This window comes from Streptomyces sp. NPDC020875, from assembly GCF_040641415.1.
Lineage (GTDB): Bacteria > Actinomycetota > Actinomycetes > Streptomycetales > Streptomycetaceae > Streptomyces.
In genome coordinates this window covers 69,987-127,657 of the sequence record NZ_JBFADP010000005.1, presented here as the reverse complement: position 1 = coordinate 127,657, position 57,671 = coordinate 69,987, and the positions used below count along the sequence as shown (strand labels likewise).

Genomic DNA, 57,671 nt, shown 5'->3' with positions numbered 1-57,671 from the left:
GGTGGAGTCGCAGAAGTCGAGCCGGGAGCAGTCGACGACGAGTCGTGACCTGCCGTCGGCGAGGGCCTGGTCGAGGGGGAGGCTGAGCAGTTCGGCCGTATGGTGATCCAGCTCACCTGCCGGGGCGAGGACGGCGCTGCGGCCCTCGGTCCTCACGTCGACCCGGAGGCGGTCCTGACTGACGCCGCCCATGGCGGTAGCGCGGTCCATGTACGCCCCTTCACGCATGTGATGAGGTTCCGACTTTACGCCTTCTGAGCACCCGGAAGCCATGCGGCATCCCCTCAACACCCCAGCAAAGCGGACATTTTGCACAAACAACATTTGCATCGAGTGGGGAGAACCGGGTAGGGCTTGTAAACACACCGCAACGGGACCGTCCCAGGACCGGCATTGGAGGCGCCGCTCACCGCAGCTCGCAATGGGCTTCGGCAGCCTTATGCCGAGAACGATGGAGGAGACTCATGTCACCCCGGCTCGACGCACTGGTAACCCCCGCCACCGCGCCGACGGCACAGGAAGCATCAGCGACCGCAGTAGCAGTACCCGAAGCACCGCACACGACGGCCGCGCCGGAGACGCCGGACCCGCTCGCCGGCCTCGGTCTTCCCGAGGTTCCCTTCGACGAGATCGGTCCGGTCGACGCCCGTGCCCTGTCGAAGACGCTCTTCGCCCGCCTCCACGAACTGGAGGAGGGGACGCACGAGTACTCGTACGTCCGTAACACCCTCGTCGAACTGAACCTCGCGCTGGTCAAGTTCGCCGCCTCTCGGTTCCGCTCCCGCAGCGAGCCGATGGAGGACATCATCCAGGTCGGCACGATCGGCCTGATCAAGGCGATCGACCGGTTCGAGCTGGCCCGCGGGGTGGAGTTCCCCACCTTCGCGATGCCGACGATCATCGGCGAGATCAAGCGCTTCTTCCGGGACACCAGCTGGTCCGTCCGGGTGCCGCGCAGGCTGCAGGAGCTGCGGCTCGATCTGGCGAAGGCCGGTGACGAGCTGGCCCAGCGGCTGGACCGCTCCCCCACGGTCGCCGAACTCGCCGAGCATCTGGGACTCTCCCGCGACGAGGTCGTCGAGGGCATGGCCGCCAGCAACGCCTATACGGCCAGCTCCCTCGACGCCCAGCACGAGGAGGACGACACCGAGGGCGCGCTGGCGGACCGGATCGGCTACGAGGACCACGGACTGGAGGGGATCGAGTACATCGAGTCCCTGAAGCCCCTGATCGCGGGGCTCCAGCCGAGGGACCGTAAAATCCTGTCCCTGCGCTTCGTCGCGAATATGACGCAGTCGGAGATCGGTGAGGAGCTGGGCATCTCCCAGATGCATGTCTCCCGGCTGCTCTCCCGGACTCTGGTCAGGCTGCGCAAGGGGCTCACCCTCGAAGAGTGACCCCCCGGTCGACCATGGTGTGACGACGGCGCGGAGCCGAAGCCTCCGCCGATGACGGAAGCAGGGCCCCTCCCCCGGGAGCGGGCCCTGCTTCCGTCATTGACGCGGCCGACCGGCGTGGTCCACATTGGCGACGGGTTCTTGGGGGGACGAAATGGCTCAAGGGGTGGGTCGGCCGCCGTCCGTATCGTCCTCGTCGCCTTTCGCGGCGATCGAGGAGATGATGCGGGCCCGGCTGGGCCGCGACTGTCTGTACGTACCGTCGTGCCGGCTCGGCATGTATCTGGCGCTCCGGCACTGGGTGAAACCGGGCGGCCGGGTACTGATGGCGCCCGTCAACGACGACGTCATCTTCTTCGTGGTGCTCGCGGCCGGGCTGAAACCCGTGATGGCGCCGGTCCACCACCAGGACGGCTCCATCGACGTGGCCGCCATCCCGGACGCCACCTGGGAGGGCCTCTCCGCGGTCCTCACCGTCAATATCTACGGCAATCCGGACCCGATGGAAGCCCTTCGCTCCCGCTGCCATCTGATGGGCATCCCGCTGATCGAGGACTGCGCCCACGCCATCGGCACCACCGTCGGCGGCAAGCTCGTCGGCACCTTCGGCGAGGCGTCCACATTCAGTCTCGGCAAGCATCTGGGCGCCCGGACCGGCGGCATTCTCGCGGTCGCCGATCCGCGGACCCGCCGGACGCTCGAAGCGGCCAGGGACGAACTGCTGGCCCCGTCGAGCACGGTCTCCGAGCTGGCGTACGGCATCCGCCCCTATCTGGAGTCCGCCGTCCGCGGGCTCCGGCTGACATCGCTGGCCTGGGCCGTGGTCCGGATGCTGGGGATGGAGGAGCGGGGGCCCGAGATCCGGATGCCGCTGCGGGCCGCCCAGTTGGTGGAGGCGCTGAACCACGCCCCGGCGCTGCTCCCCTTCAACGACTGGGTCAAGGTCGATATGCACGACTACCGGATGCGGCCCGGTCCGCTGCGGCTGCGCCGGACGGAGCGGATGCTCGCCGGACTCGACCCCCTGCTGGAGGAGTACCGCTCGGGCACCGCGAAGCTGCTGGCGTCCCGGTGGGCGATCCGGCGGCCCGGCCCCGTACAGCCCCTGTTCCAGGTGCCGCTGCTGGTCGAGGACCGGGAGGGGACCCGGAATCTGCTGCACCGCAACCGGATCCACACCGGCTATCTCTACGATCCGCCGCTGGACGTCTACGCCGCCGCCTTCACCGAGCACTCCCGGACGCCGGAGGCCGCCGAGTGGTTCGGCAAGCACGCGATGCCCGCCGACCCGCTGAAGGCCGACAAGATCCTCAAGGTTCTCGACCGGGCCGGGGTGGCGCCCGCGCCGCCGTTCACACCGCGGCAGCGCGGCGGGCATCCGCTGTCCACCGGCCGGAAGGTGCGGCGGCCCTCGTCGCGGACCCTGACGACCGAGGCGTTCAGCCCGTATCCGGAGGCCCAGGACGCCGCCGGGCCCGTACCGGCACAGACCCCGATATCCGGTTCGCCCGTACAGTCCGGGATACCTGGTTCACCCGGTTCCTCCGGTTTTGACGAGCAGTCGACGATGCAACTCCGCGCCGCGGATCTGGTCCTGGAGGACCACACCGTCCAGATCCGGACCCCGGCCTCCCCGGGTCCCTTCCCGGGCGAGCCGCGTGTCTGACACCGATACAACCCGGCTGCGCACGCTGCCGGACCCGTCCGACACCATGATGCTCCGCAGGGTCCCCTGGTCGGCGGCGGTCGCCGCCCCGCACCGCCCCGCCGCCCCCGGCGACGACCGGGGCGGCGACGGCGACGGGGAGGGCGCGCGGTCCGACGAGGGCGGCGGCGACTCGCTCTTCCGCAACGCCTACGCCCTGATGCTCTCCACGGCCGTATCGGCCGCCCTCGGCCTCGGCTTCTGGCTGGTGGCCGCCCGCTACTACTCCCAGGAGGCCGTCGGCGAGGGCTCGGCCGCGATCGCCGCGATGCGGCTGCTGGCCTCGGTCACCGCGACCACGATGATCGGCGCCGTGGTGCGCTACGTCCCCCGGGCCGGGCGCCGCACCGGCCCCCTGGTGTGGCGGATGTACCTGGTCAGCTCGATCGTGGTGACCGTCGTCTCCACCGGCTTCCTGCTCACCCTGCCGCTCTGGGGCGATTCGTACGAACCACTCGGCGGGCTCTGGCCCGGGGTGGCCTTCGTCCTGTCCTGTGTCGGCTGGGCGCTGCTCACCCTCCAGGACGGCGTACTCACCGGGCTCCGCCAGGCGTTCTGGGTGCCCATCGGCAACGCCGTCTTCTCCATCGGCAAACTGCTGCTGCTCGCCGCGTTCGCCACCGCCCTGCCGGTGCTGGGGATCTTCGTCTCCTGGGGCGCGGCGATCGCCTTCTCCACCGCCCCGCTGGCGTGGCTGATCTTCCGCAGGCTGATCCCCCGGCAGTCCGCCGCCGACCGGGACCGCGAACCGCCCCGGCTGCGGGAGATCGCCCGGTTCCTCGCGGGCGACTCCGTCGGCGCCATGTTCTCGCTGGCGATGATCAATCTGCTGCCGGTGATGGTGGCGGTCCGCTTCGACGCCACCGACAACGGCTACTTCTACATCGCGTACACCGTCGGCGGGACGATGGAGTTCATGGCCATCAACATGGCCTCGTCCCTCACCGCGCACGCCTCGCACAGCCCCGAGACCCTCGCCGCCGGGGTGCGCGGGGCGCTCCGCCGGATGGCGCTGCTGCTGGTCCCGGTGGTCGGGGTGCTGGTCCTCTTCGCCCCGCTGATCCTGGCCCCGTTCGGTGCCTCGTACGCCGAGAACGGGACGACCGTGCTGCGGCTGCTGGCCGCCGCCGCGCTGCCCCGGGTCGCCGTCGAGCTGTATATCGGCGTCCTGCGGGTCCAGGGCAGGACCGGGATGCTCGCCGTCGTCCAGGGCCTGATGTGCGCCCTGGTGCTGGGCAGCGCCGCGATGATGCTGGGCCCGGCGGGGATCTCCGGGGCGGGCTGGGCGATGCTGCTCTCCATGCTGGTGATGGCCGTGGTGGTCGCGCCGGGGCTGCGCGGCGCGCTGGCGGGCAAGGAGCCGGCGCCGTCGAAGCTGTGGGCGCGGCTGGTGGCCCGGGGGCCCGCGAAGAAGGCCGAGTACGGCTCCGACTGGGCGCGGAAGGCCGCCGAGCGGCGGGACCGGGTGGCCCGGGACGAGGAGGAGTACGGCGCCGCCTATGTGTGGAGCGGCCACGACACGGCGACGCCCGCGTTCGGTATCCCCGTCTTCGTACCGCCGGAGCCGAAGGAGACCGTCCCGGTCGAGCAGCCTTCGGGTCCGGCGGAGTCCCGGGTCGCGCTGGCGCTCTGGCTGCTGCTGGGTCTCGCGGTGGCCCTGTTCTGGGGTCCGCTGCTGGCGGCGCCCGATCTGCCGCCGTCGGCCGTGCTCTCCGGCAAGGAGCTGCTGAAGGCACTGCCGCCGGTGACGGTGGCGGCGGTGGTGCTGCTGATCGTGGTGCAGAGCGCGGCGCTGTCGCTGCTGCGGCCCAGGGCCGGGCTGCTGTCGGCGGCGTCGGTGGTGACCTTCGCCGCCCTGCACACCGCGCCCGCCGCGCTGGGCTGGGAACCGGAACCCGCCGACGGCGCGTGGTACGAGACCCTCGCCCGGTTCCTGGGGGCGGCGGCGGGCTGGTCCGATCCGGAGGGCGCGCTGCGCTGGCTGCCGACGGTGAGCCAGTTCTTCCTGCTGGTGGCCCTGATGGCGCTGGCCAGGACGTTGCGGGTGCCCGAGGAGGCGCAGTGGGGCGCGCTGTGGGTGCTGGTGGTCTGCGGCTGGGCGCTGCAACGGGCCCTGGCCCCGGTGGCGCTGCCGCTGCAACTGCTGCTGACGGTCGCCGTGCTGGCCCTGATCGTGACCCGGGCGGTCCGGTCGTCCCGTACATCCCTTGAGGGGGCCGGGCGGTCGAACGCCGGGGACGGGCGGCGGGCCGGATGACCGGGCGGACCGGATGAGCGGCCGGAGCCCGGCCCGTACGACCCCCTCGGGACCGCCGCCCGAGCCCCCAGAACTCCATGAGCAGTCGAGCCGAACGTGCGAGACCGAGAACCATCCGAGGTGAAGCGTGCAACGACCATCCGCCGATTCCGGCAGACCGGGGCCGGAGTCCGGGCGCACCGCCCCGTCCGGGCGGCGCCGCCGGGGCGACGGCACGCCGGGGCCCGTGGTGGACCAGCCCACCATGGGGCTCTCCGTGGCCCGGCTGCGCGCCTCGGTGAACAGCGGCGGTACGCGTACGGGTACGGCTCCGGGCGGGCCCGGCGGCGGGTCCCCGGGCGGGTCGCGGCGCGCGGGGCGGAGTGAGCGGCGGGCGGCGGCGCCCGACCGCCGGACCCTGATCACCCTGGCCGCCCCGCTCGCCGCCGCCCTGCTGCTGTGGGCGATCGCGGTGGCCGTCGTCGATGTCTCCGACCTCTCCGACTTCGGTCTCTTCCGCGAGCTGCCGATCGTCTTCTGGCTCGGGCTCGCCGTGCTGACCGGCGGCTTCTGGTACGTCGTCCGCGATCCCCGGCGGAGCCAGTGGTGGCCGCTGGCGTACACCGTGGGTCTGCTGGTCTTCGAACGCGCCACCCAGGCCGTGGTCTATCCGACCCCGCTGTACGCCTGGGCGTGGAAGCACGACGCGATCATCGAGCATCTGCTGGACGCCGGACGGCTCCAGCGGGGCGCCGAACTGCGCGAGATGGCCGTCTACGACCAGTGGCCCGGCTTCTTCACGGCCCAGGCGGCGCTGGTCGATCTGACCGGCGCCGAGAACGCGCTGGCCTTCATGTCCTGGTGGCCGCTGCTCTCCAGTCTGATGCTGCTGCTGCCGCTGCTGCTGGTCTACCGCACCTTCACCCAGGACCGGCGGCTGATCTGGACCGCCGTCTGGATCTTCTACGCGGCCAACTGGGTCGGCCAGGACTACTTCTCGCCGCAGTCGCTGGCCTTCGCGCTCTACCTCGGGGTGATCGCGGTCGCGCTGCGCCGGGCGGAGGCCCCGGCACCGGGCCGCCGGGCCCGGCAGATGGTGTGGACGGCGCTGCTGATCCCGCTGATCGCGGCGATCGTGGTGGCGCATCAGCTCACCCCGGTGATGCTGGTGGTCAGTCTGGCGGCGCTCTGTGTGATGGGGCGCTACCGGGACTGGACCCTGGTGATCGTGCTGGTCCTGGTCTTCGCGGCATGGAATCTGACCGCGTCGCTGCCGTTCCTCAGGGAAGCCGTCCCCGACATGATCAAGTCCTTCGGGGACGTCGGGAGCAATCTGGAGCGGGGGTACGGCTCCGTGCCCACCGGCTCCGGGGCGCTGTTCGCCTCCTGGTCGGCCCGGTTGCTGTCGGCCGCGGTGGTACTGCTGGCGGCCGTCGGGGTGTTCCGGGGCGGGAAGCCGCTGCGTACCCGGGCCAGGCCGCTGCTGCTGCTGGCCGCCGTACCGCCGCTGCTGGCGGTCGCCAACGGCTACGGCAGCGAGATGATCTTCCGGGTACTGATGTTCATGCTGCCCTACCTCGCCTTCTTCGCCGCCGTGGCGCTGCTGCCGGTGACCAAAGAGGCCAGGGCGTCGGCGGAGCGGCCCCGGCTGGAGACCGGGATCCGCTACGGGCTCGTCCCGGCGGTGGTGCTGGTGGTCCTCACGGCGCTCTACGTACCCAGCTATATGGGCAAGGACCGGCTGAGCTACTTCCCGCCCGCCGAGGTGAAGCTGGTGAAGGACCTGCTGCGGACCGCCCCCAAGGGGTCCCTGGTGGTGGCGGCGCACCGGAACTATCCGGCGGCGTACGACCGCTACTGGGACGTGGACCACTACTGGTTCCTGGACGACGCCAAGTTCCATGTCGACGACATCGTGAAGGCCCCGGCCAAGACGCTGGCGAGCGATATGTCGGGCGTACGGCCGCCGGGTGAGGCGTACTTCCTGTACACCCGCGCCCAGGTGGCGAACTCGGAGATGAACGGGCTGCTCACCGCCGAGCAGATGGCCGCCATCGAGAAGGACGTGGCGGCGTCGCCGCTGTTCGAGAAGGTCGCGGGCAATGACGCCGGGGTCGTGTACCGGCTGAAGCGCGCGTCGGGGAGGGCGTCATGAGACCGGGAGACGGTACGGGACGGGGTCCCGGGCAAGGCGGGCGGGGGCCCGCCGAGGGGTCGTACGGCGGCGGGTACGAGCCGCGGGAGCCGTCCGGGACGCCCGGGCGGGGCCCGGAGCCGTACGGCGACCCGCACGGGCCGGGCGACCGGGCGAACCGGCCGGGTCGCCGGCGCCGCCGGGAGCCGGGCGCCGGACCGGCGTTCCCGCCGCCGGCGCAGGCGGGGCCGCCGCCCGCGCCCGGGTCCCCGCCGGGACCGCCGCCGCAGGCCCGGCCCGGGCCCGCCACCGGCCCGTCCGCCGGGCCACCGCCCGGACGGGGCCGGACCGGGGCGGCGCCGCGCGGCCTCGGCTCCGTCGCGGACATCGATCTCACCGACCGGGAGGCGCTGGCCGTCCGGTTCGGCCCGGTCGCCGCCGGACTCGTCGCCCTGCTCGCCACCGTCCTCCCCGACGGCAACCTCCTGCGCTGGCTGCCGATCTCCGTCTTCCTGCTGGCCGGACCCGGGGTCGCGGTGCTGCGGGTCTGCGCGCCCCGGCTTCGCCGCGACCGGGCCGTCGGCCCCGAGGACGACTGGGAGACCGGCTTCGACGACGGTTCGGACCGGCTGGAGCTGGCGATGCTCGCCCTCTTCCTCAGCATGGGACTGACCGTGCTGACCGCCACGGGCCTGATCGCGGTGGAGTCCTTCAGCGGAACGGGCGTCCTGCTGCTGCTCCTCGGTCTGACGGCGATCGCCGCCGCATGCCCGCAGCTCCCCGAGGGCAGACATCGTTACGAGGACCCGGCGCCCCCCGCCAGGGGGAAGTGACCGGCGCGCACCGAAAGGCACCACCGCACGTGAAGAACCACGGCAGGCTGTGGATCGCGCTGTCCGCGGCCCTCGTGGGGGCGCTGCTGCTGGGCGCCGTCGCCCTGGCGGGCACCACCCCGCGCGAGGACGCCCGCCCCTCGCCCGACTCCCCCGAGTGCCGGGCGACCGAGCTGCTCGTACCGCCGTGCGGCGCGTGGTTCGGCGCGTACGTCCGGCACGAGAAGCCGGAACTGGTGGCGAAGGTCCGGGAGTACGAGGAGCGGATCGGACGGAAGCTCGACATCGTCTACGCCTACCACGACATGTCCACGGACGATCTCGAAGGGCAGCTCGTCACCGAGCAGGAGCGCGAGGTCGGGCAGGAGCGGATGCTGCTGCTGTCGTGGGAGAGCAAGTGGTGGGGCGGTACGGACGCCCAGCAGCCGCGCTGGACCCAGATCTCGTCGGGGGCGCTCGACGAGAGCGTGATCGACGTCCAGGCGCGGCGGGTGAAGGCGTACGGGAAGCCCCTCTTCCTCTCCTTCGACCTGGAGATGGACACCCGGATCCCGGCGGCGGGCACCCCGGCCGAGTTCGTCGCCGCCTGGCGGCACATCCACGACCGGTTCGCCGAACTGGGCGTCACCAATGTGGTGTGGACCTGGACGATCACCGGCTATCCGGGGAACAACGAACTCTTCCCCCGGCTCTATCCGGGGGACGAGTACGTCGACTGGATCGCCTACAACCGCTACAACTACTACCGCTGTCACGACACCGACTGGGTCTCCTTCGGGGAGACCCAGTACGAGGTGCACCGCTGGATCCGGCAGCACATCTCGGCCGACAAGCCGCTGATGCTCTCCGAGTTCGGCTCGGCCGACGATCCGGAGCGGCCCGGCAGGCAGGCCGAGTGGTACGAGGAGGTGCCGTCCGTGGTGAAGGAGCTGGACGGGGTGCGCGCCGCCCTCCAGTGGAACTGGCGCGACCCCGGCCCGCACTGCGATCTGTCGCTGGCCCGGGACTCCTCCTGGCAGAGCCTGGCCGACGCGGTGGCGGATCCGTACTTCCGCCAGAACCGCCCCTGGTGACCGGGGTCCGAGGGGCGGTCGACCTGCCGGGCGGTCGCCCGGTCAGCCCGCGAAGACCGGTCCCCGGACCGCCGCCCTGGCCCGCCGGTACCAGCGCCACCCCATGGTCTTGACGCTCTCGGGGAACGGCGCGACGGGCACCCCGCCGCCCGCCAGCCAGCCCTCCACATCGGCGGTGGTGTGGGTCCGGCGGATGATCAGCCGGGCGATCCGGTAGGCGTCGTCGGTCTCCGAGCTGAGCGCGTGCCGGACCGCGACGGCCGAGGTGTAGCCCGCGCGCAGCGCCGCCCGCCGCACGCCCCGGCTGCTGTAGCCGTGCGGATAGGCGAGATGGGTCACCTCGTGGCCGAGCAGGTCCTCCAGCACCTCGCGGGGCTCGCGCAGCTCCCGTTCCAGGGCGCCCTTGCGGAGGGTGTCGAGCTGGGGGTGGGTGACGGTGTGCGTACCGATCTCCATCCCGTACTGCTCCAGCAGCGGAACCTGGGAGAGCGTCATCATCGGCGCGGGCGGCAGCAGGCTCCGGCCGCCGGGGGTGATCGCCCCGGTGGTCAGATAGACCGTCGACGGCAGGGACCGTTCCGCCAGCGCCTCCGCCGTCGGCCCCGGCAGATCGGCGAAGCCGTCGTCGATGGTGATGATCACCGGCCGGTCCGGCAGCGGGGCGCCGCCCGCGAGCCGCTCGACCAGCGCGCCGACGGTCACCGGCGTCCGCCCGCTGGCGACCACCGCGTCGAGCTGGTCGGTGAACTGGCGCGGGGTGACGGTGAATTCGGCGATCCACTCCGGCGGGTCCTCCATGACCGCGTGGTACAGGAGAACGGGGATGTACGGACCGTTCGCGCGGTCGTTCATGGCTGCTCCTCGCCCCGTGGCTCCCACGGCGGCCGGACGCCCCGCACCTGGCGGCGCGCCTTGGCGTAGCCCAGGGGTCCGGCGAGCATGCCCCGCCGCTCCAGCCGGGACAGTTGCCGTGGCCACGGATAGTCGTGCGTGCCGTGTGCCCCGGGTACGGCGGCGCCGCCGGAGTCACGGTGTGCGGTGATCGTACGGGCGCGGGCCAGGCCGCGGGGAAGTTTCCGCAGCAGCGACGGGAGCAGTGCGGGGCGGCGGACCAGGACGGCGGTGAGATAGGCGGTGAGCCCGGCGCCGTAGCCGTACGCCTGGTTGGTGAGGTCGCCCCAGGTCTCGCGGTGGTGGTGCCAGACCAGCGCCTCGGGGCTGTAGCGGAGCCGGTATCCGGCGGTGAGGACGGCGACGAAGGCGTAGAGGTCGTCGCCGCCGCGGGCGGGGGTGCCGGTGCCGGTGGCCGGGTCGAAGCCGCCGGCGGCCCGCAGGGCGGCGGCCCGGAAGGCCATATTGGCGCCGGAGCCGAAGCTGCCCGCGGTGAACGGGAAGAGGGGTTCGTCGGCGGGCGGCAGCGCCGGGTCGTAGGTCCTGGCGGCGAAGCCCTTGGCGAAGCCGCCGTGGCTCTCCAGCAGGATCTGGGCCGGGGTGCCGAGCCGGGCGGGGAGGATGAGGCCGGTGGTGCAGCCGAGTCCGGGGTCGTCGGCGAAGGGCCGGGTGAGTTCGGTGAGCCAGCGGGGGTCGGCGATCACATCGTCGTCGGTGAAGGCGACGATCTCGCCGTCGGCGGCGGCGACGCCCCGGTTGTGGGCGATCGCCAGGCCCGGGACGGGCTCGGTGACGTAGCGGACGGGGACGGCCCGGTCCGCGTACTCCTGGGTGACGAGTTCCTCGGTGGCGGTGGTGACGGGCGCGTTGTCCACCACGACGATCTCGAAGTCGGGGTGGTCCTGGGCGAGCAGGGAGTCCAGGGCGTGGGCGAGCCGGTCGGCGCGCTCCCGGGTGGCGACGACGACGCTGGTACGCGGCGGGGTGCCGGTGGCCGGGGAGGGCACGGGGATCCCGGTCCTGGCGAGTTCGGCGCGGGCGTGGGCGGCGACGGCGTCGGCCGGGTTCTTGCCCGCGGGGACCGTACAGACGACGGTGGCGACGGGGCGGCCCCCGACCCGGACCAGGGCGTAGACGTCGTCGCCGCTGTCGATCGCGGCGGCGGGCGGGAGCGCGGGCCCGAAGGAGAGGACCTCGCCGTCGGGACCGGCCAGATCGAGCTGGGCGACCCGGATCGGGGTGGGCGGGGCCGGCGGTGGCTGCGGCGCCGGTGGGCGCGGCGCGGGCGGCTGGGATGTCACGGGTACGGGGTTCTTTCCTCGGGGCTCGGAAGCGTACGGGCGGTACGGGTCGCGCCGGGGCGGGGGCCCGGGAGCGGGCGGGGCGGGCGGCCGGTCAGGGGGTTTCGCGGCGGCGGTCACGGAGCTTCGCGAGGCCCACCAGGGTCCGCTGGGCGCGGGCCGCGAGCCGGGGCCGGTCGCGGACGAAGCCCTGGGCGCGGCGCGGGGGTTCCCGGAGCAGCCAGTGCAGGGCGGCGCCGGGGCCGGGGCGGACGGCCGCGCCCTCGTGGACCCGGAGCAGCCGGGTGTGCAGGGACTCCTTGTACTCGGCGTCGCCGCGGCCCATGTCGAGGACGTCGATCCCGGCCGCCGCGGCGCCCTCGGCCATCCGCAGATGGAGCACGAGCCCCGGCGAGTACTTGGCGAAGGCCGGGTCGTAGGCGGGGAACCAGCAGGCCAGCTGGGTTTCGGAGCGGAGTCCGAAGTGCGCGGCGACCGGGGTCTGCCCGGCGTAGAGCACCGACAGCACACCGGAGCAGCCGGGGTCGTCCGCGCCGTGCAGCCGCCGGACGAGTTCGGCGATCCACGCCTCGGCGAACCGGTCGCCCCGGCCGGTCCGCCGGTACTGGGCCGACTTCCACGCCATCAGCGTGGCCAGCACCGCCGGGTCGCGCTCGTCGAAGACGAACCGGACGTCGCCCGTCTGCCGGGCCAGCCGCCGCTCCTTGGCGAGGGTGGTCTTCAGGAACTTCGGGGCGCGGACGCGCAGCTCGTCCTCGTAGGCCCGGTAGCCGTGCGAGACGTCGATCGCCGGGGAGCGGAACGTTGCGGCGGCCCCGTCGGTGAGGACTTCCTGGCCGTCCTCCAGATTGTCGAACTCCCAGACGGAGAGTCCGCAGGCGGCGAGGAGTTCCCGGGTGGTGACGGCGAGACCGGGGCGGAGGACCGCGCCCTGGCAGTCGGAGACGCCGAAGCCGATCGCCCGGCCCCGGCCGAACGCGCCGCGTTCGAAGGGCAGGAATCCGACGGGCTCGTCGTTCCTCCACAGGATCGCCACCCGGGCCCCCGGGCGGACCCGGCCGACGGCGAGGGTGAAACCGGGCTCCATGAAGGGGCTGGCCGGGGTACCGGCCGCGATCCGCTCCCGGCGGATCGCCCGCCAGCTCCCGATTTCGCGTTCGCCCAGTTCGGCGGGTGTGACGAGCTGGATCCGCAGCCCCCGGACGCTGGTGCCGCGATGGCGCGTTTCCGGTATGTCGACAAGGCTCATTGACCCCCGGCCTCCCCTGAGAATTCCCGGACAGGACGGTACCGGGCCATAACCGACAGGATAGACAGCCCTCCGGAAGGTGTGCCGGAGGTGTGAAGACGTGGAGGACGACGTTACCCGCGGGAATGCCGGTTCCGTCCCCCGGGTCGCTTACGACCCTGTCCCGGCTTGCCCAACTGATATTCGAACGCGGTCGGTTGATCGTAGGATTCACCCCGCTCCCGTCCCCCTGCGGGAGCCGATGTGTCCGGGAAGGACTCCGTCTTCCGTGACCTCTTCAGCGACTGTCGCCCGCATTCGCCCGTATTCCTCCGCCCCCGCACAGTTCCGTCCGGCCGGTGAGCGTTCAGCCGCCGCTCCGGATGTCTTCACGATCGGTTCCGGTTCGGAAACCGGAACCGGAACCAAACCCTTGCCCGGCACCGGGGCCGGGACCCCCGGGCCCGCCGCCTTCACCGGCCGCAGATGGTGAGCCGGGCCGCCAGGGCCGCGGCGAAACCGGTCCGTACCCCCGTCTGGTGGCCGCTGTCCACCCTCGTCGCCGTCGCCGCCGGAGCCGTACTCGCCGCCCAGCACACCCCTGTCGACCGGCAGCGGATCGTCACCGGCGCCGCCGTCGGCGCCGGGCTGCTGCTGCTCTCCTGGACGCTCTTACTGGCCCGGCTGCTCCGCGGCAGGCGCGGCCGGTGGGCCGCCGACCGGCGGACCGCCGAGGCACGCGCCGCCGAGGTGGCGCGGCTGGCGGCCGTACGCGCCCCCGCGATCGCCGAACGCCGCCGCGCCGGTCTCGGACTCGGCCCCGACGACGTACCCGGCCCTCTCTCACCGGCCGCCGACACCGGTGAGGAGTTCGCGGCGGACATCGCGTCGATCGTCGCGGCGCTCGGCTCGGACGAGGCCGTACGCCGGGAACGGGCGCTCCGCGACGCCGTCCAGGCGGCCTTCGAGTCCGTGGCCCGCCATATGCACGCCATGGCCACGGTGCAGCAGCAGGTCCTGGACGAGGTCGAGCAGAGCATCGAGGACCCCGGGCTGATGGCCGGGGTGATGCGGGCGGACCACGCCGCCGCGCAGATGACCCGGAAGGCGCAGACCCTGCTGGTGATGTGCGGGGTGTGGCCCGCGCGGCGGGAGAGCGGCCCGGTGTCGCTGTACGACTGCGTACGCGGCGCCCAGTCCCGGATCGTGGAGTTCGGCCGGGTCGAGGTGCACGGCGCCCGGAATCTGTACGTCGTACCGCCCGCGGTCGAGGGCGTGATGCACACCATCGCCGAACTGCTGGAGAACGCGACGGTCTTCTCACCGTCCAGGAGCCGGGTCGTGGTCACCGTCCGCGAGGTGGGTTCCGGCGCGGTGGTGGAGATCGACGACGCGGGTGTCGGCATGCCGCCCGATGTGCTGGAGCGGGCCGCCGCCCGGATCCGGGACGAGCTGGATCTGGCGGAGCTGGGCGCGGTACCCCGGCTTGGCCTCGCCTGTGTCGGCCGGTGGACCCGCGAACTGGGTTTCGGCGTCGAGCTGTCGGGGGCTTCGGCGTACGGCGGGACCCGGGCGGTGGCGTTCCTGCCGTATCCGCTGCTGACCGAGCCGCTGTCGCACTTCTCCCGGGGCTCGGAGGCGCGGGGCGACCCCGATTACCCCGACTATGCCGACTATGCCGATACGGACGCCGACGCGGACTTCTACGGCGGGGCGGGGCGTACGAGGCCGTACGGACCCGGCGGCCGGGGATACGCGTACGGAGCCGGGACCGGCGTCCCGGCGGACCGGGAGCCGGGCCGTGGCGGCGAAGGCCGGTACGGCGCGGGGCCGTACGGTTCCGAAGGCCGCGGGGCGGTACGTGCCCGGGGCCGGGACCACCGCCCGGAACCGCTGCCGGGGCCGCCGGCGGGGCAGTTGTCCGAGCGGCGGCCCGTTCCCGCGCCCGGTCCGGAGCCGTACGACGGGGACTTCCCCGGACCCGGACCGGGACCGGTTCCGGGACCGGGGCCGCGCGCCGGGGACACCTCCGGCCGGTACGGGACGCACGCCGACGGCCTGCCCGGGGCCGGGTCCGGGGCGGACTCCCGGATCTCCGCCGGTCCGGGAGCCGGTTACGGAACCGGTTCGGGAGCCGGGGTTCACGGCGGGGTAACCGGGCCGGAGTCCGGGGCGTACGCCGGACCGTACGCCGGGGGCTATGACGCGGCGGACCCCGTGCCGCCGTCCGGTGCCTCGCCCGACCGCTCCGACCGCTCCGACCGCTCCGGCCGTCCGGGCGCGGCGTACGGCAGCCGTCCGCAGCAGGCCCGTTCCTGGGGCGCCCCCGGTCCCGGCCCGGGTACCGCGCCCGGTCTCGGCACCGGTCCCGGTTCCGCCGGGGAGACGCGCGCGGCCCTGCCGCGCCGCCGCAGCCGCCGGGGCGCGGCCGTCGAGGCGGCGGCCCGGCAGGCGCTCGGCCCCCGGACCGAGCAGGCGCTCCAGCCCGCGCCCGCGATGCCCGAACGGACCGTGGTCTGGACGCCGGACGACGCCCGGGCGTCCGTGACGAGCGTGCTGGCGGGGACCCGTAAGGGCCGGGCGGCCGTCGCCGGGGAGCGGGCGGACGCGGAGGCCAGGGACCGGGAGCTGGCCCGGGACCGGGCCGTCCGGGACCGGGCACGCGAGCCGGACGCCACCACCGGGCCGGGGCACACCGCCGAACTGGAACGGGAGCGGGAACAGGCCCGGCGCCGGGCCCGCGCGCGAGCCTGGGCCGACGAGCCGCCGCCCCCCGGCGACCCCGGGGCTCCCGGCGATCCCGGCGGATCGGGGGACCCCGGCGGGCGGCCCCCGGCCCGTACCGCCCCGGCCCCGGCTCCGGCGGCGTACCGGACGTACTCCGTCTACGACCCCGCCGGTGAGCCCGAACCGCCCGCCGACACCGACGAACCCGATATCCACCATGGAGGCAGACCGTGACCGGTCACCTTTCGATCCTCCCCGACGTGGGGTGGATGCTCAGGCCGCTGATCGAGATCCCGGGCGTACGGCACGCCGTCGTCGTCTCCGAGGACGGGCTGCGGCTCGGCCACGCGTCGGCGCAGCGGCTGACCGGCCCCGTCGGGGAGTTGAGCACGGCCCAGGCCGAATCCCTCTCGGCGGCCTGCGCGGCGATGAACATGACGGGCAGATCGACCACTTCGCTGCTGTTCGGCGCGGGTGCCGGGATGCGGCAGCTGATGCTGGAGTCCGAGCACGGCTTCGTGCTCTTCTCGCAGGCCGGGGCGGGCGCCCATCTGGCCGTGGCGACCGGCACCGACGCGGATATCGGTCTGGTCGCCCAGCAGATGCAGCTTCTGGTGGCCCGGATCGGGGCCCACTTGAGCAGCAGGCCGAGGGACCCCGTGGCCGACCCCTCATGACCGGCCGCCCGCGGGAGCGGACCACCCCGGCGGTACGCCCGTACGTGATCACCCGGGGGCGGGCGGGCACCGGCGGGGCGCCGCTGCCGTGGGAGACCCTGGTGACGGCGGCGGACGTGCCGTTGCCGGACTCCCTTCTCCCGGAGCATCTGCTGATCCTCCGGGAGTGCCGGGGGCTGCTGTCGGTGGCCGAGATCGCCGCGTATCTCGGCCAGCCGCCGCCGGTGACGCAGATCCTGCTGGCCGACCTCGTCCACTGGGGTCTGGTCGTGCTCCGTCCGCCCGTACCACCGGCCGACCGCACCGATGCGACCATGCTGAGAAAGGTCCTCCATGGCCTCGAACGCCGTCTCTGACCCCTGGGGCCGGGACACCCCCGGCGCCCCGGGTCCGGGACACCACGCGCCGCCCGCCGCCCTCCACTCCGGCGAGACGGGCGACTCCGGCGAGTCCGGCTACTCGGGCGACTCCGGCAAGTACGTCTCCGCGAGTGTCAGGGGCGCGGCGAAGATCCTGATCGTCGGGCCGCTGGGCGTCGGGAAGACGACGCTCATCGGCACCGTCTCCGAGATCAAGCCGCTCTGTACGGAGGCGGTGATGACCGAGGCGGGCGCCGGGGTCGACACCCTGATCCGGGCCGGGAAGACCACCACCACCGTCGCCCTGGACTTCGGCCGGATGACGATCGACGGCGCCGTGGTGCTCTATCTCTTCGGCACCCCCGGCCAGCAGCGGTTCCTGCCCGCCTGGCGGGAGCTGGCCCGGGGCTCGCTCGGCGCGCTCGTCCTGGTCGACACCCGCGACCCGGCGGCGGCCTTCGACGCGCTCGGCAACCTGGAGGACCTCGGGCTGCCGTTCGCGGTCGCCGTCAACGACTTCCCGGGCAGCCCCCGCTACCCGGAGGACGAACTGCGCGGCGCCCTCGACCTGCTGCCCGGCACCCCCCTGGTCCACTGCGACGCCCGCGACCGGCGCTCCGCCGTCGGCGCGCTGATCGCCCTGCTGCGGCATCTCATCGACGAGCAACCGGAACGGGCCGGGGCCCGGCCGGGCCCCGGAGACGGCCCGTCGTGAGCTATCCGCCGCAGCACGCCCACCCGGCGTCGCGTACGCCCGGCGGCCGGTGCCCCACGGCCCCCGCGCTCTACGGGCCGGAGCCCGACGGCGACGGGCTGCCCGCCTTCTACGCGGAACTGCGCCGTGAGTACGGGCCGGTGGCGCCGGTGACCCTGGCACCCGGGGTCTCCGCCTGGCTGGTGATCGGACACCGCGAGGTGCTGCACGTGGCCCGGGAGGAGCAGGACTTCTCGCACGATCCGCGCCGCTGGTCGCTGCCCCGGGAGGGGCGGGTACTGCCGGAGTCGCCGGTGATGCCGGTACTCGGCTGGCGCCCGGCACTGCTCTACGCCGACGGGCAGCAGCACCGCCGGATGCGGACTGCGGTGTCGGAGACGATCGCCGGGCTCGACGGCCACGAACTGCGGCGGGGCGTACGGGCCGCGGCCGAGGAGCTGATCGCGGCCTTCGCGCCGAGGGGCGAGGCGGACCTGGTCGCGCACTACGCGCAGAAACTGCCGTCCCGGACCGTCGTCCGGCTGCTCGGCCTCGACGAACGGACCGGGCAGCAGCTGATCTGGGCGATCACGGGCACGGTCGCGGCCAACGCGGACTCCGCCAACGCGGGCCGCCGGATGAGCGCCATCCTCGCCGAACTGGTCGCGGACCGGCGCCGCGCCCCCGGCCCCGACCTGGCCTCCGCCCTGCTGGCCCATCCGGCGGACCTCTCCGACGACGAGGTACAGCACAACCTCGCGGTGATGTTCCTGGCGGGCCATCACACCACCGTCAACTGGATCTCCGCGACACTGCGCGTCCTGCTCTGCGACCCGGCGTTCCGGTCGTCCCTGACCGGCGGCCATCTGACCGTGGACGACGCCCTCGACCTCGTACTGTGGCGGCATCCGCCGACCCAGCATCTGCCCGCCCGCTACGCCACCCGGGACCTGGTACTCGCCGGGCGCGCGGTCCGCGCGGGCGATCTGCTGCTGCTCGGCCTCGCGGGCGCCAACCAGGACCCGGACGTCCTGCCCGAGAACGGCGTCCCCGTCGTCGGCAACCGCTCCCATCTCTCCTTCGGCGCCGGTCCGCACACCTGCCCGGCCCAGGACCCGGCCCGGCTGATCACCCGGACCGCCGTCGACACGCTGCATCACCGGATTCCCGACCTCCGGATCTCCGTTCCGGAACCGGATCTGCCGTGGCTGCGCTCTCCCTGGAGCAAGGGCCTGGCGGCGCTCCCGGTCAGGTTCGCGCCGCGCCCGTCGGCGGCGTAGCGGCGCCGCGTCCGGCGACCCGGCGGCCCGGCGTCCCGACTCCGGGGGTATGTGCGAGATTTCCGGGACCCGGCGTACAACCATCTCCGGGGTACGGGGGTCAAACACGTGTCAGGACAGTCCGGTTGGGCTGTCCGACCACCGGAGGCAGCCGGTCCGGGACCGGGTCCGGGACGGGGCGCGCGACCGAGTGCGCCGCCGGGTCCGGGACGGGTCCCACGACGACCGCGATCCGGTGGCTATCACGGGGGGATTCAACGGGGGATTCCCCGCGATCGGCTGCGTACCGGTCCGGGGAAACGGGTGATCATCGGCCCGAGGTGTCCGGAAAACCGGCTTTGACCAGCACCGATACCCCGACTTCCCCAAGTACCCAATGAAATAAGTTGATTGGGACGAGGAAGGGCGCGAATATTCAAAACGTGATGAACAGCCCCGGTAAGGGCGGTTCATCCCCATTCGCATACGGGGTGAAGTACATGACCACCAGCAACTCCCTCCGCACGGGCCTCCTCTCCCGTGCGACCGTCGCCGCCCTCACGGCGGCCCTCGTCGCCACCGGCACGAGCGCCGTCGCGGCCGACCGGCCGGACTCCGCCGACCGCGGGGCCGGACGGCTCGCGTCCGAACTGGCGGAGCGCGGCGCGCGGGCGGCCGGGGCCGACGGCCGGAACGCGGCGCCCGGCGCCGCCGAACAGCGCGCCCTCTACGCCTTCGACGGCGGGATCCTCTACGGCTACGCCCCCGACGGCGCCGGCGGCTACCAGGCCCGCCAGCGGCTCGGCTCGGGCTGGGAGACCATCAAGCACGGCGCCCAGGCCGACAACGACGGCGACGGCTTCGCCGACGACGTCTGGCTCTGGGACCGCGGGGGCTATCTGCACTACTCGGCCTCCGAGTCCGCCGAGGCCATCGTGGTCGGCGGCGGCTGGAACATCTACAACCACACCTTCTCGCCGGGCGATCTGAACGGCGCCCCCGGCGCCGAACTGCTCGCCCGCGACAGCGCCGGGGTCCTCTGGATCTACGCCGGCCACGGCGACGGCCGGGTCGCCCCGCGCGTCCGGGTCGGCGGCGGCTGGAACGTCTACGACCGGATCGCCGGGCTCGGCGATCTGACCGGCGACGGCAAGGCGGACATCGTCGCCGTCGACAAGGCCGGGGACTTCTGGCTCTACGAGGGCACCGGCGACCACCGGACCCCGTTCAAGCCCCGTACCAAGACCGGCTGGGGCTGGCACGTCTACAACGCCGTGGTCGGCGCCGGGGACCTCGACCTCGACGGCCGGAGCGATCTGATCGCCCGCGACCGGGCGGGCGACCTGTGGCGGTACTCCGGCACCGGCGACGCCACCACGCCCTACAAGCCCAGGGTCAAGATCGGCACCGGCGGCTGGAACGCCTACCGCTCACTCTTCTGACCCGTACCGGGAGGGCCGGTGTCCGGCGACGGACCCCGCCCTCCCGGCCCACAGACCACACGGCCCGCCCCTGATGGGCCGTGCGACCCACCGGGGAGGCCGCGCCTCCACCCGGAGACGCGGCCACCTCACGCCGCGGCCCCTCCTCGGGAGACGGCCGCTTTTCCATACATCATTCGGAGCGATATTTCATGACAAAGACCGCTGTCAATCGTACGGGCGCGCTGTCCCGTCTCACCGTCGCCGCCCTCACCGCCGCCCTCGTCGCCACCGGCACCAGCGCCGTCGCGGCCGACGGACCGGGCACGACTCCGTCGAAGGCGGGCAAGGCCGCCGCCGCGTTCACCAAGGCGGGGAAGGCGAAGGCACCGGCGGAGTCCGGCAAGTCCGCCGCCGCCAACGTCCCCGGCGAGTTCCGCTGGCTGCACGCCCTCGACGGCTCCACCGTCTACGAGTACGCGCCCGACAACGCCGGGGGCTACCAGCCGCGCAGCTGGGCCACCGACCAGTGGACCTACGTCAGGCACGCCCAGCAGGTCGACAGCAACGGCGACAACGCGGTCGACTCCCTCTGGGTCTGGGACACCGACGGCTACATGGCCTACTCCAGCCCGACCGACTTCGCCGAGGTGGGCCACGGCTGGAACATCTACAACAAGATCATCTCCACTGGGAACCTCGGCGGCGCCCCCAGCGGCGATCTGATCGCCCGCGACGCGGCGGGAGACCTCTGGCTCTACCTCGGCTACGCGGACGGCCGGATCACCGCCCGGCAGAAGATCGGCGCCGGCTGGAACATCTACAAGAACATCGCCGGAAGCGGCGACTACACCGGCGACGGCAAGCAGGACATCGTCGCGGCGGACAACGACGGGGTCCTCTGGCTCCACCCCGGCACCGGGGACTACACCAAGCCCTTCGCACCCCGGGTCCGGGTCGGCGGCGGCTGGAACACCTTCAACAACCTGGTCGGCGTCGGCGACCTCGACCGGGACGGCACGAACGACATGATCGCCCGGGGCACCGACGGCACCCTGTGGCGCTACTCGGGCGCCGGGAACACCACCGCGCCCTTCAAGCCGCGCGCACAGATCGGTACCGGCGGATGGAACAGCTACCGCCTGATGTTCTGACCGACGACCCCACCTGGGACTGACCGGGCAGACGGGGGACTCATGACGGGAGGCCGCGCCGCTCGGGGGACGCGGCCTCCTCCCCGTACCCCCGGTCCCGCACTCCGAAAAAAATCTTCACCGGGCGTACAACCCTCCCCCACCCTCACGGGTCGTACCTCTGTGTCGGCCCGTTTTCCCGGGTCGGCCCACCCGGCCCAGGGGCGGCTCAGCGCCGCGCCCCGGCGGGTGACGACGGGGGATTCGACCGGGGGTACTTCTTCATGAACCGGCACTGCCCGGGGCATCGGCCCGGGGGTATCACCGGCCTGACGGAAAATTCCGTGCTTATCACCGGAACCAACGCCTTAAGGTAAACCGTCGTCATCAGTACGACACGGCCGGAACCGTTCGACCGTACGCCTCCATGCGCGTCCGGAACGGGACCTCGGCCTCCGCGTCGCAACCGACCGTCGAGGCCGTCAACGCCCCGCTTCCCGACTCCGGTCAATTGGGGTTGACCGTTGTAGAACGCATGGAAAGATAGCCAAACGTAGTGAACCTTCCAGGGGGGAAGTTCACTCCCTAACTCTCTCGGAGTGGCATTTAATGGCAAAGACTGCCTTCAACCGCACGGGCGCGCTGTCCCGTGTCACCGTCGCCGCCCTCACCGCCGCCCTCGTCGCCACCGGCACGAGCGCCGTCGCGGCCGACAACCCGGGTAACACCCAGGGCACTCAGTCGACGGCCGCCGCCGTGGCCGCCGACCTGGCCGAGGCCAAGAAGCAGAAGGCGCCCGTCAGCGGCCGCAGCGTCGCGAAGGCCAGCGCCGCCGCCGAGTACCGCTGGCTGAACGGCGTCTCCGGTGGGAACGTGTACGACTACGCGCCCAACGGCACCGGCGGCTACGACGCCCGTGAGTTCGTCACTGACGGCTGGAACGCCATCAAGAACGCCCAGCAGGCCGACCACGACGCCGACGGCGTGATCGACGGCATCTGGATCTGGGACAGCACCGGCTACCTGGCCCACGCGTCCGAGGCGGGTGCCACCAATGTCGGCGGCGGCTGGAACACCTTCAACAAGGTGATGTCCCCGGGCAACCTCGGCGGCGCCGCCAGCGCCGACCTGCTCGCCCGTGACAGCTCCGGCAACCTGTACCTGTACCTGGGCTACAGCAACGGCAAGGTCGCCCCGCGCGCCAAGATCGGCACCGGCTGGAACATCTACAGCCAGATCGCCGGCGTCGGCGACCTGACCGACGACGGCAAGGCCGACATCATCACGGCCGACAAGTCCGGCGTGCTGTGGATCCACCCGGGCACCGGCGACTACAAGAAGCCGTTCAGCGCCCGCGTCAAGATCGGCGGCGGCTGGAACACCTTCAACAACCTGGTCGGCGTCGGCGACCTGGACTTCGACGGCCGCAGCGACATCGTCGCCCGTGACAAGGCGGGCGCCCTGTACCGCTACTCGGGCACCGGTATCACCAAGGCCCCCTTCAAGCCGATGGTCAAGATCGGCACCAGCGGCTGGAACACCTACCGCCTGATGTTCTGACCGGATCCGTCCCGGCCCCTCGGGGACCGGACCGCTGATCCGAGGGAGCCGCACCCCCGCCAGGGGTGCGGCTCCTCGCGTCATATCCCTCTTCACTCACGGAAGTGGCCTCCATGGCAGCACCGATCAACCGCACGGGCGCGCTCTCCCGTGTCACCGTCGCCGCCCTCACCGCCGCCCTCGTCGCCACCGGCACCAGCGCCGTCGCGGCCGACAACCCGGGCTCGGCGCCTGCCCCGGCGGGCGATGTCATGTCCGCCGAGCGGGCCCAGCTCGCGAAGCAGCAGCGGGTGGGCGCCCGCAGTACCGCCAAGGCCGCCGCGACGGCCGAGTACCGCTTGCTGCGCGGCATATCCGGCGGAAACCTCTATCTGTACGAGCCGGACGGCCGGGGCGGCTACGGCCCCCGGTTCCATCTCGCCACCGGCGCGGAGACCGTCACCAACGCCGCCCAGGCCGACAACGACTTCGACGGACAGGCCGAGGCGCTCTGGCTCTGGCTCGACGACGGCACCCTCAGCTACGGCACCGCGACCACGTCCCTCACGGTCGGCGGCGGCTGGAACATCTACGACAAGGCCATCTCCCCCGGCAACCTGGGCGGCGCGGCGTCCGCCGATCTGATCGCCCGGGACAAGTCGGGCGATCTCTATCTGTATCTGGGCTACGCCAACGGCAAGGTCGCCCCCCGCGCCAAGATCGGCACCGGCTGGAACATCTACAGCCAGATCGCCGGCGTCGGCGATCTCACGGGCGACGGCAAGGCCGATATCGTCACCGCCGACAAGTCCGGCGTGCTGTGGATCCACCCCGGCAGCGGCGACTACAAGAAGCCGTTCAAGCCGCGCGTCAGGATCGGCGGCGGCTGGAACACCTTCAACGCCCTCGTCGGCGTCGGCGACCTCGACCGGGACGGCAAGAGCGACATCATCGCCCGCGACAAGACGGGCGGGCTCTTCCGCTACTCCGGTACGGGTGTCACCAACGCGCCCTTCAAGCCGATGGCCAAGATCGGCACGGGCTGGAACACGTACCGCCTGATGTACTGACGCCCGGTTCGCCCCGGACGTCGTACGCGAAGCCGCTTTCCCCGCCGGGAGGGCGGCTTCCGGCATTTCCGGGAGCGTCTCGCCGGTCTGGCGGCAAAGGGAATGATCTTTCCGGCCGCCATATGAATGATCACGCGATAGGCACAACTATCGGGCAGGAGTGAGGGTCGAACCCAGTACTCGCCCGTAGCGGCCGGTCACACGGGAATGATCCGCCGAAGCTCGGGCAGTCGACCCCCGTCGGTGGCCGGTTCACCGTCGGGACAAGGACTTTCCGTGTCCGGACGCGGGGCCCGGATTCCTTGTTGACCGAGTCCCTGCGTACCCGCGGAGAAGTACGAGTGCGACTAATGCCTACATTTACTGAATCGCCACATCGTGTACCTCATGGGCATCTTGCTTCACCGTCCGCCGGGGCGAATGGTCATCCGAGACATCCGACGGCGGACGGGGACCCGAACCCGGACCCGGCGCGTCAGGCGGGCGGGAAGCGGCGGAGCGAGCGGCTGTACGTTCTCGACGGGCTGCGGATCGGGGCCGCGCTCATGGTCGTGCTGTATCACTACACCGCGCGCGGCGGCAGTTGGCGGCAGCCGGTGAAGGATGTCTTCCCGGAGATCTACCGGTTCACCGCCTACGGCTATCTCGGGGTCCAGATCTTCTTTGTGATCAGTGGCTTCGTGATCTGTATGAGCGCCTGGGGCCGCCCGGTGAAGAGCTTCTTCGTCTCCCGGGTGGTCCGGCTCTATCCCGCCTACTGGTTCGCGGTGATCGCGACCACGGTGACCCTGATGGTGGTCCCGGGCGGGCGGCGGCGGCTGCCGGGGAACGACGTACTGGTGAATCTGACCATGCTCCAGCAGCCGCTGCACGTCCGGCATGTCGACACGGTCTACTGGACCCTCTTCACCGAGCTGCGGTTCTATCTGCTCTTTCTGATCGTCGCCTGGTTCGGGCTGACCTATCGGCGGGTGATCCTCTTCTGCTGCGTCTGGGGCGCGGCGACCCTGCTGGTGGCCGAGGCCCCGCACGGGCCGCTGCGGCTGCTGCTGATCCCCGAGTACAGCTGGTTCTTCATCGCGGGTATGGCGTTCTATCTGATGTACCGATTCCAGCCGAATCTGCTGCTCTTCGGCATCGTCGGGGTGTCGTTCCTGGCCTCGCTCGGGCCCACCGTCGACGAGTTCCAGCAGCTGTCGTTCCTCGCGGTGAAGTCGGTCTGGCCGGTGACAGCCGTCATGGGGGTCTTCTTCGTCCTGATGGCGCTGGTCGCCACCCGCAGACTCTCCTGGATCAGGTGGCGCTGGCTGCCGGTCGCGGGCGCGCTCACCTATCCGCTGTATCTGCTGCACCAGGTGATCGGCTGGGAGCTGATCCATTTCTTCGGGCAGCGGGGCGTGGACCCCTGGGTGCTGGTGGGGACGATCACGGCCGCGATGCTGATCGTCTCGTATCTGGTGTTCCGGTTCGTGGAGACCCCGGTCAGCCGCTATCTGAAGCGACGGCTCGCCTGAGCCGGGCGGGAACGGAACCGCCGTACCGTCCCGGGCGGGGACGGTACGGCGGCCGGAGCGGGCGGGCGGGTCAGACGCGGACGTCCGCCTTGGTCCAGTTGGACGAGCCATTGGCGACCTGACCGAGACTGGTCCACTGGTTGTTCAGATCGTTCCGGTACGCGGTCATCGCGCCGTTGACGCCCAGGACGAGATAGTCCGCACGGCCGTCACCGTTGTAGTCGGCGAACCGCACATCCTCCTTCGTCCACTGTGAGGAGCCATTCGCGACCTGACCGAGACTGGTCCACTGCTTGTTCAGATCGTTCCGGTACGCGGTCATCGCGCCGTTGACGCCCAGGACGAGATAGTCCGCACGGCCGTCACCGTTGTAGTCGGCGAACCGCACATCCTCCTTCGTCCACTGTGAGGAGCCATTCGCGACCTGACCGAGCGATGTCCAGGACGAGCCGGTCCCGGCATAGCGGTAGGCCGAGGTCGCGCCGTTGGATCCGAGAACCAGATACTCCGCGCGACCGTCACCGTCGTAGTCGGCGAACCGCACATCCTCCTTCGTCCAGCGGGACGAGCCGCTAGCGATCAGGCCACGATCCGTCCACTGCCCGTTGCCACGGTTGTGATACATCCGCACGGATCCGTTCACGCCCAGCACCAGATAGTCGGCCCGACCGTCACCGTCGATATCCGCGAACCGCACGTCCTCCTTGGACCAATTCGAGGAACCCTTGGCGAAGCCGGGCAGATTGGTCCAACTGGCGTCGCCGTCGTTGCGGTAGGCGTTCACCGCGCCATTCGGCCCCATGACCAGGTAGTCGCTGCGAGCATTGCCGTCGATATCCACGTCGTAGTCGCCCAGTTGCCTCCCCGAAGGTCCGGGGATGCCTGGCCCGGGGGTGACCGTCACCTGCGGGACGATCCAGCCCTTTGCGAATGCGGCGGCCAGCCCCTTGAAGAACGCGTCGGCCATCTTCTGGTATCCGGCGCTGTTGGGATGGAGGTTGTCGGGCAGGTCGGCCGCGACCACGGCACCCATCTCGACCAGTTCCACCTTGCGCTGCTCACCCTGTGCCCGGGTCACGAACCTCCTGATCTCGGCGTTGTATGCGTCCACCAGTGGCTGCTTTCCGGCGTTCGTGTTGGGCACGATCGTGGCCAGCAATACGACGGTCGCCGGAGAAGCGGTAGTGATCCGGTCGACCAATCGAGTGAGCCGGGCCGGGGCATCCTGCACCGCATGGTCCCGGTTGATGTCGTTGGTGCCGATGTGCAGGGTGATCACATTCGGCTTCGCCGCCACCAGCCAGTTATCGATGTTCTCGGTTATGCCATCGATCATCCAGCCGGAGTGGCCCTCGTGCTGTGAGTCGACATGGCTGCCGGCCTGCTGGGAACCGACGAAGTCGAGTTCCGTCGCATGGGGTTCCAGTCTGTCGCGGAGGATCTTGCGGTAACCCTCACATCGCTCGCGCCCGACTCCTCCGGCGCAGGTCGAACTGCCGACACCCAGGGTGATCGAGTCCCCGAGCGGCATCACGGCCAGCCGGGGCGCCTTCCAGACCGGTGTGCCGCCCTCTCCGGGCACAGCCGGGGTGCCACCGTAACCAGGCGTGTCAGCGTGGTAGGTGAAACCTTGGAATTCGAGTACCGCGGCCATCGGGTCGCCCGACTTGTACTGGTCGACGGCGAGGAAGTTCGGCTTCTTGCGCGCGGCGGGCATACAGAAGCGACCGGCCCGGTTCGCCAGCTTGGAATTATCGTTGGCAGCGGTCGGCGCGGTGGGGTATTTCCGGAAGTGGTTCATCACGAACAGCCGCCGGAACTTCTCCTCCTCCTGGACCAACGGGATGTGGCCCCATCGGGTCTCACAGGTCCAGTCGGCCTCGAAACCGGGCATGCCCATATCCCAGTAGTTCTCGACCGTCCATTCCGGCTGGTATCCGATACCGAGGTACTGGCGGCCGTTCTCACTGGAGAAAATCAGCAGACGCTTCCCTGAGTTCACCATCTGGGAGACCTTCGGCCATCCGTTCTCCCTGACCCCCTCCTTCGCGGGGTCGAAGATCAGGTCTCGGAGACCAGGCACGGCGTTCAGATCCTGTTCCAGCCGTCCCGACCCCGTGTAGTCCTCCAGGAAGATCGTCACAATATCGTCAGTGTTGTCCACCTGTGCGTTCTTCGTCCGCATCCAGTCGACAACATCCGCCAGGATCGACACCGTCGGCGCATTCCCGAGGAAGCAGTCGCCGTGACAAACCCAGGTACCCGGACCCTGGTACGGGTTGTACACGTCGAGCATCAGCCCCCGTACACCGTTCTCCAGCTGCTGCCGGACCGAGTGGGGCTGCGCCGGAATGCCCGGCAGGGAGACGTCCTCCGCGTTCCAGAACGCGTTGTGAGTGGTCAGCTGGGTGACCTGGTCGAAGGTCAGATCACCCACCGGTCCCGTTACCGTTTTCCGGGGCGGGTCGATCGGAGTGACGTACCAGGCGTAGTAGTCGTCCGGACTGGCCGGAGTGAGCTGGGCGAACAGATTGTTGTCCATTCGCTCGGACTGGAGCATCCGGGACCGGTCCGATGTCAGGATCCGGTACTTCTCGCCGCCCATGCTCTCGAAGACGAATTCCGTATCGGGGCCGCAGGCCCGCATCACCGTAACGGCGACGTCGGGTGTGGTGGTTCTGGCGAGGCACAGCCCGCCACGGGTGATGCGATGGTTTCCGTTCGACTGCTTCTCCAGGCGGACCTGCTGCTGGTCCTCATTGCCCTTGGGCGGCGTAACCATGGCCACGGGTGACGGCCGGGCACTGATCATCCCCCCGTTCGCCACATTCGTCAGATAGACGTCCGTGGCCGTATGCGGTTCCGCGGGCGCGGCCTGCGCGCTCGGCGCGGCGGCCAGGAGTCCGCCCGCCGTGAGCAGTCCGGCCGCCATCACTCCGGCCAGGGCCTGGGCGAGTACCCGGTGGAACGTCCGGCGCGGTCCTGAGGACGGCCGCCGTTCCCCGCTCCGCGAGAGTCCCGGTCTCATAGATCACCTCTTAATGGGACATGACAATGCGTCAACCGGCTGCGCCGGTCCGCAACTTGGCGCGGAGATAGAGGGACGGACAGACGGTTGCGTTCCACTTGTGGGGAAGGTGTCGGAACCCGGGGCGCCCGAGAGGCGGTGCGGGGGCGGGTCAGCCGTCCGCCGCGAGACAGATCTCCGCGCCCGTCGCGTCCACCCCGGGCGCGGCCGCGACCAGCGCGTCCAGCGCCGTACGGGCCGCCAGCAGATCCGCCATCGCCCGGTCGATCCGTTCCCGTTCCCGTTCGAGTCCGGGCACCAGCCCGGAGCAGGCGGGCACCAGCCGTTCCCCGTCGGCGACGGTGCACGGCAGGAGTTCGGCGATGGTCCGGGTGTTGAGCCCGGCCGCCAGCAGCATCCTGATCCGGCGCACCGTATCCGTGTCGTCCTCGGCGTACTCCCGGTATCCGCCGGTGCCGCGCCTGGGCCAGAGCAGGCCCTGCTGTTCGTAGTAGCGGAGCATCCGCTGGCTCGTCCCGGTCCGCCGGGCGAACTCCCCGATCCTCATCCCCATGTGTCCGGTCACCGTCCGCGATCGCGTTTGACTCTCACACCGGTGTCAGACTTTAGCCTCCGGGCATGACATCACTTCAGCCGAACAGTGCTCCCCTTCCGCCCGTCGCCGTCGTCGGACTCGGCCCGATGGGCCTCGTACTCGCCGAGACGTATCTCCGCGCCGGACACCCCCTGACCGTCTGGAACCGGACCGCGGCCCGCGCCGATGACCTGGTCGCCCGGGGCGCCCACCGGGCCGGCTCCGTGGCCGAGGCGGTGGCCGCCGCCGGGGTGGTCGTCGTCTGTACCAAGGACTACGAATCGCTGTACGACGCCTTCGGCGACCTCAAGGCCCCCGAAGCCCCCGGCCGGGCCCGCCCGCTGGTGGTCAACCTCAACTCCGGCACCCCCGAGGAGGCGCGTACCGCCACCACCTGGGCGGACGAACGGGGGTTCGACTACCTCGACGGCGCGATCATGGTCCCGCCGCCGCTGGTCGGCTCCCCCGGCGCGGTCTTCCTCTACAGCGGCCCCCGCGAGCACTTCGACTCCGCCCGGCCCGTGCTCGAAACCCTGGGCGACCCCCGCTATCTCGGCCCGGACACCGGGCTCGCCGTCCTCTACAACACGGCCCTGCTGGAGATGATGTACGCCCAGATGAACGGCTGGCTGCACGCCGCCGCGCTGGTCGGCTCGGCGGGCGTACCGGCGGCCGACTTCGCGGAGCTGGCCCTCGGCTGGTTCGCCCCGGCCGTCCTGGCGCCCGAGGGCCTGCGGGAGGGGGCGGACGAGCTGGACCGCGGCGAGTACCCCGGTGATCTGGGCACCCTGCGGATGAACCTCACCGCGATCGACCACATCGTCCGGACCAGCCGCGAGGTCGGTGTCCCCGACGACCAGCCCCGGCTGATGCGGGAGATCGCCGAACGGGCGGTCGCGGCCGGGTACGGGGACCTGAACTACCTGTCGGTGTTCGAGACCTTCCGGGCGGCCGGGAGCGCCGTGGGCCGGTGAGCACCGCCCGGGCCGTACGGCCGGTCCGGCTTCCCCCGGACGGCCGTACGGGCGGGCCGGATCGCCGCCCCGGGACTGCGGGCCCGGCGTCCGTCGCCGACACTGGGCGCGTACGCGTATCCGTACGCCGACCCCGCCGGAAGGATCCGTGCCATGACCGCAGCCGCCCCCGCCGAAACCGTCGTCGCCGTCACCGGCGCCTCCGGACAGCTCGGCGGGCGGGTCGCCCGGCGGCTCGCCGAGCGGGGCGTCGGCGTCCGGCTGCTCGGCCGGGACCCGGAACGGCTGCCCGAGCTGGCCGGGGGCACGAAGGAGCGGATCGCCTCGTACGGGGACGAGGACGGCATGCGCCGGGCGTGCGCCGGGGCCCGGACGCTCTTCCTGGTCTCGGCGCACGAGGACCCGGGGCGGGTCCGGGAACACCAGATCGCGATCGACTCGGCGGTCGCGGCGGGGGTGGACCGGGTGGTCTATGTGTCGTTCCTCGGCGCGGGGCCCGAGTCGACGTTCACCTTCGCCCGCGACCACTGGTACACCGAGGAGTACATCCGCGCGTCGCCGCTGCGGTACACCTTTCTGCGCGACAGCCTCTACCAGTCGGCGATCGCCTCGATGGCCGGGGCCGACGGGGTGATCCGGGGTCCGGCCGGAGCGGGCCGGGTCTCCGCCGTCGCCCACGACGACGTGGCGGACGCGGCGGTCGCCGTACTGCTCGGCGAGGGCCACGACAGCGCCGTCTACGACCTGACGGGGCCGACGGCGTTCACCCTCGCCGAAGCCGCCGCCGAACTCTCCCGGTTCGCGGGCCGGAGCGTCACCTACGTCCCCGAGACCCGGGCGGAGGCATACGAGTCCCGGGCCTCGTTCGGGGCGCCGGAGTGGGCGGTGACGGGCTGGGTGACATCGTACGAGGCGATCGCGTCGGGTGAACTCGCGACGGTCTCGGACGCGGTCACCCGCCTGACGGGCCGCCCGGCGCGCTCCTTCCCGGACGCGCTGCGCGCCCACCCGGAGTGGTACGCCTCCCTCCGCGCCTGACCCGCGCGGCCCCGCCGCCCCCGAGCCCGGGCCGCGCCCGGCGACTGAAGCTAGTTCGCGGGCCGCACCACCGTCGTGGCTTGTCGCGCAGTTCCCCGCGCCCCTGAACACCTCCACCTGCCCCTTTCTTGCGAGCAAGCCCGCCTCCGGTGCCGGGTCCCCTTCCCAAGGGCGGTGCTGGGGAGAGCATTTAGGGGCGCGGGGAACTGCGCGAACAGCCACGACGGTGGTGCGGACCGCTGACGACATCAGGCTGCCGGGCGAGACCCGGCGTTGTGGGCCTCACCCGGAGAGCCGAGGCACAGGGCGCGGCCCGGAGGGGCTACCCCGCGAGGCTCACCCGTCGCGTCAAAGCGCCCGCGCGCCAGACCTGCTGGATCAGGGGGACTCCCGGGCGGTACGCCAGGTGGACCGGGCTCGGGGCGTCCAGGAGGGCGATGTCCGCGCGGGCGCCGGGCGCCAGGCGGCCGATGTCGGTGCGGCGGAGGGCCGCCGCGCCGCCCGCCGTCGCCGACCAGACCGCCTCGTCGGGCGTCATGCCCATGTCGCGGACCGCGAGGGCGATACAGAACGGCATGGACGAGGTGAACGACGACCCGGGGTTGCAGTCGGTGGAGAGGGCGACCGTGGCGCCCGCGTCGAGCAGCCGCCGGGCGTCGGGCCACCGGGCCCGGGTGGAGAACTCGGCCCCGGGGAGGAGGGTGGCGACGGTCGTGGCCCGGGCGTCGGCGAGGGCGTCGATGTCGGCGTCGGTGAGGTGGGTGCAGTGGTCGGCGCTGGCGGCGGCGAGTTCGACCGCGAGTTGTACGCCGGGTCCGGGGCCGAGTTGGTTGGCGTGGACGCGGGGTACCAGGCCGCGGGCCGCGCCCGCGGTGAGGACGGCTCGTGCCTGGTCGCCGTCGAAGGCGCCCCGTTCGCAGAAGACGTCGACCCAGCGGGCGTGGGGCGCGCAGGCGTCGAGCATGGGGCCGGTGACCAGGTCGACGTAGCCGGCCGGGTCGTCGGCGTATTCGGGGGCGACGACATGGGCGCCGAGATAGGTGACCTCGTCGGTGTGCCGGGCGGCGATCCGCAGGGCGCGGGCCTCGTCCTCGACGGTGAGTCCGTAGCCGGACTTGGTTTCGAAGGTGGTGGTGCCCTGGCGGAGTGCTTCGGCGAGGTAGCGGGTGATGTTGGCGTCGAGTTCGTCGTCGGTGGCGGCCCGGGTGGCGGCGACGGTGGTACGGATGCCGCCCGCCTCGTAGCGGCGGCCGGACATCCGGGCGTTGAATTCGGCGGTCCGGTCGCCCGCGAAGACGAGGTGGGAGTGGGAGTCGACGAAGCCGGGGATCGCGGCGCGGCCTCCGGCGTCGTACCGCCGGTCGGCGTCGGGCGCGTCGGCCGCCGGGCCCGCCCAGACGATCCGGCCGTCGGCGGCGTCGATCACGAGGGCGGCGTCGTGGAGCAGCCCGAGGGGTGTGGTGTCGTCGCCGAGCCCGGGGGTGTTGGTGACGAGGACGCCGATGTCGGTGATGAGGGTGGTGGTCATGCCGGGCTCCTTGCCGGTGGGACGGCGTACGGGGGTCACGACATCACCGCCGCGATCGCCCGGACCAGTTCCCCCGCCGGGTCCGGTACGGAGCGGTGGATTCCGTCGGCGACGACGGTCCGGCCGCCGACGACGACGTTCCGTACGTCGGCCGCCGTCCCGGCGAAGACGACGGCTTCGGCCGCGAGCCGGGGCACGGGGCCCGCGGTGCGGACGGTGTCGAGGGCGATGGTGGTGAGGTCGGCGGGCGCGCCGGGTTCGATCCGGCCCGTGTCGGGGCGGCCGAGGGCGGCGTGGCCGTTCCCGGTCGCGGCCCGCAGCAGGGCGGCGGCGGTCCAGTGGCCCCGGGTCCTGGTGCGGAGGCGTTCGTTCAGCTCCATGGCGCGGGCTTCTTCGAGGATGTCGATGACGGCGTGGCTGTCGGTGCCGAGGCTCAGGGGGCTGCCCGCGCGGCCCAGGTCGGCGGCGCGGCCGATGCCGTCGGCGAGGTCGCGTTCGGTGGTGGGGCACATGCAGACCCCGGCTCCGGCGGAGCCGAGGATCCGGATGTCGTCGTCGGTGAGGTGGGTGGCGTGGACGGCGGTGGTGGTGGGTTTCCAGAAGCCGTGCCGGTCGAGGAGGCGGGTGGGGGTGGTGCCGTGGACGGCGAGGCACGCCTCGTTCTCGGCGGGCTGTTCGGAGAGGTGGATATGGACGGGGGCGCCGTCGGTGCGCCGGGCGAAGGCCGCGTAGTCGTCGGTTTCGGCGAAGGCGCGGACGGAGTGCACGGCGGCCCCGATCCGTACTCCGGCGCGGTCGTCCTCCCGTTCCCGCAGCCGGGTCCACCGGTCGTACCAGGCGTCGGCGGAGCCGTCGCCGAACCGGATCTGGGGGCCCGTCAGCGGGGTGTGGCCCCCGGTGGTGAGGCCGCCGTGCAGATAGACGGTGTCGAGGAGGGTGATCCGTACGCCCGCGTCCCGCGCGGCCTCGATCAGGGCGAGGCCCATGGCGTTGGGGTCGGCGTAGGGGCGGCCGTCGGGCGCGTGGTGGAGGTAGTGGAACTCGCCGACGGCGGTGATGCCCGCGAGCGCCATCTCGGCGTAGACCGCGCGGGCGAGGGTGTAGTACGTCTCGGGGGTGAGCCGGGCGGCGATCCCGTACATCACCTCGCGCCAGGTCCAGAAGGTGCCGGAGCCGACCTGGACGGTGCCGCGGAGGGCCCGGTGGAAGGCGTGGGAGTGGGTGTCGGCGAGGCCGGGGACGGTGAGTCCGCGGAGTTCGCGGGCGCCGGGGGGCGGGGTGGGGACGCCGGTGCGGACGGTGGAGATCCGGCCGCCTGCGGTGATGCCGACGGCGACGCCGGGTTCGGCGTGGTCGCCGAGCCAGGCGTGCTCGGCCCACAGGACGCTCTCGTCCGCCCCGGCCGCCGTCATCGCGTTCCGCACGCCAGCCCCTCCACCACGTCCGCCAGGGCCAGGACACCGGCCACGCAGTCGTCCTCGGCCGCCGACTCGGCCGGGGAGTGGGAGATCCCGGTCGGGTTGCGGACGAAGAGCATCGCGGTCGGTACGGCCCCGGAGAGGATGCCCGCGTCATGGCCCGCCCCGGTGCCGAGTACGGGTACGGAGCCGCCGAGGAGCCGGTCGAGTTCGTCGCGCAGGGCGTGGCCGAACTCGACGAGGGGCGTGAAGGACTCCCGTACCACCGTGACGTCGACCCCGTCGCGGGCCGCCCGTTCCCGGGCCGCCGTCTCGATGGCGGCGACCATGGCGTCCAGGGTCTCGGGGTCGGCGGCGCGGGAGTCGAGCCAGCCCCGGACCAGGGACGGGATGGCGTTGACGCCGTTGGGTTCGACGGCGACTTTGCCGAAGGTGGCGACGGCGCCCGCGGCTTCGGCGGCCCGGCGGGCGGCGAGCACGGTCTCGGCGTAGCCCAGCATGGGGTCGCGGCGGTCGGCGATCCTGGTGGTGCCCGCGTGGTTGGCCTCGCCGGTGAAGTCGAACCGCCAGCGGCCGTGCGGCCAGATCGCGGAGGCGAGGCCGACCCGGTCGCCGCTGAGGTCGAGGGCCCGGCCCTGTTCGATGTGGAGTTCGACGTACGCGCCGATCCGGGCGAGCCGCCCGGGGTCGGGTCCGATGGCGGCCGGGTCGTGTCCGGCCCGTTCCATGGCCTGGGGGAGGGTGATGCCGTCGGCGTCGGTGAGGGCGTACGCGGCCTCCCGGGTGAGCTGTCCGGCGGCGAGCCGGGAGCCGACGCAGGCGAGTCCGAACCGGGCGCCCTCCTCGTCGCCGAAGTTGACGACGGCGAAGGGCCGGGTGAACTCGGCGCCCCGGCGGCGGATCTCGTCCAGCGCGGCGAAGGCGGAGACGACGCCGAGGGGGCCGTCGTAGGCGCCGCCGTCGGGGACGGAGTCGAGGTGAGAGCCGGTGACGACGGCGTCCCCGGCGGCCGGGTCGCCGAGCCAGGCCCACTGGTTGCCGTTGCGGTCGGTCTCGTAGGCGAGGCCCCGGGTCTCGGCCTGGGCCCGGAACCAGGCGCGGCAGTCGGTGTCGGCGCCGGTCCAGGCGTGGCGCCGGTAGCCGCCGCTCGCCGGGTCGCGGCCGATGGGGGCCAGCTCGCGCCACATGGTGTGGAAGGAGGGGGTGGTGGCGGGCGTGGTCACGCGTCGCCCTCCCCCGAGCCGGAACCGGAGCCCGAGCCCGAGCCGGTGCCCGAGCCGGAGCCGGAGCCGGAGCAGGTGCCGGTGCCCGAGCCGGTGCCGTCCGTACGAACGGCTCCGGCGGGTCCGGGTTCCTCGCGCATCGGGATCCGTACGCCCCGCGCCTCGGCGACCGTCTCCGCGCTCTCGTATCCGGCGTCGACATGGCGGATGACGCCCATGCCCGGGTCGTTGGTGAGCACCCGGCGGACCTTCTCGCCCGCGAGCGGGGTGCCGTCCGCGACGGTGACCTGACCGGCGTGGATGGAGCGGCCCATGCCGACGCCGCCGCCGTGGTGCAGGGAGACCCACGACGCGCCGGAGGCCACATTGACCATGGCGTTCAGCAGCGGCCAGTCGGCGATGGCGTCGGAGCCGTCGAGCATGGCCTCGGTCTCGCGGTACGGGGAGGCCACCGAGCCGCAGTCGAGGTGGTCGCGGCCGATGGCGAGCGGCGCGGCCAGCTCCCCGCTGGCGACCATGTCGTTGAAGCGCTCCCCGGCGCGGTCCCGTTCGCCGTGGCCGAGCCAGCAGATCCGGGCGGGCAGCCCCTGGAAGTGGACCCGTTCGCCCGCGAGCCGGATCCAGCGGGCCAGGGACTCGTTCTCGGGGAAGAGTTCCAGGACGGCCCGGTCGGTCTTGGCGATGTCGGCGGGGTCGCCGGAGAGGGCGGCCCAGCGGAAGGGGCCCTTGCCCTCGCAGAACAGGGGCCGGATGTAGGCGGGTACGAAGCCGGGGAAGGCGAAGGCCCGGTCGTAGCCCGCGAGTTTCGCCTCGCCCCGGATGGAGTTGCCGTAGTCGAAGACCTCGGCGCCCGCGTCCATGAAGCCGACCATGGCCTCCACGTGCCGGGCCATGGACTCCCGGGCCCGGGTCGTGAACCCGGCCGGGTCCTTGGCGGCGGCGCCGGCCATATCGGCGAAGTCGACGCCGACGGGGAGATAGGCGAGCGGGTCGTGGGCGGAGGTCTGGTCGGTGACGATGTCGATCGGCGCGCCCTCGGCGAGCAGCCTCGGCAGTATCTCGGCGGCGTTGCCGAGGAGTCCGATCGAGAGGGGGCGGCGGGCGTCGCGGGCTTCGACGGCGAGCCGCAGGGCGTGCTCGACGGAGTCGGCCCGGACGTCGAGATAGCGGTGCTCGATCCGGCGTTCCACGGCCCGGGGGTCGCAGTCGACACAGATCGCGACACCGTCGTTCATGGTGACGGCGAGCGGCTGGGCGCCGCCCATGCCGCCGAGTCCGGCGGTCAGGGTGATGGTTCCGGCGAGGCTGCCGCCGAACCGTTTGGCGGCGACGGCGGCGAAGGTCTCGTAGGTGCCCTGGAGGATGCCCTGGGTGCCGATGTAGATCCAGGATCCGGCGGTCATCTGGCCGTACATGGTGAGTCCGAGGGCTTCGAGCCTGCGGAACTCCTCCCAGGTGGCCCAGTCACCGACGAGATTGGAGTTGGCGATCAGTACCCGCGGCGCCCATTCGTGGGTCTGCATCACCCCGACCGGGCGGCCGGACTGGACCAGCATGGTCTCGTCGGCCTTGAGGGTCGTCAGGGTACGGACCATGGCGTCGAAGGAGCGCCAGTCGCGGGCGGCCTTGCCGGTGCCGCCGTAGACGACGAGCCGGTCGGGGTGTTCGGCGACCTCGGGGTCGAGGTTGTTCTGGAGCATCCGCAGGGCGGCCTCCTGCTGCCAGCCGAGGGCGGTCAGCTCCGTACCGCGCGGGGCGCGCACGGGGCGGGGCCCGGCTCCGGGTGCGGCTCCTGACATGGTGTGCCCTCCTCGTTACGGCGTCCTCGGCGTTCGCGGCGGCCGTCCGAGTGCGGGCGCGCGACCACGCGCCGACTCGAACTATTCACATCCTGATCTCATGAATAGGACTAGTCAACACTCGCGCCGGGACGGCACCGGATGATTGGCTGGGCCATATGACTCTCGAAGGACGGGACGGGCAGCCGGGTCACGACGGCCGGGACGGACAGGACGTACGGGACGGATCCGGCGGGCCGGATGCGCCGCACGCGCCCGGGGCGACCGGTCCCGGGTCGGACATCGCCGGGTCACTTGCCGCCACGTCGCCCGCCGCGCTCGACCGGGCCCGCCGCCGGGACGCCGCCGTCCGCGCCGCCGTCGAACAGGGCCTGCTCACCGAGGAGGAGCCGGTCGTCGCCCTCCTCGACACGGCCGGGATCCGGTCCTCGGCCGCCGCCCTCCACTCGGCCTTCGCGGCCGTCACCGACGCGCCCGTCCTGCACGCCTTCGCCGTGAAGGCCGCGCCGCTCGTCCCCGTACTGGCCCTGCTGAACGCCGCCGGTGTGGGCGCCGAGGTGGCCAGCCCCGGTGAGCTGGCCCTCGCCGGGGCCGCCGGGATACCGGCCGGCCGGATCGTGCTGGACTCCCCCGCGAAGACCCCCGGCGAACTGCGCGAGGCTTTGAGGCTGGGGATCGCGGTCAATGCCGACAACCCGGCCGAAGTCGCCAGACTGGACGCCCTGCTGGCCGCCGGACCCACCGATTCCCGGCTCGGACTCCGGGTGAACGCGCAGGTCGGTGGGGGCGCGATCAGCGCGCTCTCGACGGCGACCGCCACCTCCAAATTCGGCTTCGCGCTCCGCGACGAGGGCGCGCGGGCGGCCCTGGTCCGGCTCTGTCTGGACCGGCCGTGGCTGACCCGGCTGCACACCCACTCGGGTTCCCAGGGCGTACCGCCCGAGCGGATGGCCGAGGGCGTACGCGAGGTCTACGAACTGGCCGAGGAGATCAACGCGGCGGCCGGGCGGCGGCAGATCGACACCGTCGACATCGGCGGCGGACTGCCGGTGAACTTCGGCTCGGACGAGGAGACGCCGACGTACGCGGAGTACGCGCGGCTGCTGAAGGAGCGGGTCCCCGGGCTGCTCGACGGACGGTACGGCCTGGTCACCGAGTTCGGCCGGTCCCTGCTGGCCAAGCACGGCCTGATCCTGACCCGGGTCGAGTACGCGAAGGTGTCCGGCGGGCGGCCGATCGCCCTCACCCACGCCGGGGTCCAGGTGGCGACCAGAACCGTGTACGACCCGAAGTCCTGGCCGCTGCGGATCGCGGCGTACGACGCGTCGGGGCGGCCGAAGCGGGGCGCCCCGGTGGTCCAGGACGTGGCGGGACCGGCGTGCTTCGCGGGCGATCTGCTGGCGCGGGCCCGGCCGTTGCCGCCGCTGGCCGAGGGCGATGTGGTCGCGGCGCTGGACACGGGCGCGTACTACTTCTCCAACCACTTCGGCTACAACAGCCTGCCCCGGCCCGCGGTGTACGGCTTCCGGACGGCACCGGCCGACACCGGATCCGACACCGCGTCCGGCGGCGGGTCCGAGGTGTCGTTCGCCACCGTCCGGGCAGCACAGACGGTGGCGGAGATCGTGGCGGAGTCCGGCGGCGACCGGGCGGACGCGCTGCTGGAGCAGTGATCGGCCACTGACCGGCCACTGATCCGCCGCCGGGCCGGCCGTCTCGGGGCGGGGCACTGTACCGGGCCGGTGGCATGTTCCGCCGGAAAATGCCAGTAACTCCTTCCGCATGCCGCCACGTTGCGTAGCCTGCTCGTCACCGCCGTACGACCGGGCCGCGACGCGGGGACCCGCGCGCGGGGAGGAGGCAAGTGGTGGCGGCCGAGGAGAACGTACTCGCCGAACTCAAGCGCCTGAGAAAGCGGATGCCGCAGCTGACCGGCGTCCTCGCGGCAGGCACCAACGGACTGGTGCTCGGCGCCGATGCCGGTAACCCGGAAGGCGTGGCGGCCCTGACCGCCGTCGCCCTCGGGGTCTGCGTCCGGCTCTCGGAAGCGGGCGGCCAGGGCCGCTTCCAGGAACTGCTCGTCCGGGGCGAACGGGGGTACGTCGCCGCCTACGCGGCGGGCTCCCAGACCGTACTGACCCTGCTCGCGGGCCCCCGGGTCAACATCGACCGGCTCCATCTGGAGGCCCGCCGCTCGGGCGCCCGGATCGGCGACCTCGTCGACGGCCCCACCGCCCGCCTCCGCCCGCGCCCCCACCTCGGCGCCTGACGGCCCGTACCACCGAGCACCACCCCGAGGAGAACCCCCGCGATGACGACCGGCGAAAACCTCAACGGCCACTCAGCCGACTGGGTCGACCCCCGCTACACCGAACTGGCGGCCCATGTCGACCGGGAGGTCGTACTCGCCTTCCGCTGCCGCACCCGGATGCCGTGCACCCAGTGCGGCGCACTGGGAGTCCGCATCGTCCTCCCCGGGGGCACGGCGTCCCCCCTCTCAATCCCCTGCCTAGCCTGCTGACCCCCGGGCGGGACCTTCCGGACCCCCTGCGCCCGCTTCATGACCGGGTCGGGGAGAGCATTTAGGGGCGCGGGGAACTGCGCGAGCAACCACGGGCGGCGCGCGGTCGCCCGACTGGCTCGCCCGGCTGGGCGGGTGGCGTGGGCCTCACCCTAAGGACCAAGACGCTGGGGGTCCCCCCATTGCCGAAGGCACAGGGGGCGGAACTGCGCGACAAGCCACAGGCGGCGCGCGGTCGCCCGACTGGCTCGCCCGGCTGGGCGGGTGGCGTGGGCCTCACCCTAAGGACCAAGGCGCTGGGGGTCCCCCCATTGCCGAAGGCACAGGGCCTCCGGGAAGGGGGTCTCCAGGGCGGCCGGTCAAGAAAAGGGCGGCGCACCCCGACCGGAGGTCAGCGGCGGCGACGGCCCCCGCCGAGCGCCGCGTCGCCCGCCGCGACGCCGGTCGTACGGAACCCCTTGACGGGCTCGCCGACGGCACCCCGTCCGGTCCAGTCCGTACGGAGCCACAGCAGTTGCTCCGTATCGCGCTCCCGGCGGCCGAGCCAGAGCGCCTTCGCCCAGAGCCCGGCGCCCACTCCGGCCAGTGCCAGACCTATCGCGCCGGGCAGGGCGAAGGAGCTGACGACTGCTATCGCGAAGGCGCCGACCAGCCACCAGCGCAGGGCCTTGCGGCGGAGCCGCAGCGTCACGGCCCGGTCCTGGAGGACGTCGCCGCGCCCGGCCCGGGTCGCGGTGTCCGCGAAGTGGGTGTAGCGGCGGCGGCGTACGACGGAGGTGACGGCGAGCGCCACGATGAACAGGGCGGCCCCGGTGAGCAGCCCGATCCGGCGGCCGGTCAGCCCCGGCACGAGGGCGCCCACGGCGGCGCCCAGGAGTCCGAGCCACCACAGGGGGGCCGCGCCCGCCCGTACCACCACCGCCACTCTCGCCAGCGAATGCGCCCCGCGCCCCACGCCCGCTCCTTCCGCGTACCGGTCATCGATGACGTCCCCGTCCCGGGCAGGTTAGCGGCGTTTTCTGAGCGCCGTCTGAGAACGGCACCACCTGTGGACAACCGCCGCCCGGCCCCCGCGCAGCCGCCCGCTACTCGGCGAACAGCCCCCTGGCCACGGCCCTCGCGTCGAACTCCTCGAGCCGTGCCTGCGCGTCCGGCAGTTCGTCGCACATGGCCTCCAGCAGTACCCGGCCCAGCAGCATCGGCGCGCACGCGGTGTCGAAGGAGAGCCCGGTGCCCACGGCGGCGGGGATCAGCAGATCGCTCGCGGCGGCGACCGGCGCGAAGGCGGAGTCGGCGACGGTGATCACGGTCAGCCCGGCGTCCCTGGCCCAGCCGAGGGCTTCGACGACCTCACGGGGGTGCCGGGGCAGGGCGAAGCAGAGCAGGGCGGTGGCACCGGAGTGCCGGGCGTCGTCGATCCGGTCGGCGAGCAGGCTGCCGCCCTCGTCGAGGAGGCGGACGTCGGGGTGGACCTTGCCCGCGAAATAGGCGAAGCCGCGCGCCTGCGCGGCGGCGGCCCGCAGCCCGAGTACGGGCAGCGGCCGGGAGGCGGCGAGCAGCCGGGCCGCGCGGATCACCGGCGCGGGGTCGGCGAGGATTTCGCCGAGCCGCCGCAGATTCTCGATCTCGGCCCCGACGGCCTGCTGGTATTCGTTGAGGTCGGCTCCGGCGGGTGCGTCGCCGGGCGGGACGACTTCCCGCAGATGGCGGCGGAGCGCCGGGTAGCCGTCGAAGCCGAGGGCGACGGCGAACCGGGTGACCGAGGGCTGGCTGACCCCGGCGACCTGGGCCAGCTCGACGCTCGACAGAAAGGGCACGTCGGCGGCGCGGCGCACCATGCTGTGCGCGATCCGCCGCTGGGTGGGGGTGAGCCGGTGCCCCTCGAAGAGCTGTTGCAGCCGCGCGGCGGGGCTGTCCGTCATGCCTGGTCCTCCTGCTGCCGCTCGGGCGCCACGCCCGGACGCGAGCGGTGGGCGCCGGGACTCCCCACCCTATTCAGCCACCCGGGACTCTGCATGACTATATGCAGACTGTCCGGTTCCGGCCGGTGCGACGGAAATCGCCGAAGGCGACGGCAGGAGGTTGCCGCGGATACGCGGCCGCCTTCCGATGATGTGGTTCGGACGGCGGCACCTCGGGCATGGCCCTACAGCTGACTGACCGGTCGGCGCCGGTTCGCTCCCGTTCGCCCCGGCGGACCCGTCACACCCTGGACGCACCCTGGTCGATTCCCGCCTCCCACTCCTGACGGTCGGGCTGCGGCAGCGCCTCGACACGGTCGATCAGCACCGGCAGCGCCTCGCTCAGGGCTGTGGTGGCGAGGTTCAGGATGTAGACACCATCGCCGCGGTAGGGGCGAAACCCCAGACTTGTCCACGTGCGTTGCAGGGCGCTGACGGCGCGGTCACGGGCGGCGGCGTCCTCAAGTCCGGCCCGGTCCAGCGGGGACGGGTAGCAGGCGGCCCCACGGGCGCCGGCCCCCAGCCGTGCGATGGCCTTGCCCGCCAGCACCGCTCCGACGCCGAACCCCCGCCACGGACGCTCCAACTGCGCGGAGTTGAGCAGGAGCATGCCCGACCCGAACGGCTCGGCGTACTCGTCCAAGTCGTCTCGGAAGTGCCCGGTAGCCGGGTTCAGGATCGACTCGGCGATCACGCCGACGTCGCCGTCGGAACCGTCGAGAACGCCGAACAGGTCGCGGGTGGCATAGGGGTCGGCGCGGTAGAACTCGAAGCCGCCGACGTGCTCTACGTTACGTTCGGCTTCCCAGTCGTACAGGTCGGCGGCCACGTGCCAGATCTCCGGCTCGTCCGCGCCGGTGTCCCACCAGCCCTGCTCCTGTAGGTGAGACGGATCGAGCTGACCGGGCCGGGCAGCGCCCGGGCCTCAGGGGACGTCACGCGTGCGCCTCCAGGACCCGGAGGGCCACCGGCTCCGGCGAGTCGGCGATCCTCCGCAACAGGTCACGTTCATCGGTACTCAGGGCCATGCACTCCACGCTACGGCAGCCCACCGACAGATCTGTCGGATGATGATGACCTACGCCCTGTGCTGGGAGCCGGGGGAATGTGGCGTGCCCCTCCCCAACATCCCCTGGAGAGGACCACGCCACTATCCGTTGCTCAGGTGATCAGTCAAGTACGTCGAAGTCGATGGCACCGGACTTCACCGTGCTGGTGAAGGTGAAGTCCGATGGAAGTTCACGGGCGGCGCGTGTATGTCACTGGGTCAGGAGAGCGGTGGCGTCCTCCGTGGCGGCGGTGAGGGCCTGGTCGAGGTATTCGGGGCGGCGTCCGCCCGCGCTGGCGAGGGCGCCGGTGCCGCCGCCTCCGCCGCCGACGGTCTTCGCGGCGCGAGCGATGACCTGGGAGGCTTGGATGCCGCGGCCGAGCAGGTGAGGTGTGATGGCCGCGACGAGCAGAGCCTTGCCGGAATGCTCCAGAGCCAGAATCACGGCCGTGGGGCCGGAGGGCAGCTGGGCCAGGGTTTCGGAGGCCAGCTGCCGCAGCTCGTCCGGCGTGACGCCGGTGACCCTCTGGGCGACGAGCTGTCCGCCATCGGCGGGGCGGACTGTACCGGCAAGCTGTACGGCCTGGGAGCGCAGTTCGGCGGCCCGCAGTTGTCCCAGCTCGGCCTGGGCGGCGGCGAGGACTTCCAGCCGCTGGTTCAAGGCCCCGGGGGCGTCGGCGGGGCGGGTGCCGAGGAGGCTGGCGAGTTCGTTCAGCAGGCGCCGTTCGGTGCCCTGGTGGCGGAGGGTGCCGTGGCCGGTGAGGGCTTCGACGCGGCGGAGGTTGGAGCCGATCGAGGATTCGGACAGGAGGCGGAAGGCGCCGACCTGGGAGCCGTGGGCGACGTGGGTGCCGCCGCAGAGCTCGCGGGAGAAGTCGCCGATGTCGACGATGCGGATGGTGTCACCGTACTTCTCTCCGAACAGGGCGATGGCACCGGCGGCCTCGGCTTCGGCGCGGTCGGCGTACCAGGCCCGCACGGCCGGGTCGTCGAGGACGTGGCCGTTGACGGCCTGCTCGATCTGGTGGAGCTGGTCGGGGGTGAGGGCGGTGAAGTGGGCGAAGTCGAAGCGGAGCCGGTCGGGCTCGACGAGGGAGCCCTGCTGGCGGGCGTGCTCGCCGAGGGTGGCCATGACGACGGCATGCAGGATGTGGGTGGCGGAGTGTGACCGCATCAGGCCGGCCCGGCGTTCGGCGTCCACGACGGCTTCGCCGCTGGCCCCGGTGGTCAGCTCGCCTTCGATCACGCGGGCGGTGTGGACGCGGAAGCCTTCCAGGCCGTAGCGGGTGTCGGTGATCTGCAGGCGGGTGCCGTCGGTGAGATCCAAGGTGCCGGTGTCGCCGATCTGGCCGCCGGCCTCGGCGTAGAAAGGCGAGCGGTCCAGCACGAGCTCGGCCTCGGTTCCTTGCCCGGCGGCGGTGACGACGGTGCCACCGGAGATGAGGCCGGTGACGGTGGCCTCCGCTGTCAGGTGCTCGTAGCCGAGGAACTCGGTCCTGGGCAGGCGCGCGGCCAGCTCGCGGTAGGTGTCCATCTTCCTTAGGGCCTCGGCGGTCTTGGCCTTGCCTCCGTCCTTCGCGCGCTTCCTCTGCTCGTTCAGGAGCGCCGCGAAGCGATCCTCGTCGACGGTCAGCCCGGCGTCGCGGGCGGCCTCGACGGTCAGCTCCAGAGGGAATCCGTAGGTGTCGGCGAGCTCGAACGCGGTCTCGCCGGGCAGGGCGGCCGAGCCGCTGTGCCGGGTGCGGCTGATCGCGGCGTCCAGCAGCCTCGTGCCCTGGGCGAGGGTGCGGGTGAAGGACCCTTCCTCAGCGGTGACGACCTGCTCGATCAGCGCTGCCTGTGTGGTCAGCTCTGGCCAGACGCTGCCGAGGTTGCCGATCACCGAGGCGGTGGCGGCGGGCAGGACTGGGCCGTCGATGCCGAGCAGACGCGCGTGGCGGATCGCGCGGCGCATCAGGCGCCGCAGGACGTAGCCGCGGCCGTCCTTGGCGGGCAGGACGCCGTCGGCGATCAGGAAGGCGATGGAGCGGGCGTGCTCGGTGACGACCTGGAAGGACACCTTCTCCTCGCCCTCGTCCGGGCAGGCCCGTCCGGCGAGGTCCTGGACGGTGTGGAAGGTGGGCAGGAGCAGGTCGGTGGTGCAGACGTTCGGGGCGTCCTGAAGGATGGCGGCGAGCCGGTCCAGGCCGAGGCCGGTGTCGACGCCCTTGCGGGCGAGCTCGCCGAGCACGGGGAAGTTGCCCTTCTTGTCTCCTTCGCCGCGCTGGAACTGCATGAAGACCAGGTTCCAGATCTCGACGTAGCGTTCGCCGTCGACAGCGGGGCCGCCCTCCTTGCCGAAGGCGGGGCCGCGATCGTAGTTGACCTCCGAGCACGGTCCGCAGGGGCCGGGGACGCCCATGGACCAGTAGTTGTCCTCCATGCCCAGGCGCTGGATGCGGGAGGCGGGGACGCCGATGCGGCGCCAGATGTGCTCGGCCTCGTCGTCGTTCTCGAAGACGGTGATCCAGAGCTTGTCCTTCTCCAGCCCGTACCCCTGGGTCAGCAGCTCCCAGGCGAAGGCGATGGCGTCCTCCTTGAAGTAGTCGCCGAAGGAGAAGTTGCCCATCATCTCGAAGAACGTCGCGTGCCGGTTGGTACGGCCGACGTTGTCGATGTCGGAGGTGCGGGCGCACTTCTGGATGCTGGTCGCGCGGGGGAAGGGTGGGGTGGTCTCACCCAGGAAGTAGGGCTTGAACTGGTTCATCCCGGCATTGGCAAGCAGCAGGGTCGGGTCGTCCGGGACCAGCGGGCTGGAGGGGACCGGCTGATGGCCGCGGGAGGTGAAGTAGTCGGTGAAGGTCTGACGGATCTGCGTCGAGCGCATGGCTGGATGGCCTCACGGAGGAGTCACGGAAGGTGGGAGGGGAGATCACACGCCGAGCCGGGCCGAGAACTAGGGACTGAGAGGGTTCTCAGTTCTCCGGCTCGACGCGGATAGCTCGCGCCCCCATGGGCCGCACCTTGACTCCAGATCCGTTGATCACATCGGTGGTGCAGCAGATCACCAGAGGTGCTGTCCTGTCTGCTGCTCCAACGACTGTAGCGGGTCGGGAGTCAAGGTCGCTCAGCGTGTGCGTGTCGTCGCCGTGAGCCCGGTCCTCGGGCAGGACGTGAAGTCAAGCAGGCCGGGCCCGATCCGGATCGGATCGTCCAGGACAGCGGCGGCCCCGGCCGCCTTGAGGGCGGCGGGTCCGGCATAGCCCCACGCGGCCCCGAGCGGGGTGATGCCTGCGGCGCGGGCGGCGGCGATGTCCCCGACGGTGTCGCCGAGGAACGCCGTCTCGAACGGGTCGGCACCGAGCTTGCCCAGGGCGAGCAGGAGCCCGTCCGGGGCGGGTTTGGCCTCGGCGTCTTCCCGGCAGACGGTCACGTCCAGCAGTGCCAGGACGGCACGGGCCAGCAGCCAGGGCAGCCGGGTGCGGGTCTGCAGGGTGACCAGGCCCGTCGCGATCCCGGCGTCCTTGATCGCCGTCAGCCCTTCCAGCACCCCGGGGAACAGGGTGGTACCGGTACCGGTGGCGGTGGCCAGGGCCGGGTCCCACCAGAGCGCGCAGAGCTCGTCCGCCTCGGCTACGCCGAGTCCGGTCAGGACCTCCACTCGCGGGTTGGTGAGTGCGTCCGGTGGCAGGTCGGCGGCGGTGACGCGGCGCCCGAGGGCGGCGGTAGCGATCCCGGCGAGGGTGGCCAGCGTCGCGTGGCGGCTGTCCAGCAGGACCCCGTCCATGTCGAACAGCACCGCCCCCGTCACGACGCCGCCCCCTTGGCGGTGGGCAGGTCGGCCTCGGTCAGCAGCGGGTGGAGGGCGACACCGTGCTCGTCCAGCAGCAGTCGTCCGCCGAGCGGACGTTCCAGTACGCACAGCGCGTGGGTGACCGGAGCTCCGGCGACCCGCAGTATGCGGGTCATGGCCAGCAGCTGGCCGCCGGAGCGGACCACGTCGTCGACCAGGACGACCCGCCGCCCGGTGACGTCGGCGCCCTCGATCTGCCGCTTGGAGCCGTAACGCTTGGACAGCCGCCTGAGGAACGCGGCCGGTAGCCCGGTCACGGCCGACAGGGCGATGACCAGAGGGACACCGCCGAGCTCGATCCCGGCCAGTACCTCGGCGTCCCCGGGGACGAGGGCGGCCATCGCGTCGGCGACGTCGTGCAGCAACTGCGGGTGGGCGGCCAGGCGGTACTCGTCGAAGTACGTGTCCAGTACCTGTCCGTCGGCCAGAGTGAATGTGTCGGCGACGCAGGCCGTCTCGGCTACCCGGGCCGCCAGGGTGGCGGTGGTGGTGGCGGTCATGCTCCGGCCTCCTTCTCGGCTGTCAAGGAGTGGAGCTGGGTGGCGAACGCGGCCGCCGACGCGATCGGGCTGATGAAGCCAAGCGGCCGGGTGGGCGTCTCGAACAGCCACTTCTCGCGCCGCAGGAAGGCCAGCAGCTTCAGTGCGGTGGGACCGGTGATCCAGACGGGAACGGATCGGATGTTGCCCGCGTAGTAGAGGGCGGCGGTCAGCTCGTGCAGGGTGCCGACCCCGCCACCCATCGCGACCACCAGGTCCGCCGAGTCGAGGTAGTGGTTGAGGCGGGCGCCGATGTCGGGCAGGTGAACCTCGTCGGTGACGTACGGGTTGAAGTCGCCCCACTGAGTGTGCTTGTCGGCGAGGGTGACACCGGTGACCGTGCCGCCCTTGGCCGCGGCACCTTGGGCGGCGGCTTCCATCAGCCCGTTGTAGCCGCCGTGCAGCAGCGCGAACCCGGCCCCGGCCAGGGCCGTGCCGACCTCTTCGGCGAGGCGTTCCTCGCCCGGGGAGGCGGGGACCACGCCTCCGAAGAACACCGCCGTCTTCTGCGGGCCTCGGGCCCCGTCCCGGCCGGTGGCCGGGGCGGGGAGGCGGCTGGCCCGGGGCTTCACGCCAGCTCCAAGTAGGTGCGGTAGGCGGTGATCGCGTCCGCCAGGCCGTCCAGGGCGTTCGGGCAGGCCCTCGTCGTCAGCGCGATCACCCGGTCCAGGGCGTCGTTGACATCGGCGGCGTCCGGGACGGCCGGGGAGGTGATCGCGGCGTCCAGGTCGGCCAGGCAGGCCCGGCCGATCGGGGTGAGCGCGAGCTCCTCACGCAGTTGGTACCACCCCCAGAACCGCGACGTCGGCGCGAGCGCGGTCTTGATCAGGTCCTTCGTCGCGGTGTGCAGCAGGTGCCACTCGGCGTAGGCGACGAACCGCTGCCCGCGCTGGACGCGCTTGTGCAGCAGCACCGCCAGCACCAGATGCTCGATCAGCAGCTCGGTGCACGAACGCGGCCGGGCCGTCAGCTCGGCCACGTGGGTCCGGGCCTGCTCGATCTGGGGGGTGGTGATCTTTTCCGGGGGGCGCTGAAGCAGCATCTTGCCGCCCACCTCGCGCCGCAGGGCGGTGATCCGGGAGGTGGGCGCGATGTAGAGGTCGACCTGCTGGAGCTTGCCCTCGTGCTGGACGAGGAAGACGAACCCGATGCCGCCGAGGTCCGCGACGATGGTGTCGCGCCAGCCGGGCAACAGGGCTCCGGCCGCGATCGTCATCAGGTCGTTCAGGGCCGAGGTGAAGGCGGGCAGGTCGCGGTCGTGGACGCCGACGACGAAGTCGACGTCCGAGAGGCGGTCGGCGGTGCCGGAAGCGAGCGAGCCGCGTACCAACAGGTGGGTGACGGCCGGGGAGGCCGACAGGAGGCCGGCGATGCGGGTCAGCAGCGGCAGCTGGGCGGGCCGGTTGGCCTCGGTGAGTTCGGCCAGGTGCAGTTCGGCCGGGGCCGAGGACAGTGCGGTGGGCATGAGCGGGAGTCCTTCCGGGCTGGTGGTGGCGCGGACAGGTGCGGGCCGGGTCACGGGACGAGGGCGAGGAGCCTGGACTTCGCGGCCGTCCAGCGGCGGTTGGCCTCGCTGTCGCCGAGCGCGGTGTGCAGGCCGGCGATCAGGTCGTAGGCGGTGCCCTCGGGGAGGGCGTAGGAGTAGAACAGCCGCAGCAGCAGTTGTTCGGCGGCCTCCACGTACCCGAGGTCGGCCAGGCGCCGGGCGGCGGCGATCCGCTCGGCCAGCTCCGCTTCCGACGCGGACGGCAGACGCTCTGCCTTGGTCGGCTCGTCCGCGTTCTTGGCGAGGCGGGCGTAGGCGTCATCGGCGTAGACGTCCGCGATCAGGTGGATCCGGTCCGGGCCGAGCAGGTTGCAGACCCCGTGCGCGTAGGTCGGGGTCAGCCGCCAGATCCGACCACCGTCCATGTGGACCTTGGTGCCGCCGGTGACCAGGAACGCGGAGGAGTTGGTGTGCAGCGGGATGTGCAGACGATGGCGTTCGACCTGGTCGAGCTCGTCGTAGTCACGGTGTTCCCACAGGAACGCGTTCGGCTCCAGCCGGGCGAGCCGCACCCACATGTAGTTCAGGCCCAGTTCAGTCAGCAGGCCGGCGGTGGCGGGCATGTGCTCCAGCAGGGCGGTGGGGCGGGCGGCGCCGTCGGCGATCCTGACGTCGGCGGCGTCGCCGGAGGCGTTCATCAGCGATGTGGTCCACCAGCCGCCGGACTGGAAATCGCCGTACTCGGCCTTCCAGGGCGCCGGGACCGTCAGGGCCTCGTGCCGCATTCGCTCGATCAGCGAACCGTCCAGACGGTCGAGCCGGACGATCTGCCCGGACAGAGCAGCGGTCGGTTGTGCGTCTTCCATGGAATCCCTCTCGGTCTTTCGCCCCGGGCCGGGGCCTGGGGCATGCGGACGGGGTGGAGGGCGCGGCGCGTCCGGCCGGATGCCCCTGACGCAACCGCCGAAGGGAAGTCGGCCGATGCCGAAGGGTCCGTCGGCCGGACGCGGCGCCGGGATTCAGAGTGATCTGCTTGCGTCGTCGCGGGTAGTGAGAGGTAACCGCCCCTCGTGGGCGGTACGGCCGCACCCTGCGGGCGGCGAACCCGCCTTCGCCAGGTGGTTTGATCCCCTGCCGGGGCAGGCAAGCAACCGATGGCCGGCACAGGCGGCGCAACCTGCGCCCGCATCGTGCTCGCGGGGGAGGCGACCAGTGAAATCCCAGGCGAAGCCGCAGACCCGAGTGATCCACGACATCTCGTGCGGCAAAGCCTTACGTGAACGGGCCCTGGGTGAGGCCGGCTCCCCCGACCCGGTGCCGCAGGTCCTCATCGCGCGGATCGCGGCCCAGATCGAGGACCACTGCGGTCACCGCCGCCTCAAGTGCCGCCGCCTCGCGATGGGGTGGACCGTCGTCCAGGCCGTCGCCGCCGCCCACCGGTTCGTCGAGGACGAGAACCTGGCCAAGATGGGGCTGTCCGAACGGTCCTGGAAAGACTGGGAGGCCGGCGGCCTGCCCAGCCCCGACTACCAGGACCTGCTGTGCCGCCTGCTGGCCACCAACCCCGTCGAGCTGGGCTTCGCCCGCGACTACTCCCCTGCCCCTGCCCAGGACGATGCCGATCCGCTTGGGAACGGGGACGGCCCGAATGGAACACTTCTCCAAGGGACAGCGGTCGGCACAGGTGCCGGTCCGCAGACCGGCACGGAGGTGGGGACGACGAAGCGTCGAGACGCGGTCAAGCTCGCCGGACTGGCCGTGGCCTCCCCGGCCGCCGCAGCTCAGATCCTCCAGCAGGCCGCAGCCGAGGCCATGGAGTTCACCCGGCAGGCCGAGGCGACCTCACTCGGCTCGGGAACCCTGGACCACCTCGACCTCGCGGTCACCGAGTTCAACCGGGCGTACTCACTCAAGCCGCCCCGGGCCGTCTTCGACGCGGTGATGGACTACCGACGCAAGGTCGACGCCCTCCTCAAAGGCCGTCACACCCACCGCCAGGAACGTGAACTGCTGGCGTTCGCCGGCTGGCTGTCCGAGCTCTTGGCGTGGCTCGCCCATGACCTCGGCGACGCCCGTACCGGCCTGGCGTTCGCGACCGACGCCTTCGTCCACGGCCAGCAGGCCGGACACGGCCAGCTGTGCGCGTGGGCCATGGACGCCTCGGCTTCCATCAACCTGTACGAGCAACGGCCCGGCAAGGCCCGCGACGCCGCCCTCAAGGGCCTCATCGAGGCCCCGGCCACCCATCCGCTGACCGTACGCCTGCACGCCCAGGCCGCCCGCGCGGCCGCCGCCGACGGCGACACGGACGGCTTCACCACCGCCTACCGGGCAGCCCAGAACGCCCACGGGCTCCTGCCGCCCCGCTCGCCCCGCCGCTTCGGCATGGACGTACTGCCGCTGGCCGACTACGCCCTCACCTCCTACCCGGCGACCTCGTTCATCTGGCTCGGCCAGGCCGAAGAAGCCCGCCGACACGCCGAACAAGCCCTGGCAACCTACAAGGCTGCCCCTGCTGCATCGAGGTCCCCCAGCCGGGAGGCCATCGCCCGCATCGACATGGCCCTCGCCCATGCTCTCCTCGGCGACCCCGACGACGCCGTCGCCCTCGGCCACCAGGCCCTCGACTCCGCCCGCGTCGTCGACTCCGTACGCCACCGGGCCGGCGACCTCACCTCGTACCTCACCCGCCACTACCCCCGCCAGGCAGCAGTCGAGGGTCTGTCCGAACGGCTGGCCACCATCGACGCGGCCGCCCGCCCTGCCCTGTCCGCAACTACCAGAGCCTGAGCCCGAAGGAGACGCGACATGACCGGCGACCAGCAGAGGGCCGAGCACTCCCTCAGCATCCGCAAGCCGTACTTCGACCTGATCGCCTCCGGCGCGAAGACCATCGAGGTCCGCGTGGGCTACCCCAAGATCCGCAAAATGGCCGCCGGGGACACCCTGACCATCGCCTGCGCGGACGAGAAGCTGACCACCCGCATCACCGCTATCCGGAAGTACGGCTCGTTCGCCGCGATGCTGGACGCCGAAGACCCCGCCGCGATCGGCGGACCGGACATGGCCCACGACCAGCTCGTCGCCGCGATCCGTGACATCTACCCGCCCGAGAAGGAAGCCCTCGGCGCCTTCGCTCTCCACCTCACCCTCGTGTAGGCGAGTGTTCGGGTCGTACATCCGCACTTCCTCAAGAAGGGACATATCGGTGCACGGTGTCGCCTACACCATCGCGTGCGGAGTCAACCGTCCATAGCGGCGTTCCTCAAAGCAACAGCGGCCAGGTCAGACGCGTGTCACGTCTCATCTTCAGCAGCGGCTCTCCATCGCCCCCCGGGTTTCCTGAGGGGAAGTCCGGGGGTTACCCCCACTGACGTGGCGCGTTCCGGCCCGTAGCGTTGCCGGTATGGAAGCCCGCGACCCTGAGCTCAGAAAAGAACTCGACGCGACCCTGCACGCGCGCCGCGAACTGGGTGAGGAGTACGAGTCCGCACTCGTCGACTCCTTCCTGGAGAAGGTGGAGCAGCGCGTGGACGGCACGGTCGACCGTCGGGTCCGCCGTCAGCTGGCCGAGCAGCAGATGGTGGTGGCCCGGGGTGCCCGACCCGCTCAGCCGGAGGACTCGAACTTCGGCGAGCGGTTCGGGTTCGGGATCCTGTCGATGATCCTGGCCGTGCCGCTGACCGCGATCGGCGTGGTCAACGCCGGCTTCAAGGGCCTGTTGGTGACCTGGCTCGGCATCGTCGGGGTGAATTTCGTCCATGCGGTCCGGGGCCAGGGGTTCTTCGCCCGGGTCCGGCGCCGTAAGTCGGAGCAGGACTCCGACTGGGAGGTGTGAGGGCCGGGGCCGGGCCGGGTGAGCGCCGGCCCGGCCCCGCGTCCGGCCGGTCCCGCCCCTTCCGGGGCCGTCCGGGACGTTCGGGATATCCGATACTTCCGGGCCGCGCGTTGGTGAGCCGCGCGGCCCGGGACCCGTTGTGCCGTCGCGCGCCGGTGGGTCGATGAGCCGGTACGCCGTACGGGCTCCCGCCACCGGGCGTAGGGGTGAGACGCGGGGACCGCCACCTCCGGACCGCCGGTCCGGAGACGGGACGTCGGCGGTCCCCGCGTGGGACGCGTACGACCCGGTCCGTCACCGGCCGGTCGCCGCCGCGTCCTGGCGTCTTCGGGTCCGGGAGCCGCTCCGGAGGATCCAAGACGCCGGCTGGGTGTCGGCGGGACCGTGCCCCTGGCCGGGGCCCCGCCGACGACCTCTACTCTCCCCGCACCGTGTTAAGCCGGTGCTGCGGCTGTGTGAAACCCGCGTTCCGTCCCTGTGAACCGCCCCGGGGTACGTATCGCGGGCGCGGCGACCGGCCACCGGGCGGCGGGTGGGGGCACCGCGCCGGGCACCGCCTCGGCGGACCCGCGGAGCCCCGTCCCGCCCGCGCGGGCTACTTCGCGCCCGACGCCAGGAACGACAGCAGGTCCTGGCGGCTGACGACGCCCGTGGGCTTCCCCTCCACCAGGACGATCGCCGCGTCCGCCGCGCTCGCGGTGTCGCCGAGTACGGCCATCAGGTCGGCGACCGGCTCGCCCGAGCCGACCTGCGGCAGGGGTGCGCTCATATGCTTCTCCAGCGGGTCGCCGAGGGTGGCGCGCCCGGTGTAGAGCGCGCCGAGCAGTTCCCGCTCGACCACGGAGCCGATGACCTCGGCGGCCATCACATCGGGGTGCCCGGCGCCCGGCTTGACGATCGGCATCTGGGAGACGCCGTACTCCCGCAGGACGTCGATCGCCTCGCCGACGGTCTCCTCCGGGTGCATATGGACCAGGCTGGGGATCTTCCCGCGTTCCTTGTGCCGGAGTACGTCGCCGACGGAGGCGGCGGGCCCGGCTTCCTCCAGGAAACCGTAGTCCGCCATCCATTCGTCGTTGAAGATCTTCGAGAGGTAGCCGCGCCCGCTGTCGGGCAGCAGGACGACCACGACGTCGTCGGGGCCGAGCCCTTCCGCGACCTTGAGCGCCGCGACGACGGCCATTCCGCAGGAGCCACCGACCAGCAGCCCCTCCTCCTTGGCGAGGCGGCGGGTCATCTGGAAGGAGTCCTTGTCCGAGACGGCGACGATCTCGTCCGTCACGGAGGCGTCGTACGCGGTCGGCCAGAAGTCCTCGCCGACGCCCTCGACCAGGTAGGGGCGGCCGGAGCCGCCGCTGTAGACGGAGCCCTCGGGGTCGGCGCCGACGATCCGCACCCGGCCGTCGCTGACCTCCTTGAGGTAGCGGCCGGTGCCGGAGATCGTGCCGCCGGTACCGACGCCCGCGACGAAGTGGGTGATCTTCCCGTCGGTCTGGTCCCACAGTTCGGGACCGGTGGTCTCGTAGTGCGAGCGGGGATTGTTCGGATTGGAGTACTGGTCGGGCTTCCAGGCACCCGGGGTCTCCCGGACCAGCCGGTCGGAGACGTTGTAGTACGAGTCCGGGTGCTCGGGGTCGACGGCCGTGGGGCAGACGACGACCTCGGCACCGTAGGCCCGCAGTACGTTGATCTTGTCGGTGGACACCTTGTCCGGGCAGACGAAGATGCACTTGTAGCCCTTGCGCTGGGCCACGATCGCCAGTCCGACCCCGGTATTGCCGCTGGTCGGCTCCACGATCGTGCCTCCGGGGAGCAGCGCGCCGCTCTCCTCCGCCGCCTCGATCATGCGCACGGCGATCCGGTCCTTCACCGAGCCGCCGGGGTTGAAGTACTCGACCTTGGCCAGGACGGTCGCCTGGATCCCCTCGGTCACATGGTTCAGCTTCACCAATGGGGTATTGCCGACCAGGCTGATCATCGAGTCGTAAAAGCGCACAATTGTTCTCCGGGATCTCCGTCTGAAAGGTGCCGGTTCCGATGGTCTCGGTCCTGCTGCCGCGGTGGTGAGGCGGGGCCTCGATGGTTGCGAGGGTCGCACGGAAGGTGCGGGAGGTACGAAAGACGCGAGAGGTGCGGGAGGGTGCCGGGCGGTCCGGGGAGGGTGCGGTAAAGCGTATGCGCACCGGCCTGTGATTGGGCGATACCGGTTACCGGGCAGTTAGGTCTTGACGACAGGAGGTGGGCGGTGTCGGGAGCGAGAGTGGCACGGCGCATCGCCGCGGGCGCGGCCTACGGCGGTGGCGGCATCGGCCTGGCCGGGGTGGCCGCCCTGGGGCTGGTACTGGCGGAGGTCCAGTTGGCGAAGCGGTCCGTCGGTGGCGGGATCGCGCCCCTGCCGCCGCGCGGCGACGGACTGTACGGGCTGGCGTTCGGCCGGACCGGGCCGCTGTTCCTGGGGGTGCTCGGGGACTCCACGGCCGCCGGTCAGGGCGTGCGCCGGGCCGGGCAGACCCCGGCGGCGCTGCTCGCCTCCGGTCTCGCGGCGGTCGCCGAGCGCCCGGTGGACGTGGTCAATGTCGCCCTTTCGGGTGCGCGCTCCGACGATCTCGACCGGCAGGTGACGCTGCTGCTGTCGGACACCTCTCGGCTGCCCGACGTCTGCGTGATCATGATCGGGGCGAATGACGTCACCCACCGGATGCCGCCCACCGAGTCCGTCCGCCATCTGGCGGCGGCGGTCCGCAGACTGCGTACGGCCGGGGCGGAGGTCGTCGTCGGCACCTGCCCCGACCTGGGCACGATCGAGCCGGTCTATCAGCCGCTGCGCTGGCTGGCCCGCCGGGTCTCGCGCCAGCTCGCGGCGGCGCAGACGATCGTCACGGTGGAGCAGGGCGGCCGGACGGTCTCCCTGGGCGATCTGCTGGGCCCGGAGTTCGCCGCGAACCCCCGCGAGATGTTCTCGGTCGACAACTATCACCCGTCGGCGGAGGGGTACGCGACCGCCGCGATGGCGATGCTCCCCACGCTCTGCGCGGCGCTCGGCCTCTGGCCGGAGCCGGACCGGCCGGACGCGGCCCGGGACGAGACCGTACTCCCGGTCGCCCAGGCGGCGGCCACCGCGGCGCGCGAGGCGGGTACCGAGGTCATCCCGTCCCGGGCCCCCTGGGCGCTGCTCAAGCACCGGCGGCGGCGCCGGCTCCCGGAGGAGCCTGACGGCGGGGAGAACTCGGAGCCCGGGGCGGCCCCGGAAACCGCCGACAGCGCCGGGCACCCGGGGAGCGTCCGGAGAGCCGGGGGATCGGCGGAGGGCACCGCGCCGGGGACCACCGGGGCACCGGATTCCCCGGACGGTTCCGGGCTTCCGGCACGTCAGCCGCGCTTTTGGGCGCACCGCCGCTGAGCGGCCGCCCGACGCCGGGAACCGCCCGAAACGGCCCGGTCCCCCACGCGGGACCGGGCCGGGCGTCCTTCCCGGCGCCGCCAGGACGCCGGAAAGGGTCAGATAGTGACCGCGTACTGGCCCGAGCAGGTCTCGTGCCCATTGCTGATATAGCCCACACAGACCTTCATCCAGGCCCTGGCGCCCTCGTCCGTGTGATTTTTGCTCACATGGTTCTCATATCCTTCGGCGTCATTTCCCTTGGTCGAAGCGGAATGCGCCCGGTCGACGAGATACGTCCTGACATAAATTCCGTCGGTCCGCTGGTTCCGGGAGATTACCGTGTCGCCCGGTAGGTTTTCGAGCGATACGGGGTTCTGCCGCCACTTGCCCCAGCCCAGCCGCACACCATTCCGCCGGGCCTCGACCTGGAGGCCGTTGACGTCGCTCATGGTGCTGAACGTGACCCCGGTGGGCGGCGCGGGCAGCGGCTCGGCCTGGGCGGTTCCCGTCCCCGTCAGCAAAGTGGTCGCCGCGATGGCGGCCGCACCGGCGAAAACCCCGAATCGATTACGCGTTGACATTAATTCACCCTCCATCGGTTCGGTGCGGCGGACCGCACCAATTCGACGGACAGCACATCCCATCACGCCGGGAGAGGCAACGGATCACGCGATATCACGAACCCGGGGAACGCGAAGCGGAAGGCAGCACGGGCGGCGGGGGGAAATCACCGCACCGATCGGCCCCGCACCGCTTTCCCGGCATCGGGCCGCGCACCGCCGCCCGGCGCGGTCGGCCGACGGCGGCCGAGGCGGGACAGCGGCCGGACGCACCGGTCGGCACAGCCGGGAGAGGACCGGGGACAACCGGCTGAGCGGTCGCTTAGAATTGAGGTGACCATCACACTCCGGCACCCGTGACCCCACTGCTACCTGACGGTAGCTTCCATCCAGTCGACCCCCTCCACCAGGAGCCGTGATGCCCGAAGCCGTCATCGTTTCCGCCGCCCGCAGCCCGATCGGCCGGGCCTTCAAGGGCTCTCTGAAGGATCTGAGGGCCGACGATCTGACCGCGACGATCATCCAGGCGGCCCTGGACAAGGTCCCCGGCCTGGACCCCGCCGAGATCGACGATCTGATGCTGGGCTGCGGTCTGCCCGGTGGCGAGCAGGGCTACAACCTGGCCCGGATCGTCGCCGTACGGATGGGCCTCGACCGGCTCCCCGGCTGTACGGTCACCCGCTACTGCTCCTCGTCCCTGCAGACTTCGCGGATGGCGCTGCACGCGATCAAGGCCGGTGAGGGCGATGTCTTCGTCTCGGCGGGCGTGGAGATGGTGTCGCGGTTCGCCAAGGGGTCGTCCGACGGCCTCCCGGACACCAAGAACCCGGTCTTCGCCGAGGCGGAGGCCCGGACTGCGAAGGTCGCCGAGGGCGGTGTCGACGCGTGGCGCGATCCGCGCGAGGACGGGCTGCTCCCCGACCCGTACATCGCGATGGGCCAGACCGCGGAGAACCTGGCGCGGCTGAAGGGCGTCACCCGGCGCGAGATGGACGAGTTCGGCGTACGGTCCCAGAACCTCGCCGAGGCGGCCATCGCGGCGGGCTTCTGGGAGCGCGAGATCACCCCGGTGACCACCCCCGACGGTACGGTCGTCAGCCGCGACGACGGCCCGCGCGCCGGGGTCACCCTGGAGGGCGTGGAGGGCCTGAAGCCGGTCTTCCGGCCGGACGGCCTGATCACCGCGGGAAACTGCTGCCCGCTGAACGACGGCGCGGCGGCCCTGGTGATCATGAGCGACACCAAGGCGCGTGAGCTGGGGCTGACCCCGCTGGCCCGGATCGTCTCCACCGGCGTCTCGGCGCTCTCCCCCGAGATCATGGGCTACGGCCCGGTCGAGGCGTCGAAGCAGGCCCTCGCGCGGGCCGGGCTGACCATCGGCGACATCGATCTGGTGGAGATCAACGAGGCGTTCGCGGCCCAGGTGATCCCGTCCTACCAGGATCTGGGCGTCGACCTGGAGAAGCTGAACGTCAACGGCGGCGCGATCGCGGTGGGCCACCCGTACGGCATGACGGGCGCGCGCATCACGGCCACGCTGATCAACAGCCTCCAGTTCCACGACAAGCAGTTCGCCCTGGAGACGATGTGCGTGGGCGGGGGCCAGGGCATGGCGATGGTCCTGGAGCGGCTCGGCTGAGCGGCAGTGGAGGGTAGGGGCCGTCCGAGGAACGAGGACGGCACCTGCCCGCAACGAACGCGAAGCCGAACGCGACCAAACAACACCCCACC

46 protein-coding genes and 1 pseudogene (1 of these 47 only partly in view) are annotated in these 57,671 nt (G+C 72.0%); 26 read left to right on the top strand and 21 right to left on the bottom strand.

Going from position 1 to position 57,671, the window contains the following annotated elements; all coding sequences use genetic code 11:
* Nucleotides 1-210: the 5' portion of an STAS domain-containing protein gene (locus AB0G74_RS04725; protein WP_358825796.1), read on the bottom strand. It extends 162 nt beyond the left edge of the window; 210 of the gene's 372 nt are visible here — the first part of the coding sequence; its start codon is at nucleotides 208-210; its stop codon lies beyond the left edge, outside the window.
* A gap of 254 nt (nucleotides 211-464) precedes the next feature.
* Here AB0G74_RS04725 and AB0G74_RS04720 point away from each other — a divergent pair, with 254 nt between their 5' ends.
* The 6 genes from AB0G74_RS04720 to AB0G74_RS04695 all read left to right on the top strand — a co-directional run bounded on the left by AB0G74_RS04720 (nucleotide 465) and on the right by AB0G74_RS04695 (nucleotide 9,378).
* Nucleotides 465-1,397, top strand: a complete 933-nt coding sequence (locus tag AB0G74_RS04720) for an RNA polymerase sigma factor SigF (RefSeq protein WP_361140734.1) — start codon at nucleotides 465-467, stop codon at nucleotides 1,395-1,397.
* A gap of 154 nt (nucleotides 1,398-1,551) precedes the next feature.
* Nucleotides 1,552-3,063 carry a DegT/DnrJ/EryC1/StrS family aminotransferase gene (locus AB0G74_RS04715; protein WP_361140732.1) on the top strand — a complete coding sequence of 504 codons (1,512 nt, stop codon included), beginning with the start codon at nucleotides 1,552-1,554 and terminating at the stop codon, nucleotides 3,061-3,063.
* The gene (locus tag AB0G74_RS04710) at nucleotides 3,056-5,359 is read left to right on the top strand and encodes a lipopolysaccharide biosynthesis protein (protein ID WP_361140730.1); all 2,304 of its coding nucleotides are present in this window, start codon (nucleotides 3,056-3,058) and stop codon (nucleotides 5,357-5,359) included. Before AB0G74_RS04715 ends, AB0G74_RS04710 begins: the two co-directional genes overlap by 8 nt.
* A 127-nt stretch (nucleotides 5,360-5,486) precedes the next feature.
* Nucleotides 5,487-7,493 carry a glycosyltransferase gene (locus AB0G74_RS04705; protein WP_361140728.1) on the top strand — a complete coding sequence of 669 codons (2,007 nt, stop codon included), beginning with the start codon at nucleotides 5,487-5,489 and terminating at the stop codon, nucleotides 7,491-7,493.
* Nucleotides 7,490-8,305: a hypothetical protein gene (locus tag AB0G74_RS04700; RefSeq protein WP_361140726.1), complete on the top strand. Its 816-nt coding sequence runs from the start codon at nucleotides 7,490-7,492 to the stop codon at nucleotides 8,303-8,305. Before AB0G74_RS04705 ends, AB0G74_RS04700 begins: the two co-directional genes overlap by 4 nt.
* A gap of 29 nt (nucleotides 8,306-8,334) precedes the next feature.
* Complete coding sequence (locus AB0G74_RS04695) at nucleotides 8,335-9,378, top strand: glycosyl hydrolase (protein WP_361140723.1); 1,044 nt, start codon at nucleotides 8,335-8,337, stop codon at nucleotides 9,376-9,378.
* 42 nt (nucleotides 9,379-9,420) lie between these two features.
* Here the strand turns inward: AB0G74_RS04695 and AB0G74_RS04690 are convergent, their stop codons facing one another.
* From AB0G74_RS04690 to AB0G74_RS04680, 3 genes are all read right to left on the bottom strand, one after another.
* Complete coding sequence (locus AB0G74_RS04690) at nucleotides 9,421-10,230, bottom strand: polysaccharide deacetylase family protein (RefSeq protein WP_361140720.1); 810 nt, start codon at nucleotides 10,228-10,230, stop codon at nucleotides 9,421-9,423.
* Nucleotides 10,227-11,570, bottom strand: a complete 1,344-nt coding sequence (locus AB0G74_RS04685) for a glycosyltransferase family 2 protein (protein ID WP_361140718.1) — start codon at nucleotides 11,568-11,570, stop codon at nucleotides 10,227-10,229. The genes AB0G74_RS04690 and AB0G74_RS04685 overlap by 4 nt, the downstream gene beginning before the upstream one ends.
* Before the next feature lie 94 nt (nucleotides 11,571-11,664).
* A complete protein-coding gene (locus AB0G74_RS04680) occupies nucleotides 11,665-12,819 on the bottom strand; it encodes a GNAT family N-acetyltransferase (RefSeq protein ID WP_361140716.1) in 1,155 nt (384 codons plus the stop codon).
* 465 nt (nucleotides 12,820-13,284) lie between these two features.
* On the opposite strand from AB0G74_RS04680, the gene AB0G74_RS04675 reads away from it, so the two are divergent.
* From AB0G74_RS04675 to AB0G74_RS04630, 10 genes are all read left to right on the top strand, one after another.
* Nucleotides 13,285-15,759 carry an ATP-binding protein gene (locus tag AB0G74_RS04675; protein ID WP_361140713.1) on the top strand — a complete coding sequence of 825 codons (2,475 nt, stop codon included), beginning with the start codon at nucleotides 13,285-13,287 and terminating at the stop codon, nucleotides 15,757-15,759.
* Complete coding sequence (locus AB0G74_RS04670) at nucleotides 15,756-16,202, top strand: roadblock/LC7 domain-containing protein (RefSeq protein WP_361140710.1); 447 nt, start codon at nucleotides 15,756-15,758, stop codon at nucleotides 16,200-16,202. The genes AB0G74_RS04675 and AB0G74_RS04670 overlap by 4 nt, the downstream gene beginning before the upstream one ends.
* A complete protein-coding gene (locus AB0G74_RS04665) occupies nucleotides 16,199-16,558 on the top strand; it encodes a DUF742 domain-containing protein (RefSeq protein ID WP_358825806.1) in 360 nt (119 codons plus the stop codon). The genes AB0G74_RS04670 and AB0G74_RS04665 overlap by 4 nt, the downstream gene beginning before the upstream one ends.
* A complete protein-coding gene (locus AB0G74_RS04660) occupies nucleotides 16,536-17,276 on the top strand; it encodes an ATP/GTP-binding protein (RefSeq protein ID WP_361140706.1) in 741 nt (246 codons plus the stop codon). The genes AB0G74_RS04665 and AB0G74_RS04660 overlap by 23 nt, the downstream gene beginning before the upstream one ends.
* Nucleotides 17,273-18,535, top strand: a complete 1,263-nt coding sequence (locus AB0G74_RS04655; protein ID WP_361140704.1) for a cytochrome P450 — start codon at nucleotides 17,273-17,275, stop codon at nucleotides 18,533-18,535. The genes AB0G74_RS04660 and AB0G74_RS04655 overlap by 4 nt, the downstream gene beginning before the upstream one ends.
* Nucleotides 18,536-19,014: 479 nt before the next feature.
* Nucleotides 19,015-19,956 carry a VCBS repeat-containing protein gene (locus AB0G74_RS04650; RefSeq protein ID WP_361140701.1) on the top strand — a complete coding sequence of 314 codons (942 nt, stop codon included), beginning with the start codon at nucleotides 19,015-19,017 and terminating at the stop codon, nucleotides 19,954-19,956.
* A gap of 191 nt (nucleotides 19,957-20,147) precedes the next feature.
* Nucleotides 20,148-21,089, top strand: a complete 942-nt coding sequence (locus tag AB0G74_RS04645; RefSeq protein ID WP_361140698.1) for a VCBS repeat-containing protein — start codon at nucleotides 20,148-20,150, stop codon at nucleotides 21,087-21,089.
* A gap of 588 nt (nucleotides 21,090-21,677) precedes the next feature.
* Nucleotides 21,678-22,628 (top strand): VCBS repeat-containing protein, encoded by a 951-nt coding sequence (locus AB0G74_RS04640; protein WP_361140695.1) that lies wholly within the window; start codon nucleotides 21,678-21,680, stop codon nucleotides 22,626-22,628.
* A gap of 113 nt (nucleotides 22,629-22,741) precedes the next feature.
* A complete protein-coding gene (locus tag AB0G74_RS04635; protein WP_361140692.1) occupies nucleotides 22,742-23,677 on the top strand; it encodes a VCBS repeat-containing protein in 936 nt (311 codons plus the stop codon).
* A 545-nt stretch (nucleotides 23,678-24,222) separates the two neighbouring features.
* Nucleotides 24,223-25,191, top strand: a complete 969-nt coding sequence (locus tag AB0G74_RS04630) for an acyltransferase (RefSeq protein WP_361140689.1) — start codon at nucleotides 24,223-24,225, stop codon at nucleotides 25,189-25,191.
* Nucleotides 25,192-25,261: 70 nt separating this feature from the next.
* Here the strand turns inward: AB0G74_RS04630 and AB0G74_RS04625 are convergent, their stop codons facing one another.
* Together AB0G74_RS04625 and AB0G74_RS04620 are read right to left on the bottom strand one after the other, a co-directional pair.
* On the bottom strand, nucleotides 25,262-28,219 hold the full coding sequence (locus tag AB0G74_RS04625; protein ID WP_361140686.1) for an FG-GAP-like repeat-containing protein: 2,958 nt from the start codon (nucleotides 28,217-28,219) through the stop codon (nucleotides 25,262-25,264).
* Nucleotides 28,220-28,370: 151 nt separating this feature from the next.
* Nucleotides 28,371-28,766, bottom strand: a complete 396-nt coding sequence (locus AB0G74_RS04620) for a MerR family transcriptional regulator (protein WP_361140854.1) — start codon at nucleotides 28,764-28,766, stop codon at nucleotides 28,371-28,373.
* A 71-nt stretch (nucleotides 28,767-28,837) separates the two neighbouring features.
* On the opposite strand from AB0G74_RS04620, the gene AB0G74_RS04615 reads away from it, so the two are divergent.
* The gene (locus AB0G74_RS04615) at nucleotides 28,838-29,767 is read left to right on the top strand and encodes an NAD(P)-binding domain-containing protein (protein WP_361140683.1); all 930 of its coding nucleotides are present in this window, start codon (nucleotides 28,838-28,840) and stop codon (nucleotides 29,765-29,767) included.
* A gap of 153 nt (nucleotides 29,768-29,920) precedes the next feature.
* Entirely contained in the window at nucleotides 29,921-30,805 is an 885-nt protein-coding gene (locus tag AB0G74_RS04610; protein ID WP_361140680.1) for an SDR family oxidoreductase, read from the top strand.
* Between the two features lie 322 nt (nucleotides 30,806-31,127).
* On the opposite strand, the gene hutI is transcribed toward AB0G74_RS04610, so the two are convergent.
* The 4 genes and pseudogenes from hutI to hutU all read right to left on the bottom strand — a co-directional run.
* Nucleotides 31,128-32,333, bottom strand: coding sequence for an imidazolonepropionase (gene hutI, locus AB0G74_RS04605; protein ID WP_361140677.1), 1,206 nt, complete (start codon nucleotides 32,331-32,333; stop codon nucleotides 31,128-31,130).
* A 35-nt stretch (nucleotides 32,334-32,368) separates the two neighbouring features.
* Nucleotides 32,369-33,745 carry a formimidoylglutamate deiminase gene (locus AB0G74_RS04600; protein ID WP_361140852.1) on the bottom strand — a complete coding sequence of 459 codons (1,377 nt, stop codon included), beginning with the start codon at nucleotides 33,743-33,745 and terminating at the stop codon, nucleotides 32,369-32,371.
* Nucleotides 33,742-34,938, bottom strand: a complete 1,197-nt coding sequence (locus AB0G74_RS04595) for an allantoate amidohydrolase (RefSeq protein WP_361140850.1) — start codon at nucleotides 34,936-34,938, stop codon at nucleotides 33,742-33,744. Before AB0G74_RS04595 ends, AB0G74_RS04600 begins: the two co-directional genes overlap by 4 nt.
* A 167-nt stretch (nucleotides 34,939-35,105) precedes the next feature.
* A pseudogene (gene hutU / locus AB0G74_RS04590) lies at nucleotides 35,106-36,773 on the bottom strand (urocanate hydratase); the annotation flags it as partial.
* A gap of 158 nt (nucleotides 36,774-36,931) precedes the next feature.
* Here hutU and AB0G74_RS04585 point away from each other — a divergent pair.
* From AB0G74_RS04585 to AB0G74_RS04575, 3 genes are all read left to right on the top strand, one after another.
* Nucleotides 36,932-38,446, top strand: coding sequence for a diaminopimelate decarboxylase (locus AB0G74_RS04585; RefSeq protein ID WP_361140674.1), 1,515 nt, complete (start codon nucleotides 36,932-36,934; stop codon nucleotides 38,444-38,446).
* A 194-nt stretch (nucleotides 38,447-38,640) separates the two neighbouring features.
* Complete coding sequence (locus tag AB0G74_RS04580; protein WP_361140672.1) at nucleotides 38,641-39,042, top strand: roadblock/LC7 domain-containing protein; 402 nt, start codon at nucleotides 38,641-38,643, stop codon at nucleotides 39,040-39,042.
* 42 nt (nucleotides 39,043-39,084) lie between these two features.
* Nucleotides 39,085-39,294 (top strand): hypothetical protein, encoded by a 210-nt coding sequence (locus tag AB0G74_RS04575; protein ID WP_361140669.1) that lies wholly within the window; start codon nucleotides 39,085-39,087, stop codon nucleotides 39,292-39,294.
* Between the two features lie 391 nt (nucleotides 39,295-39,685).
* Here AB0G74_RS04575 and AB0G74_RS04570 read toward each other — a convergent pair whose 3' ends face one another.
* The 9 genes from AB0G74_RS04570 to AB0G74_RS04530 all read right to left on the bottom strand — a co-directional run bounded on the left by AB0G74_RS04570 (nucleotide 39,686) and on the right by AB0G74_RS04530 (nucleotide 49,026).
* Nucleotides 39,686-40,249 carry a hypothetical protein gene (locus AB0G74_RS04570; protein ID WP_361140667.1) on the bottom strand — a complete coding sequence of 188 codons (564 nt, stop codon included), beginning with the start codon at nucleotides 40,247-40,249 and terminating at the stop codon, nucleotides 39,686-39,688.
* Between the two features lie 130 nt (nucleotides 40,250-40,379).
* Nucleotides 40,380-41,216 carry a MurR/RpiR family transcriptional regulator gene (locus tag AB0G74_RS04565; protein WP_361140664.1) on the bottom strand — a complete coding sequence of 279 codons (837 nt, stop codon included), beginning with the start codon at nucleotides 41,214-41,216 and terminating at the stop codon, nucleotides 40,380-40,382.
* A 280-nt stretch (nucleotides 41,217-41,496) separates the two neighbouring features.
* Nucleotides 41,497-42,084: a hypothetical protein gene (locus tag AB0G74_RS04560; protein WP_361140662.1), complete on the bottom strand. Its 588-nt coding sequence runs from the start codon at nucleotides 42,082-42,084 to the stop codon at nucleotides 41,497-41,499.
* 430 nt (nucleotides 42,085-42,514) lie between these two features.
* Nucleotides 42,515-45,169 (bottom strand): alanine--tRNA ligase, encoded by a 2,655-nt coding sequence (gene alaS / locus AB0G74_RS04555; protein ID WP_361140659.1) that lies wholly within the window; start codon nucleotides 45,167-45,169, stop codon nucleotides 42,515-42,517.
* A gap of 240 nt (nucleotides 45,170-45,409) precedes the next feature.
* Nucleotides 45,410-46,093, bottom strand: a complete 684-nt coding sequence (locus tag AB0G74_RS04550) for an HAD-IA family hydrolase (RefSeq protein ID WP_361140656.1) — start codon at nucleotides 46,091-46,093, stop codon at nucleotides 45,410-45,412.
* The gene (locus AB0G74_RS04545; RefSeq protein WP_361140654.1) at nucleotides 46,090-46,635 is read right to left on the bottom strand and encodes a phosphoribosyltransferase family protein; all 546 of its coding nucleotides are present in this window, start codon (nucleotides 46,633-46,635) and stop codon (nucleotides 46,090-46,092) included. The genes AB0G74_RS04550 and AB0G74_RS04545 overlap by 4 nt, the downstream gene beginning before the upstream one ends.
* Entirely contained in the window at nucleotides 46,632-47,246 is a 615-nt protein-coding gene (locus AB0G74_RS04540; protein ID WP_361140651.1) for an LOG family protein, read from the bottom strand. The genes AB0G74_RS04545 and AB0G74_RS04540 overlap by 4 nt, the downstream gene beginning before the upstream one ends.
* Nucleotides 47,243-48,139, bottom strand: a complete 897-nt coding sequence (locus tag AB0G74_RS04535) for a hypothetical protein (RefSeq protein WP_361140648.1) — start codon at nucleotides 48,137-48,139, stop codon at nucleotides 47,243-47,245. The genes AB0G74_RS04540 and AB0G74_RS04535 overlap by 4 nt, the downstream gene beginning before the upstream one ends.
* A gap of 50 nt (nucleotides 48,140-48,189) precedes the next feature.
* Nucleotides 48,190-49,026, bottom strand: coding sequence for an aspartyl/asparaginyl beta-hydroxylase domain-containing protein (locus AB0G74_RS04530; RefSeq protein ID WP_361140646.1), 837 nt, complete (start codon nucleotides 49,024-49,026; stop codon nucleotides 48,190-48,192).
* A gap of 346 nt (nucleotides 49,027-49,372) precedes the next feature.
* Here AB0G74_RS04530 and AB0G74_RS04525 point away from each other — a divergent pair, with 346 nt between their 5' ends.
* The 3 genes from AB0G74_RS04525 (at nucleotide 49,373) to AB0G74_RS04515 (ending at nucleotide 51,998) form a co-directional block, all read left to right on the top strand.
* Complete coding sequence (locus AB0G74_RS04525; RefSeq protein WP_361140644.1) at nucleotides 49,373-50,950, top strand: tetratricopeptide repeat protein; 1,578 nt, start codon at nucleotides 49,373-49,375, stop codon at nucleotides 50,948-50,950.
* Nucleotides 50,951-50,968: 18 nt separating this feature from the next.
* Nucleotides 50,969-51,319, top strand: coding sequence for an ASCH domain-containing protein (locus tag AB0G74_RS04520; RefSeq protein WP_361140642.1), 351 nt, complete (start codon nucleotides 50,969-50,971; stop codon nucleotides 51,317-51,319).
* 247 nt (nucleotides 51,320-51,566) lie between these two features.
* Complete coding sequence (locus AB0G74_RS04515; RefSeq protein ID WP_361140639.1) at nucleotides 51,567-51,998, top strand: hypothetical protein; 432 nt, start codon at nucleotides 51,567-51,569, stop codon at nucleotides 51,996-51,998.
* A 595-nt stretch (nucleotides 51,999-52,593) separates the two neighbouring features.
* Here the strand turns inward: AB0G74_RS04515 and AB0G74_RS04510 are convergent.
* Nucleotides 52,594-53,994 carry a cystathionine beta-synthase gene (locus tag AB0G74_RS04510; RefSeq protein ID WP_361140637.1) on the bottom strand — a complete coding sequence of 467 codons (1,401 nt, stop codon included), beginning with the start codon at nucleotides 53,992-53,994 and terminating at the stop codon, nucleotides 52,594-52,596.
* A 264-nt stretch (nucleotides 53,995-54,258) separates the two neighbouring features.
* Here AB0G74_RS04510 and AB0G74_RS04505 point away from each other — a divergent pair, with 264 nt between their 5' ends.
* Nucleotides 54,259-55,398, top strand: a complete 1,140-nt coding sequence (locus AB0G74_RS04505) for an SGNH/GDSL hydrolase family protein (RefSeq protein WP_361140634.1) — start codon at nucleotides 54,259-54,261, stop codon at nucleotides 55,396-55,398.
* Nucleotides 55,399-55,496: 98 nt separating this feature from the next.
* Here AB0G74_RS04505 and AB0G74_RS04500 read toward each other — a convergent pair whose 3' ends face one another.
* Entirely contained in the window at nucleotides 55,497-55,961 is a 465-nt protein-coding gene (locus AB0G74_RS04500) for a hypothetical protein (protein WP_361140631.1), read from the bottom strand.
* Nucleotides 55,962-56,358: 397 nt separating this feature from the next.
* Between AB0G74_RS04500 and AB0G74_RS04495 the strand changes: the two genes are divergently transcribed.
* A complete protein-coding gene (locus tag AB0G74_RS04495) occupies nucleotides 56,359-57,579 on the top strand; it encodes an acetyl-CoA C-acetyltransferase (protein ID WP_361140628.1) in 1,221 nt (406 codons plus the stop codon).
* Nucleotides 57,580-57,671 lie beyond the last annotated feature (92 nt).

Bases quoted from the DNA above. Each gene is read 5' to 3' on its own strand.
- AB0G74_RS04720 (WP_361140734.1), top strand. From the start codon at position 465: ATGTCACCCCGGCTCGACGCACTGGTAACCCCCGCCACCGCGCCGACG.
- AB0G74_RS04715 (WP_361140732.1), top strand. From the start codon at position 1,552: ATGGCTCAAGGGGTGGGTCGGCCGCCGTCCGTATCGTCCTCGTCGCCT.
- AB0G74_RS04700 (WP_361140726.1), top strand. From the start codon at position 7,490: ATGAGACCGGGAGACGGTACGGGACGGGGTCCCGGGCAAGGCGGGCGG.
- AB0G74_RS04690 (WP_361140720.1), bottom strand. From the start codon at position 10,230: ATGAACGACCGCGCGAACGGTCCGTACATCCCCGTTCTCCTGTACCAC.
- AB0G74_RS04680 (WP_361140716.1), bottom strand. From the start codon at position 12,819: ATGAGCCTTGTCGACATACCGGAAACGCGCCATCGCGGCACCAGCGTC.
- AB0G74_RS04675 (WP_361140713.1), top strand. From the start codon at position 13,285: ATGGTGAGCCGGGCCGCCAGGGCCGCGGCGAAACCGGTCCGTACCCCC.
- AB0G74_RS04665 (WP_358825806.1), top strand. From the start codon at position 16,199: ATGACCGGCCGCCCGCGGGAGCGGACCACCCCGGCGGTACGCCCGTAC.
- AB0G74_RS04660 (WP_361140706.1), top strand. From the start codon at position 16,536: ATGGCCTCGAACGCCGTCTCTGACCCCTGGGGCCGGGACACCCCCGGC.
- AB0G74_RS04650 (WP_361140701.1), top strand. From the start codon at position 19,015: ATGACCACCAGCAACTCCCTCCGCACGGGCCTCCTCTCCCGTGCGACC.
- AB0G74_RS04645 (WP_361140698.1), top strand. From the start codon at position 20,148: ATGACAAAGACCGCTGTCAATCGTACGGGCGCGCTGTCCCGTCTCACC.
- AB0G74_RS04640 (WP_361140695.1), top strand. From the start codon at position 21,678: ATGGCAAAGACTGCCTTCAACCGCACGGGCGCGCTGTCCCGTGTCACC.
- AB0G74_RS04635 (WP_361140692.1), top strand. From the start codon at position 22,742: ATGGCAGCACCGATCAACCGCACGGGCGCGCTCTCCCGTGTCACCGTC.
- AB0G74_RS04630 (WP_361140689.1), top strand. From the start codon at position 24,223: ATGGTCGTGCTGTATCACTACACCGCGCGCGGCGGCAGTTGGCGGCAG.
- AB0G74_RS04625 (WP_361140686.1), bottom strand. From the start codon at position 28,219: ATGAGACCGGGACTCTCGCGGAGCGGGGAACGGCGGCCGTCCTCAGGA.
- AB0G74_RS04620 (WP_361140854.1), bottom strand. From the start codon at position 28,766: ATGAGGATCGGGGAGTTCGCCCGGCGGACCGGGACGAGCCAGCGGATG.
- AB0G74_RS04615 (WP_361140683.1), top strand. From the start codon at position 28,838: ATGACATCACTTCAGCCGAACAGTGCTCCCCTTCCGCCCGTCGCCGTC.
- AB0G74_RS04610 (WP_361140680.1), top strand. From the start codon at position 29,921: ATGACCGCAGCCGCCCCCGCCGAAACCGTCGTCGCCGTCACCGGCGCC.
- hutI (WP_361140677.1), bottom strand. From the start codon at position 32,333: ATGACCACCACCCTCATCACCGACATCGGCGTCCTCGTCACCAACACC.
- AB0G74_RS04600 (WP_361140852.1), bottom strand. From the start codon at position 33,745: ATGACGGCGGCCGGGGCGGACGAGAGCGTCCTGTGGGCCGAGCACGCC.
- AB0G74_RS04595 (WP_361140850.1), bottom strand. From the start codon at position 34,938: ATGTGGCGCGAGCTGGCCCCCATCGGCCGCGACCCGGCGAGCGGCGGC.
- AB0G74_RS04585 (WP_361140674.1), top strand. From the start codon at position 36,932: ATGACTCTCGAAGGACGGGACGGGCAGCCGGGTCACGACGGCCGGGAC.
- AB0G74_RS04575 (WP_361140669.1), top strand. From the start codon at position 39,085: ATGACGACCGGCGAAAACCTCAACGGCCACTCAGCCGACTGGGTCGAC.
- AB0G74_RS04565 (WP_361140664.1), bottom strand. From the start codon at position 41,216: ATGACGGACAGCCCCGCCGCGCGGCTGCAACAGCTCTTCGAGGGGCAC.
- alaS (WP_361140659.1), bottom strand. From the start codon at position 45,169: ATGCGCTCGACGCAGATCCGTCAGACCTTCACCGACTACTTCACCTCC.
- AB0G74_RS04545 (WP_361140654.1), bottom strand. From the start codon at position 46,635: ATGACCGCCACCACCACCGCCACCCTGGCGGCCCGGGTAGCCGAGACG.
- AB0G74_RS04535 (WP_361140648.1), bottom strand. From the start codon at position 48,139: ATGCCCACCGCACTGTCCTCGGCCCCGGCCGAACTGCACCTGGCCGAA.
- AB0G74_RS04530 (WP_361140646.1), bottom strand. From the start codon at position 49,026: ATGGAAGACGCACAACCGACCGCTGCTCTGTCCGGGCAGATCGTCCGG.
- AB0G74_RS04520 (WP_361140642.1), top strand. From the start codon at position 50,969: ATGACCGGCGACCAGCAGAGGGCCGAGCACTCCCTCAGCATCCGCAAG.
- AB0G74_RS04515 (WP_361140639.1), top strand. From the start codon at position 51,567: ATGGAAGCCCGCGACCCTGAGCTCAGAAAAGAACTCGACGCGACCCTG.
- AB0G74_RS04500 (WP_361140631.1), bottom strand. From the start codon at position 55,961: ATGTCAACGCGTAATCGATTCGGGGTTTTCGCCGGTGCGGCCGCCATC.
- AB0G74_RS04495 (WP_361140628.1), top strand. From the start codon at position 56,359: ATGCCCGAAGCCGTCATCGTTTCCGCCGCCCGCAGCCCGATCGGCCGG.